The sequence below is a fragment of the Gracilimonas mengyeensis genome, from assembly GCF_900182705.1.
In the GTDB taxonomy this organism is placed as follows: domain Bacteria; phylum Bacteroidota; class Rhodothermia; order Balneolales; family Balneolaceae; genus Gracilimonas; species Gracilimonas mengyeensis.
In genome coordinates this window covers 1-57,671 of sequence record NZ_FXTP01000017.1, presented here as the reverse complement: position 1 = coordinate 57,671, position 57,671 = coordinate 1, and the positions used below count along the sequence as shown (strand labels likewise).

General features: G+C 44.0%; 51 protein-coding genes (1 of these 51 running past the window's edge). 26 read left to right on the top strand and 25 right to left on the bottom strand.

What is annotated here, in order from left to right; translation table 11 throughout:
• Nucleotides 1-320 carry the 5' portion of a M16 family metallopeptidase gene (locus FN815_RS16825; RefSeq protein ID WP_142455905.1) on the bottom strand. It extends 2,536 nt beyond the left edge of the window, so the window shows 320 of its 2,856 coding nt (coding positions 1-320); its start codon is at nt 318-320; its stop codon lies off the left edge, out of view.
• A 216-nt stretch (nt 321-536) separates the two neighbouring features.
• Between FN815_RS16825 and FN815_RS16820 the strand changes: the two genes are divergently transcribed.
• The 4 genes from FN815_RS16820 to FN815_RS16805 all read left to right on the top strand — a co-directional run bounded on the left by FN815_RS16820 (nt 537) and on the right by FN815_RS16805 (nt 6,909).
• Nucleotides 537-968 (top strand): 6-pyruvoyl trahydropterin synthase family protein, encoded by a 432-nt coding sequence (locus tag FN815_RS16820; RefSeq protein WP_142455903.1) that lies wholly within the window; start codon nt 537-539, stop codon nt 966-968.
• Between the two features lie 38 nt (nt 969-1,006).
• On the top strand, nt 1,007-1,906 hold the full coding sequence (folE2, locus tag FN815_RS16815) for a GTP cyclohydrolase FolE2 (RefSeq protein WP_142455901.1): 900 nt from the start codon (nt 1,007-1,009) through the stop codon (nt 1,904-1,906).
• Between the two features lie 189 nt (nt 1,907-2,095).
• Nucleotides 2,096-3,388 carry an ergothioneine biosynthesis protein EgtB gene (gene egtB, locus FN815_RS16810; protein WP_142455899.1) on the top strand — a complete coding sequence of 431 codons (1,293 nt, stop codon included), beginning with the start codon at nt 2,096-2,098 and terminating at the stop codon, nt 3,386-3,388.
• Nucleotides 3,389-4,326: 938 nt separating this feature from the next.
• On the top strand, nt 4,327-6,909 hold the full coding sequence (locus tag FN815_RS16805; RefSeq protein WP_142455898.1) for a T9SS type A sorting domain-containing protein: 2,583 nt from the start codon (nt 4,327-4,329) through the stop codon (nt 6,907-6,909).
• 211 nt (nt 6,910-7,120) lie between these two features.
• Here FN815_RS16805 and FN815_RS16800 read toward each other — a convergent pair whose 3' ends face one another.
• The gene (locus tag FN815_RS16800) at nt 7,121-7,801 is read right to left on the bottom strand and encodes a class I SAM-dependent methyltransferase (protein WP_142455896.1); all 681 of its coding nucleotides are present in this window, start codon (nt 7,799-7,801) and stop codon (nt 7,121-7,123) included.
• Between the two features lie 324 nt (nt 7,802-8,125).
• Here FN815_RS16800 and FN815_RS16795 point away from each other — a divergent pair, with 324 nt between their 5' ends.
• Nucleotides 8,126-9,175, top strand: coding sequence for a hotdog domain-containing protein (locus FN815_RS16795; RefSeq protein ID WP_142455894.1), 1,050 nt, complete (start codon nt 8,126-8,128; stop codon nt 9,173-9,175).
• 110 nt (nt 9,176-9,285) lie between these two features.
• Here the strand turns inward: FN815_RS16795 and FN815_RS16790 are convergent, their stop codons facing one another.
• Together FN815_RS16790 and FN815_RS16785 are read right to left on the bottom strand one after the other, a co-directional pair.
• On the bottom strand, nt 9,286-9,870 hold the full coding sequence (locus FN815_RS16790; protein WP_142455892.1) for a DUF6940 family protein: 585 nt from the start codon (nt 9,868-9,870) through the stop codon (nt 9,286-9,288).
• A gap of 18 nt (nt 9,871-9,888) precedes the next feature.
• The gene (locus tag FN815_RS16785) at nt 9,889-10,434 is read right to left on the bottom strand and encodes an SRPBCC family protein (RefSeq protein WP_221930347.1); all 546 of its coding nucleotides are present in this window, start codon (nt 10,432-10,434) and stop codon (nt 9,889-9,891) included.
• A 67-nt stretch (nt 10,435-10,501) separates the two neighbouring features.
• Here FN815_RS16785 and FN815_RS16780 point away from each other — a divergent pair, with 67 nt between their 5' ends.
• Together FN815_RS16780 and FN815_RS16775 are read left to right on the top strand one after the other, a co-directional pair.
• Nucleotides 10,502-10,729: a DUF433 domain-containing protein gene (locus FN815_RS16780; RefSeq protein WP_142455889.1), complete on the top strand. Its 228-nt coding sequence runs from the start codon at nt 10,502-10,504 to the stop codon at nt 10,727-10,729.
• A 20-nt stretch (nt 10,730-10,749) separates the two neighbouring features.
• Complete coding sequence (locus FN815_RS16775) at nt 10,750-11,064, top strand: DUF5615 family PIN-like protein (protein WP_142455888.1); 315 nt, start codon at nt 10,750-10,752, stop codon at nt 11,062-11,064.
• A 1-nt stretch (nt 11,065) separates the two neighbouring features.
• On the opposite strand, the gene FN815_RS16770 is transcribed toward FN815_RS16775, so the two are convergent.
• On the bottom strand, nt 11,066-11,374 hold the full coding sequence (locus FN815_RS16770) for an ArsR/SmtB family transcription factor (protein WP_142455886.1): 309 nt from the start codon (nt 11,372-11,374) through the stop codon (nt 11,066-11,068).
• A gap of 143 nt (nt 11,375-11,517) precedes the next feature.
• Here FN815_RS16770 and FN815_RS16765 point away from each other — a divergent pair, with 143 nt between their 5' ends.
• From FN815_RS16765 to FN815_RS16720, 10 genes are all read left to right on the top strand, one after another.
• Nucleotides 11,518-11,967 (top strand): MarR family winged helix-turn-helix transcriptional regulator, encoded by a 450-nt coding sequence (locus tag FN815_RS16765; protein WP_142455884.1) that lies wholly within the window; start codon nt 11,518-11,520, stop codon nt 11,965-11,967.
• A 57-nt stretch (nt 11,968-12,024) separates the two neighbouring features.
• Nucleotides 12,025-13,116 (top strand): alkene reductase, encoded by a 1,092-nt coding sequence (locus tag FN815_RS16760; protein WP_142455882.1) that lies wholly within the window; start codon nt 12,025-12,027, stop codon nt 13,114-13,116.
• 66 nt (nt 13,117-13,182) lie between these two features.
• The gene (locus FN815_RS16755) at nt 13,183-13,797 is read left to right on the top strand and encodes an endonuclease Q family protein (protein WP_142455881.1); all 615 of its coding nucleotides are present in this window, start codon (nt 13,183-13,185) and stop codon (nt 13,795-13,797) included.
• Nucleotides 13,794-16,421, top strand: coding sequence for a UvrD-helicase domain-containing protein (locus FN815_RS16750; protein WP_142455879.1), 2,628 nt, complete (start codon nt 13,794-13,796; stop codon nt 16,419-16,421). Before FN815_RS16755 ends, FN815_RS16750 begins: the two co-directional genes overlap by 4 nt.
• Nucleotides 16,422-16,544: 123 nt before the next feature.
• On the top strand, nt 16,545-17,225 hold the full coding sequence (locus FN815_RS16745; RefSeq protein WP_142455878.1) for an RNA polymerase sigma factor: 681 nt from the start codon (nt 16,545-16,547) through the stop codon (nt 17,223-17,225).
• 66 nt (nt 17,226-17,291) lie between these two features.
• Nucleotides 17,292-17,678: a VOC family protein gene (locus FN815_RS16740; protein ID WP_142455876.1), complete on the top strand. Its 387-nt coding sequence runs from the start codon at nt 17,292-17,294 to the stop codon at nt 17,676-17,678.
• A 455-nt stretch (nt 17,679-18,133) separates the two neighbouring features.
• Nucleotides 18,134-18,328, top strand: coding sequence for a type II toxin-antitoxin system VapB family antitoxin (locus tag FN815_RS16735; protein ID WP_142455874.1), 195 nt, complete (start codon nt 18,134-18,136; stop codon nt 18,326-18,328).
• Nucleotides 18,329-18,330: 2 nt separating this feature from the next.
• Nucleotides 18,331-18,744 carry a type II toxin-antitoxin system VapC family toxin gene (vapC, locus tag FN815_RS16730; protein ID WP_142455873.1) on the top strand — a complete coding sequence of 138 codons (414 nt, stop codon included), beginning with the start codon at nt 18,331-18,333 and terminating at the stop codon, nt 18,742-18,744.
• Nucleotides 18,745-19,189: 445 nt separating this feature from the next.
• Nucleotides 19,190-20,110, top strand: a complete 921-nt coding sequence (locus FN815_RS16725) for an EamA family transporter (RefSeq protein ID WP_142455871.1) — start codon at nt 19,190-19,192, stop codon at nt 20,108-20,110.
• A 416-nt stretch (nt 20,111-20,526) separates the two neighbouring features.
• Nucleotides 20,527-22,314, top strand: coding sequence for an ABC transporter ATP-binding protein (locus tag FN815_RS16720; protein WP_142455870.1), 1,788 nt, complete (start codon nt 20,527-20,529; stop codon nt 22,312-22,314).
• Between the two features lie 157 nt (nt 22,315-22,471).
• Here the strand turns inward: FN815_RS16720 and FN815_RS16715 are convergent, their stop codons facing one another.
• The 10 genes from FN815_RS16715 to FN815_RS16670 form a co-directional block, all read right to left on the bottom strand.
• Nucleotides 22,472-24,517: a tetratricopeptide repeat-containing sensor histidine kinase gene (locus tag FN815_RS16715; RefSeq protein ID WP_142455868.1), complete on the bottom strand. Its 2,046-nt coding sequence runs from the start codon at nt 24,515-24,517 to the stop codon at nt 22,472-22,474.
• A 332-nt stretch (nt 24,518-24,849) separates the two neighbouring features.
• On the bottom strand, nt 24,850-25,779 hold the full coding sequence (locus FN815_RS16710) for a polysaccharide deacetylase family protein (protein WP_142455866.1): 930 nt from the start codon (nt 25,777-25,779) through the stop codon (nt 24,850-24,852).
• Nucleotides 25,780-26,013: 234 nt separating this feature from the next.
• Entirely contained in the window at nt 26,014-29,097 is a 3,084-nt protein-coding gene (locus FN815_RS16705; RefSeq protein WP_246075340.1) for a T9SS type A sorting domain-containing protein, read from the bottom strand.
• Between the two features lie 69 nt (nt 29,098-29,166).
• Entirely contained in the window at nt 29,167-32,139 is a 2,973-nt protein-coding gene (locus FN815_RS16700) for a TonB-dependent receptor (RefSeq protein ID WP_185957345.1), read from the bottom strand.
• Nucleotides 32,140-32,643: 504 nt separating this feature from the next.
• Complete coding sequence (locus FN815_RS16695; RefSeq protein ID WP_142455863.1) at nt 32,644-33,051, bottom strand: gamma-glutamylcyclotransferase family protein; 408 nt, start codon at nt 33,049-33,051, stop codon at nt 32,644-32,646.
• 61 nt (nt 33,052-33,112) lie between these two features.
• The gene (locus FN815_RS16690) at nt 33,113-33,739 is read right to left on the bottom strand and encodes a helix-turn-helix transcriptional regulator (RefSeq protein WP_142455861.1); all 627 of its coding nucleotides are present in this window, start codon (nt 33,737-33,739) and stop codon (nt 33,113-33,115) included.
• A 166-nt stretch (nt 33,740-33,905) separates the two neighbouring features.
• Nucleotides 33,906-34,409: a DinB family protein gene (locus FN815_RS16685; protein WP_142455859.1), complete on the bottom strand. Its 504-nt coding sequence runs from the start codon at nt 34,407-34,409 to the stop codon at nt 33,906-33,908.
• Nucleotides 34,410-34,509: 100 nt separating this feature from the next.
• Nucleotides 34,510-35,010 (bottom strand): DinB family protein, encoded by a 501-nt coding sequence (locus FN815_RS16680; RefSeq protein WP_142455857.1) that lies wholly within the window; start codon nt 35,008-35,010, stop codon nt 34,510-34,512.
• A 137-nt stretch (nt 35,011-35,147) separates the two neighbouring features.
• On the bottom strand, nt 35,148-35,519 hold the full coding sequence (locus FN815_RS16675; protein WP_142455856.1) for a GxxExxY protein: 372 nt from the start codon (nt 35,517-35,519) through the stop codon (nt 35,148-35,150).
• 76 nt (nt 35,520-35,595) lie between these two features.
• Complete coding sequence (locus FN815_RS16670; protein ID WP_185957344.1) at nt 35,596-36,546, bottom strand: helix-turn-helix transcriptional regulator; 951 nt, start codon at nt 36,544-36,546, stop codon at nt 35,596-35,598.
• 112 nt (nt 36,547-36,658) lie between these two features.
• Between FN815_RS16670 and FN815_RS16665 the strand changes: the two genes are divergently transcribed.
• The 6 genes from FN815_RS16665 (at nt 36,659) to FN815_RS16645 (ending at nt 43,130) form a co-directional block, all read left to right on the top strand.
• The gene (locus tag FN815_RS16665) at nt 36,659-38,980 is read left to right on the top strand and encodes a TonB-dependent receptor (protein WP_142455852.1); all 2,322 of its coding nucleotides are present in this window, start codon (nt 36,659-36,661) and stop codon (nt 38,978-38,980) included.
• Between the two features lie 279 nt (nt 38,981-39,259).
• Nucleotides 39,260-39,616, top strand: a complete 357-nt coding sequence (locus tag FN815_RS19070; protein ID WP_221930345.1) for an exopolysaccharide biosynthesis protein — start codon at nt 39,260-39,262, stop codon at nt 39,614-39,616.
• Nucleotides 39,580-39,852 (top strand): exopolysaccharide biosynthesis protein, encoded by a 273-nt coding sequence (locus FN815_RS19065; RefSeq protein ID WP_221930344.1) that lies wholly within the window; start codon nt 39,580-39,582, stop codon nt 39,850-39,852. Before FN815_RS19070 ends, FN815_RS19065 begins: the two co-directional genes overlap by 37 nt.
• Before the next feature lie 176 nt (nt 39,853-40,028).
• Nucleotides 40,029-40,193 carry a DUF1328 family protein gene (locus FN815_RS16655; protein WP_142455850.1) on the top strand — a complete coding sequence of 55 codons (165 nt, stop codon included), beginning with the start codon at nt 40,029-40,031 and terminating at the stop codon, nt 40,191-40,193.
• Nucleotides 40,194-40,261: 68 nt separating this feature from the next.
• Nucleotides 40,262-41,419, top strand: coding sequence for a phospholipase D-like domain-containing protein (locus FN815_RS16650; RefSeq protein ID WP_142455848.1), 1,158 nt, complete (start codon nt 40,262-40,264; stop codon nt 41,417-41,419).
• A 52-nt stretch (nt 41,420-41,471) separates the two neighbouring features.
• Nucleotides 41,472-43,130, top strand: coding sequence for an ABC1 kinase family protein (locus FN815_RS16645; RefSeq protein WP_142455846.1), 1,659 nt, complete (start codon nt 41,472-41,474; stop codon nt 43,128-43,130).
• A 3-nt stretch (nt 43,131-43,133) separates the two neighbouring features.
• Here FN815_RS16645 and FN815_RS16640 read toward each other — a convergent pair whose 3' ends face one another.
• The 4 genes from FN815_RS16640 to FN815_RS16625 form a co-directional block, all read right to left on the bottom strand.
• Entirely contained in the window at nt 43,134-44,258 is a 1,125-nt protein-coding gene (locus FN815_RS16640; protein WP_142455844.1) for a saccharopine dehydrogenase family protein, read from the bottom strand.
• A 211-nt stretch (nt 44,259-44,469) separates the two neighbouring features.
• Nucleotides 44,470-45,438 (bottom strand): FKBP-type peptidyl-prolyl cis-trans isomerase, encoded by a 969-nt coding sequence (locus FN815_RS16635; RefSeq protein ID WP_142455842.1) that lies wholly within the window; start codon nt 45,436-45,438, stop codon nt 44,470-44,472.
• A gap of 108 nt (nt 45,439-45,546) precedes the next feature.
• Nucleotides 45,547-46,842: a hypothetical protein gene (locus FN815_RS16630; protein ID WP_142455841.1), complete on the bottom strand. Its 1,296-nt coding sequence runs from the start codon at nt 46,840-46,842 to the stop codon at nt 45,547-45,549.
• Nucleotides 46,839-47,450: an RNA polymerase sigma factor gene (locus FN815_RS16625; RefSeq protein ID WP_221930343.1), complete on the bottom strand. Its 612-nt coding sequence runs from the start codon at nt 47,448-47,450 to the stop codon at nt 46,839-46,841. The genes FN815_RS16630 and FN815_RS16625 overlap by 4 nt, the downstream gene beginning before the upstream one ends.
• A gap of 489 nt (nt 47,451-47,939) precedes the next feature.
• Here FN815_RS16625 and lacZ point away from each other — a divergent pair, with 489 nt between their 5' ends.
• Nucleotides 47,940-51,146, top strand: coding sequence for a beta-galactosidase, LacZ type (gene lacZ, locus FN815_RS16620; RefSeq protein WP_185957343.1), 3,207 nt, complete (start codon nt 47,940-47,942; stop codon nt 51,144-51,146).
• Nucleotides 51,147-51,206: 60 nt separating this feature from the next.
• On the opposite strand, the gene FN815_RS16615 is transcribed toward lacZ, so the two are convergent.
• The 6 genes from FN815_RS16615 to FN815_RS16590 form a co-directional block, all read right to left on the bottom strand.
• Nucleotides 51,207-51,764 (bottom strand): dihydrofolate reductase family protein, encoded by a 558-nt coding sequence (locus FN815_RS16615; protein WP_142455837.1) that lies wholly within the window; start codon nt 51,762-51,764, stop codon nt 51,207-51,209.
• 89 nt (nt 51,765-51,853) lie between these two features.
• Nucleotides 51,854-52,279, bottom strand: a complete 426-nt coding sequence (locus tag FN815_RS16610) for a VOC family protein (protein WP_142455835.1) — start codon at nt 52,277-52,279, stop codon at nt 51,854-51,856.
• Nucleotides 52,280-52,308: 29 nt separating this feature from the next.
• A complete protein-coding gene (locus FN815_RS16605; RefSeq protein WP_142455833.1) occupies nt 52,309-52,761 on the bottom strand; it encodes an SRPBCC family protein in 453 nt (150 codons plus the stop codon).
• Between the two features lie 137 nt (nt 52,762-52,898).
• Entirely contained in the window at nt 52,899-53,816 is a 918-nt protein-coding gene (locus FN815_RS16600) for a VOC family protein (RefSeq protein ID WP_142455831.1), read from the bottom strand.
• 155 nt (nt 53,817-53,971) lie between these two features.
• Nucleotides 53,972-54,466: an SRPBCC domain-containing protein gene (locus tag FN815_RS16595; RefSeq protein ID WP_142455829.1), complete on the bottom strand. Its 495-nt coding sequence runs from the start codon at nt 54,464-54,466 to the stop codon at nt 53,972-53,974.
• Nucleotides 54,456-54,800, bottom strand: a complete 345-nt coding sequence (locus tag FN815_RS16590; protein WP_142455827.1) for an ArsR/SmtB family transcription factor — start codon at nt 54,798-54,800, stop codon at nt 54,456-54,458. Before FN815_RS16590 ends, FN815_RS16595 begins: the two co-directional genes overlap by 11 nt.
• Before the next feature lie 834 nt (nt 54,801-55,634).
• On the opposite strand from FN815_RS16590, the gene FN815_RS16585 reads away from it, so the two are divergent.
• Nucleotides 55,635-56,582: a flagellin N-terminal helical domain-containing protein gene (locus FN815_RS16585; protein ID WP_142455825.1), complete on the top strand. Its 948-nt coding sequence runs from the start codon at nt 55,635-55,637 to the stop codon at nt 56,580-56,582.
• 667 nt (nt 56,583-57,249) lie between these two features.
• Nucleotides 57,250-57,671: flagellin (locus FN815_RS16580; RefSeq protein WP_185957342.1), on the top strand; the 422-nt coding region annotated here is incomplete at its 3' end.

The following is a 57,671-nucleotide window of genomic DNA, read 5'->3' as shown; positions in this document are numbered from 1 at the left end:
ATGCGGCTGCTCATTTTATCGAGCCCGCCTTGACCCAGGTTTTCGGATTCAAGGAACAGCAGGTGCTCAAAAAGATGGGCAAAACCGGTTCGGCCTTCCTTTTCACGTGCAGAACCTACATGGAAGGTGAGGGCTACGGCGGTAACTGGGTCGGAATCATCTTTATGGAAGATGACTTCCAGGCCATTATCGAGGGTGAATTTTTCGTAATCAACTTGAAGTGAACTGGACTCAGATTCTGAAGAGGAGCAAGAGACAGTAAGTCCTGTGAGTAGTAACAGCGCAAGGGAATAGAGGGGGAGCGTGAAGCGAGGTTTCATAAAGGGGCATTGAGGTTCAGAATTTCAGGTAGAATATAACAGCCCGGTAAATACGCGTTTGTAAATATTAATGTTTCAGATAACAGAGGTTTACTGCTATTGGCTCAATAGGGAATAATGATGACATCAAAGCCAAATAATTTTAAACTTCAAGAACTGTTTGTACGTTCTGTATGTTGATATGCTGAACTAATAAAAAATTATACCGGTCTAACATTGATTTTTGTAACACGTAAATCTCACTTTAATGCTGCCCATCGCTTACACAACCCCGATAAAAGCGACGAGTGGAACCAGGAAACCTTTGGAAAATGTAATTACCCCAACTGGCATGGGCATAACTATGTCATCGAAGTTACCGTAGCCGGTGAACCTGATCCGGAAACAGGCTATGTGATTGACCTGGGAGATTTAAAGGCCATCATCAAAGAAAAGGTTTTGGATCCCTGCGATCACCGGAACCTGAATCTTGATGTCCCTTTTTTGAAAGGCATTCTTCCAACCACTGAAAATTTGGTTCGCGCATTTTTCCAGCAGCTTCGTCCCGATGTGGAAGAAGCTTGCAAAAACGGTGGAAAGCTCTACAAAGTGAAATTGTTTGAGACTGAACGAAACATCGCTGAATATTGTCCTTATCGGGGAGTTTAAAAGACTATTCATTATCCAATTAGCTATAAGAAAGAACTATGATTTCAAATGAAATACAACGGTTTTATGACCCTACGTTCACCGTAACAGAAGAATACAAAGAATCTCTGCCCGACTTACAAAATGGTCCTGCCTCACTGATTGAAGGCGCCAATGTACCCATCCAACAAGTGGGGATTTCCAACTTTAAATTACCGCTGAAATTCCGTCGCCGTGAAGGCGAACCCATCACCCTTGAAGCTTCAGTAGATGGCTATGTGAGCCTGGAAATGGACAAGAAGGGCATCAACATGAGCCGCATTATGCGGACTTTCTACAAGTTCCAGGACAAGGTATTTCATCTGGACCGATTGGAAGATATCCTGAAGGCTTACAAAGAGGATTTGGACAGTCAGGAATCTTTCCTGCGCATCAGTTTTAACTATCCCATGTTGATGGATAGCCTTCGCTCAGGAATGAAAGGATATCAATATTATAAAGTGCAGCTGGAGGGACGCCTGGATAATTACAATCAGTTCCAGAAGTATATGCATCTGGATTTTGAATACAGCAGTGCCTGTCCGTGCAGTTATGAACTTTCCGAACATGCCCGCGAAACCCGTGAGGTAGCGGCTATTCCACACAGCCAGCGCAGTGTAGCTAATGTGACAGTGGCACTAAAGGATGAATTTTTTGTGGAAGATTTGGTACAAATCTGTCGCAATGCCCTGAAGACCGAAACACAAGTAATGGTAAAACGTGAAGACGAGCAGGCTTTTGCAGAAATGAATGGCGCCTATCAGAAGTTCGTAGAAGATGCAGCCCGCCTGCTTTACGATGAACTGGACAGCTACAACAGCATCCGTGATTTTGTGGTACGCTGTGTACACATGGAAAGCCTACACAGCCACGATGCGGTAAGCCGTATTTGCAAAGGATTGCCAAACGGATTGCGATAAGCGATCATCTAACAAATGAAATCATAAAAAAGCCCTGCAAGTAATTGTGGGGCTTTTTTTATTCTCATCAAAAACTTATTTATGGTAGATTGAAAGAGATGTTTTCTTATCCGAACTAATTTGCTGTGATAAGAATTTAAATAAGAGGTTAACAGGGATTCAATTTTAGATTAGAAAAGAGGTAACAAGATGGAAACGGTAACGGCCGAAGAAACACTCAATAAAAAATCCAATCTGCCTTCCAGAAAGGAATTAACCAAGCACTTCAAAACCGTACGAAGTTTTACCGAAGAAATTACAGATCCTCTTGAGATCGAAGATTATGTTATACAGGTAACGGAGAGTGCAAGTCCGGCCAAATGGCATCTGGCCCATACTACCTGGTTTTTTGAGACCTTTTTGTTGGAGAAAGAACTGGAGGATTACGATCCCATCCATCCACAATATAGTTATCTATTTAATTCCTATTATCTGCAAACCGGTGTGCCTCATTGCCGGGCCCGGCGTGGGAATATCTCTCGTCCCACCGTGAAGCAAGTGTTTGAATACCGTGAAAGTATCAACGAGCATGTCATCAACCTGATTCAAAATGCCAGTGAGCAGCAATATGAGGAATGGGCGCCCATCATTGAAATTGGGATACACCATGAGCAGCAGCATCAGGAGTTGCTGATGACCGATCTGAAGTACATGTTTGCTCAAAACCCTCTGGATATTTCCTACAAAGAAGTGGAGCGGCCAAGGGTAGAATCGGTACCGGAATTGAGCTGGACTTCCTTTGAAGAAGGCGTATATGAAGTAGGCCATGCCGGCAGCGACTTTGGCTACGATAACGAATTTCCACGGCACAAAACTTACATCCATGATTTTGAACTGGCTAATCGCCTGGTAACCAATGCCGAGTTTATACGATTTGTAGAATCCGGCGCTTATGGAGAACCCAAGTGGTGGCTGGACGAAGGTTTTTCCACGGTCAGAGATGATGGCTGGAAAGCCCCGCTTTATTGGGAAAAGAAAGACGGTGAGTGGTATCAGTTTACCCTGAGTGGTAAACAGAAAGTAGATCCCAATGAACCGGTTACCCATGTAAGCTACTTTGAAGCAGACGCCTATGCCCGCTGGAAAGGCTACCGCTTGCCGACCGAGCAAGAGTGGGAGGTAGCGGCTGAGGCGGTAGAAATATCAGGGCCTTTTGCAGATGCAGGTCATTTGCATCCTGTGGCACTCCAAAGTGCCAAAGCAGGCCTTAAGCAGATGTTTGGAACCGTATGGCAGTGGACACAAAGTTCTTATGCCCCCTATCCCGGATACAAGCCGCTGCCCGGCGCCCTGGGAGAATATAACGGCAAGTTCATGTGTAACCAGTATGTACTGAGGGGAGGCTCTTGCGCTACCTCGAAATCACACTTCCGAAAGACCTATCGTAATTTTTTCCATGCCAACGAGCGCTGGCAGTTTAATGGAATTCGTCTGGCTAAATAATTTTTCTGACCTAAGTTTTAATTAGCAAACCAATAGGGAGCTAAAAACCTCTATTCCATCCAAATGCTTTATAGAAGTGATATTTTGTTGAACTCACCCACAAATCTCATCGTTGAATTTCCCCGCATGGGCGGCCCCGAGTTATTCGGGGAGGGGTGGGTAAATGGTGCCAAGGACTAAAGTAGTTGCCTAAGCAAGAATAATCCTGCCAGACATCGAGACGGTAAGCAAGTCGGAGACTTGCAGTTTTCAACATCGAATCATATCTGCGATCTTTTTACTGGTACTCTAAAGTCTCAGACTTAAAAGATCGGTTCGAGGTTAATATAGGCTACCAATGGATTTTTGTTTAAGACAACCTAAATCATACCAAAGAATTCCCCCGCTTGGGCGGGGATAAAGGGGTGGGTAAATGGTGCCAAGGACTAAAGTAGTTGCCTAAGCAAGAATAATCCTGCCATGCTCCGAGACGGTAAGCAAGTCGGAGACTTGCAGACTTCAGTCATTGTGCCATGTCTGTCTTCCGCTTGCTTACACTTTTAAGTCCAAGACTAAAAAGATCCGTAGTACGGTTTATAAACGGTTTTTACGACTCGTTAAAGTCTCTCCTCGAGGAGAGATCAATCAAAACAGTAGTTCCTGTTTTGATTGTGTGAGGTGTTGGTGCTAAGGATTAAAATAGTTTCTAAGTAAAAATATTCATGTCAAAGCTCTTGGTTGGTAAGCAAGTCGGAGAATTGCAGATTTCTGTCATCGTACCATGTCTGTTATTCGCTTGCTTGTACTTTTAAGTCTCAGACTTAAAAGATCGTGTAAAGAGAAGGGCTCCTACACCCAATAACATTATTGATATGTTAAAAAACGATTTCCAATACGCACTGCGTTTATAAAAGCCCTATACTTTGTCCCCTCAAATTTTAATAGATGTCATTCGATTTATGAGAAAAGCAGTTACCACCTTTATCGCCCTTTTTGCCTTATTCATTACCGCTATACCGGCCCAGGCCCAGTTATTTGAAGATTTTGAAGATGGAAGTAAAGGTAGTTATGCCGCCGGTTCCGTTACCCTTGCTTCAGGTGATTGGTTTATGGAAGAAGCACTTCTGGGGAATTTAGATAATGATAATTACAATGGTACCCAAGGCGTACGTCTTGATCGCCGGGATGGAATTGCAGCCAATATTTATATGGAGTTCGATTATCCCAACGGTGCCAGTGAGATTTCTTTTTACCTGGCCAATTACGGAAGCAGCTCTGGCAATACCCTGCAAGTTCAATATTCCACCGATCAGGGAAGCAATTGGCAGGACCTGGGAGAGGCTGTTGAAGCTACTGAGAATCTCCGGGAAGTAAGTTTGCCGGTAGATGTAGAAGGTAACATCCGCTTTAAATTTGTGCATGCTTCTGGTGATGATCGCATGAACCTGGATGATGTACAGATTTCAGATTATATAGCTCCCGCTGAAGAACCAACCCTGGCCGTAGACGTTGACGGCAGTGAAATAAGCTCAGGTGGTAGCCTAACTTTTTCTCAAACAACCATATCGTCCAGCAAAACGAAGACGATAGAAGTAACAAATCTTGGCAATGAACCGCTGGTAGTATCGGAAGCGACGATTCAGGGGAACGGCTTCAGTCTTTCTGACGACCTTGAAGGCATCACCCTTGGCTTTAACGAGTCGGCGGAAACCGTACTGACCTTTAGTCCTGACAGCGAAGGCGCATTCCAGGGACAGCTGCAAATAAACAGCAATGCCACAAACGAAAGTGCATTCACGCTGGATGTGCTGGGTGAAGGAATTGAAACGGGTACGGCTATCTCAATTGCAGAAGCCAGAGAGCTATCCGAAGGAACACAGGTAACCGTTAGCGGACATGTAACCGTAACAGACGAATTTGCGGGACCGGTTTATTTTCAGGATGAAAGTGGTGGCATCGCATGGTTTGATTTTGCCAGAATGCGAGAGGAATTTACTTTAGATATAGAACGTGGGGATTCTGTAGTAGTAACCGGTGAGATCGGCTTTTTTAATGATTTACTACAGATTGTAGATGCTACTTCCTATTCTAATTATCCCGAAGGCAACAAAACGGTGGAGCCCGTAGCTATCACCGTTCAACAGATGAATTCTGGTGATTTTGAAAGCCAGCTGGTTTCAATGAACGTGGATATTGATCACAGCGGAGCGTTCCAGGGCAATACCAATTACGATATTTCTGATAACACAGGAACCGGAGAACTCCGTATCGACAACTTTACCAATTTAGTGGGAGCAGAAGCACCGCAAGGTGAAACCACCGTTGTAGGAGTTGTGGGACAATTCCGTGGTACTTACCAACTTCTTCCCCGGGATACGGATGATGTAGATGCCGAAGAAACGACTTATCCCGGTGAAGACATCTCCAGGGATGAAACCTTTGAAGTGGTTACCTGGAATATTGAATGGTTTGGATCTGCCAGCAATGGCCCGGAAGATGATCAGGAGCAGTTTGAAAATGTAATGACTGTAGTTGAAACTATAGATGCTGAGGTTTACGCCTTCCAGGAAATTTCAAATCCCACACTTTTTGCAGATTTAGTGGATTCTCTCGAGGCTTACGGTGGTGTACTTGCGGATTTCTCCCAAAACCAAAAAACAGCATACTTATTCAAACGCAGTGAAATTGATTCACTGGATTCCGGGGTGATTTCTGACGGCATGACTTCCAACTATTGGGCCGGTGGCAACAGCAGCAGCTTTGCCCGTTTTCCGTTGATGTTCAACTTCACTGCAACCATAGACGGTCAGTCCAGAGATATATTCGCCTTTAACATCCATGCCAAGGCTTTTGATGATTCCGATTCGTACAACCAAAGAGAAAATGCATCACGTGAACTCAAATTGTATTTGGATCAAGCCCACGGCGAAGACAATGTGATTTTCCTGGGTGATTATAATGATAATGTAACGGGCTCTATTACCTCGGGGCAGGATTCTCCCTACAAAAACTTCGTGGATGATACCGAATACACGGTCATCACACAGAGCTTGGAAGATGCCGGATTTTCATCTCAAAGCAGCGGTTCTGTAATCGACCATATCACCATTACTTCCGAGCTGTCGGATGAATATTTCGAAGGGACCGAGCGGGTGGAAAACACCAATTATATCGGCAGTTACCTGAGCTCCACTTCGGATCACTACCCAATATGGACCCGCTTTACTTTCGAGGGAACCGTTAGCAACGAACCAATTGTTGATGGTCAGCCCACTGACTTTGCCCTGAATCAAAACTATCCTAACCCCTTCAACCCAACGACCGTTATAAGCTACCAGCTGGCGCAGAACAGCACGGTTAACCTGAAAGTATATGATATGCTTGGTCGTGAAGTGGCTTCCCTGGTAAGCGGCGAGCGAATGGCTGCTGGGAGTCACGAAGTACAGTTTGATGCCTCCAACCTATCTAGTGGGATGTACATTTACCGTTTGTCAACAGCGGCCGGGCAGCACTTTACCCGCAAGATGATGTTGATTAAGTAATGACGGGCTTTTAGGCTCAGCTATCAGCTATCAGCTATCAGCTATCAGCTATCAGCTATCAGCTATCAGCTATCAGCTATTTACACCTGGTGCAAGCGTCCCGCTTGTACCATTGTTGTATCTACCAAACCAGGCTTATAACTTAGCCCACAAGCGAGACGCTTGCGGTAGAGTATAAGGTATTCATGGGCAGGTATGGCTTAGCAATCAGCTATTGATTTTCGCTCCGTGCGCTTTGCGTCGGAGCGATTTTTTTTACGAGAAGGCAGGCGTCTTTTACGGTGACTTCCTTTCCCTCTACGGATGTTTTACTGCTTACTTGATTCTGCTCTTTAACTATCTGAAAACCGTTATTCTCTAATAGTGAAATAAGCTCATTTGCTTCATACAGGGTAAATCCCTGCTTGGTAAAATCGAGGTGTTCTACCGTATGGCGCGGGCGATATCCTATTAAGAACAAACCGTTGGGTTTCAGTACGCGGTGAATTTCTCTGAGATGTGTTTCGGGAGGATCCAAAAAGTAGATTACATTCAGAGCGATGGCCATATCAAAGTGTGCTTCGGGAAAGGGCAGAGAAGAGGTCTCATCACAATGAATAGTAAGCTTGCCAGTTTCAATCAGGGAAGCATTAAGCTGCCGGGCAGCCTGGCACATATCTTTTGAAAAATCAACACCGGTCAGTTGTAGGTTTTGTTCCTTCTCAAAATACTTTGGAAAGTGCTTGCCATTGCCAAAGCCGATTTCCAAAAGGTGATGACCTGATTCCGGCGCTATCATCTCAAAGGTAAGTTCGTACAGGCTTTTGTTTGAATCATTAAGTGCCTCGGCTATTTCAAGTCCGTTGGCTCCGGTTGGTTTTCTAAGCTGGGATGAAAGTTCTGCAGAATTCATGTCGTCAGTATAAAAAAGAAAGAGCTACGAGGTTTGCCGAATTTTGTGGAAATTTATTTTTCTTATCCCCAAACTTTTGACAAGTTTACCTGAGTGAATCAAGACGGACTGAAGAACTTTACCAAGTAAGTATCGCAAGCCTTTTAGAGCAGATTAGGGTTGTATTTACCAATCAGGACTTGTAGGTCATTCCACAAGCGGGACGCTTGCGTTAGGCGGTGAATATTTATGAGGCACAAATGAAGTTTAGTTACTTTGAATTCATCCCACAAAAAAAGACAAATTTACCAGCAACCAGCAACCAGCAACCAGCAACCAGCAACTATGAGACCTGTAGATACCTCCAAAAGCCGTGTACTAAAATTTAGCAGCGATGAAAACTTACGTCGCCGCTTCATGATTGTGGATAAAGATATTCCCGGAAACCTGCGATGGGGTAAACTGTTGGAAGAGCTGGACAAGCTGGCGGAAGACATCGCCCTGGAATACGTGCACCGCATTAATGAAAATGCAAAGGTGGTGACCGCAGCTATTGATGACATTATGCTGCGTACCCCTGTGGATATTCACCGTGATTTAAACCTGCACGCCCGCATCAATTATGTGGGCCGTACTTCGATGGAAGTGGGTATTCGGGTTGATCAGGATGGAGAAGAAGGCGATTCGCTGGCCTCTTGTTATTTTACCATGGTAGCACGCCTGGAGAAAGATGGCAAAGCAAAAAGCCTGCCCATTGATCCGCTGGAATACGAGGACGAACTGGAAAAGAAACGATATGAATCAGCCATAGCACGTCGCAAAGAATACCGGAACCAGATGGATGCCCTGCAGCAACCGCCCAGCAAAGAAGAATATGCCATGTTACGGAATATCCATCAGGCACAGGAAGAGCCGGGGTTTGATGGCTTGCTGGCTGGCGACCTTGTTCGGGGTAATTGGGAGCGCATGTTCCCTGAACACGAGAATGTGCCAAAGAAAATATTTGGTGGTTATGTGATTCGCCGGGCTTTTGAACTGGCTATGATGCACGCTGAAGAAATCACCCCAAACCGGCCAGTATTTGTACGGGTAAATCGCATCAATTTTTATAACCCGGTCCGTATTGGCGATAAACTGGATTTTACCAGCCGCATAACCTACACCGGGAACACTTCATTGAGCATTGAAATCAGTATTGAGCGTATTAGTCACGATCAGGTAGTGCGGGCTCTGTCCAATGTTTGTACCTTCACTTTTGTAAATGTGGATGAAGAGATGAATCCCAAGCCTGTGCCTGAAATCTATCCGACTACCTATGCCGAGGATGAACGCTATTTGAAAGCTCACCGGCGTCGCCTGGAATACAAGAAATGGCGGGAGAGGACGCAGGGATAGTATTTTTTGGATTCAAAATTTAAGATTAAAATGAAGGATTAATTTTGAATGATGAATGTTGAGTTTTGAATTGAAAGTTTGCCTTATGCAATAGCTTCGCCAAGGTTTCACTAACCACTAACCACTTTATATTCTTTGGTTTGATAGTATTTTGGGGTGGAATCGATGCGAACGTGCAGCCAGTACACCCCAAGGCCAGAGGTGCTGAGCCACTTTGGATTATCGCTGATATGAGCCTCCATTTCTTTTCCTACTAATTGCCAGAATTCGAGTATTTGTTCTTCCGGAGCTTTTCGTACAAAATTTCCAATTTGGGTATAGTCGCTGTGTGCTGACACAGGGCAGGGGGCTACCAATTGGGCATCACCGCCCAGGTTCGTAAATGATACAGCATTCTTGTTTTCCCGGAAGTGAGACCGGAAGGTTTGGGTGTCAGGAGAAACCCGTGCAAGCAAATCACTTTCAACAAGGTTGCATTCGTAGTCCTCAGTCAGGTTATGTTGGGTCATCGGCTTGTTTTCCCAAAAGAAAGCTTCAAAAGGGCAATCGGCCAGGAATCCGTTATACCATTCTACAAACGCCGGTTTCCCTTTCAATAGTTTTAAACACTGCTTATTTGATATAGTTTGTCCATCTTCCTGTATTTTAAACTTCAGATGCTCACTATCTTTTTCAAGCTTCTTAACTCCCCACATATTCCAAATAACTAATAACTATTCACTGACAATCCGTTTGTACTCTTCTTCCAGAGGCATATGTATCGACCAAAATCCTTTGGGTTTACGACCTTCCAGCACATCAACCAAAATACCGAGGTGAGTATGCCAGCCGGCGCCCACTCCGGAAAGGGTGTCCAGATCATCACCTAATCGTCGGTGCGTTAAACGTAACAAAACCTTGCCATCTTTTTTAGGGATGAGTTCAAAGGTTACTTCTGAGTCTTCGCCTTCATCCTCGTCCCAGGTATAACTGAGTTTTTTGGGAGGATTCCATTCGGTAACACGTCCCTCTGAGGAGGAGCCATCTTCCATGTCTTCATATTTTTTGGGGATAGGATCATCCTCTCCTGATAGATTTTTATGCTGAAACCGGAATTCTACCTTGCCACCCGTTTCAGGCTGTACATCACCGGCGCAAAACCATTTGGCCTTTAATTCAGATTTGGTGAGGTAATCCCAAATCCGCTCTGCAGGTCCTGGAAGTAATCGTTCAAATTGAACCGTGCCCGGTTCAGTAAATATGCCGTATTGTTTGTTCATGGTGTTCCTCATGGTTTATTTATGTAAATAATGTATCTTAAATGAGTTAATAAAAAGCTATTTCAATATGGACTACAGAGAAATAATAACCATAGAGCCGGGCAAGAGGAGCGGTAAACCATGTATTCGTGGAATGCGAATTACCGTGTATGATGTTCTTGGATACTTGGCCTCCGGGATGTCCACCGACGAAATTATCAGCGATTTTCCGGAACTCAACAAAGAAGACATTAAAGCCTGTCTCGATTATGCTTCCGATACAGAAAAGCATACCCGCCTGCTTCGTTCGGCATGAAGTTTCTGATTGATAATAATGTGTCATATAAGCTAATTGAGAAATTAGAATCCCAATCTATTGCGGCGGTTCATGTTAAGGATGCCTTATCTGTATATGCAATGGACCAGGATATTTGGGATCACGCTTTATCAAACGATTTGGTAATCCTCACGAAAGACAGTGATTTTGATGAACTGAGCCAATTATATGGTTGCCCACCTAAAGTAGTCCATCTGTTGTGTGGAAATAATAGCACGGAATTTATCTTTCAGTTAATTTCACATTACAAAGATGATATCATCGATTTTGTAGCGAATGATCATGAAAATTGTTTGTTAAAATTAACGGGTTAATTCAATCCTCTTCCAACAAAGCTGCTTCCAACGCATCCAGCTTATCATTCCAGAATTTTCGGTAACGGTACGCCCAGGCAATCACTTCCTGTAGCTTTTGGGTATTGGCACGGCAGTATCGCTTGCGGCCTTCTTTCCGGATGACCACCAAACCACATTCATTCAATATTTTTATATGTTTAGATACAGCTGGTCTGCTCATATCAAACCGCTCGGCTACTTCATTCACCGGCAACGATTGTCCGGCAAGTACATCAATAATTTCTCTTCGTGTTGGGTCGGCAATGGCCTGGAAAACATCTTGTGACATAAAATCAAACTAATAGGTAACTGTTTGGTTACTAATATATATGTAACTTTTTAGTTACGCAAATTAATCTTGAAGTAAGCTGGGTGTACTACATTTGTTTAAACAAATTTTGTTTTCATCTTATTAAGCCGTACCATCAAGTCATGAGAATTGAAGAAGTCGTAAAACAACAAAATTTTAAGAATCCACAGCAAAAGGCTTGGATCAATCTGGTCTATACCTATAACCAGCTCACAGACCAGGTAAATCAAGCGTTTAAGAAGTTTGATATTACCAGTCAGCAGTATAATGTGTTGCGGATTTTACGGGGCAGAAAGGGGGAGCCGGCTCTTTGCGGAGAAGTAAAAGAGGTAATGCTTGCCAAAAATCCGGATGTAACCCGCTTAAGCGACCGGCTTATAAAAAAGGGATTAATTGAGCGATCGGTAAATGAGCAGAACCGGCGGGAGGTTCAACTGACCATCACTAAAGAGGGTCTTGAGCTTCTGGATGAGATCGATCCCGAATTAGATAAACAGAATCAATTTTTGAAGAATTTATCAGATTCGGAAGCCGAACAGCTTTCAAATTTGATGGACAAACTTAGAAGCTAAAAAAATTTACACACACATTCGTTTAAACAAATATAGTCACAACAAAAATAAATTATTATGAAAAAAGACACAGAGGTATCCCTATTTGAAGCTTTTGAAACGAAAAATCTAAAACTAAAAAATCGCATCGCTATGGCGCCCATGACCCGTTCCAGGGCTATTGGGTCCATCCCCAATGATCTGATGGCAGAATACTATAGCCAGCGTTCGTCGGCGGGTTTGATTATCACGGAAGGCACTTCACCTTCTCCAAATGGACTTGGCTATCCAAGGATTCCGGGCATCTATACAAAGGAGCAGGTTGAGGGATGGAAGAAAATCACTCATGCCGCTCACGAAAAAGGCGCTAAAATATTTATACAGTTTATGCACACAGGGCGCATTGCTCATCCCGCCAATTTTGCCCACGAAGGCAAAGTCCTTGGTCCCTCGGCCGTACAGGCAGATTCAGACATGTGGACGGATGAATCAGGCATGCAATCCATTCCAGAACCCGAAGCTATGACGGAAGACGACCTGAAAAAAACCATCGCAGAATTTTCACAGGCAGCCAAAGATGCCGTTACAGCCGGCTTTGATGGCGTTGAACTTCACGGGGCAAGTGGCTATCTGTTGGAGCAATTCCTGAATCCTCATGTGAATGTTCGCACCGATCAGTATGGAGGAAGTATTGAAAACCGAATCCGTTTTGTACTGGAAGTGGCAGAATCCGTTGCCAACGCGATTGGGGCTGAAAAAACCGGCATCAGGCTTTCACCATTCAACACCTTTAATGATATGCCGGCCTATGAAGAAACGCCCGAAACATATACCAAGCTGGTAGAAGGACTTAATAAACTTGATCTTGCCTATATTCATTTGGTTGAGGGTTTTGCACGTGATCACAAAAAAGGTCCGGGATTGTTAAATGTGCTTAGTGAAAAGTTTGATAACCTGGTAATTGTGAATGGGGGCTACGACCGGGAGTCTGCCGAGAAAGCACTTAAAGAAGGAAGAGCTGATCTTGTTGCATTCGGAGCGCCCTTTATCTCAAATCCTGATTTACCGCGTCGTCTTCAGGAGAATATTCCGCTTGCGGAAGCAGATAAAAGCACATTTTATTCTGCCGATGAAAAAGGATACACAGATTACGCTTTTTCGAAAAATTAAGACTAAAGAGATTTGTATGTGTAGGTTCCAATACCCATTTTCGTGTGGAACAAATCACGCGAATTTATGCGGTACATAGCCGATCTGCACGTACACTCTCATTATTCCCGGGCTACCAGCAAGGACTTAAACCTCGAGTCGCTCTACCAATGGGCGAAGATCAAGGGAATCAATGTGGTGGGCACCGGTGATTTTACACACCCGGCCTGGTTTGCCGAGCTGAAAGAAAAGCTGCAACCGGATGGGAACGGTTTTTTTGTGTTAAAGGAGCCGCCGGCCGATCCGGCTATCCCTGGTATCAAAACGCGGGATATTGACGTACGCTTTTGCCTGACTACGGAAATCAGCTCCATCTACAAACATGGCGACCGCGTTCGGAAAAATCACAACCTGGTATATGCTCCTGATTTGGATACAGTGGCCCGCATCAATCACAAGCTGGCATCCATCGGGAACCTGGAAGCCGATGGACGACCGATTTTGGGTTTGCCTTCCCGGGATTTGCTGGAAATCGTACTGGAGACCTCGGAGCGGGCGCACCTGATTCCTGCTCATGTTTGGACACCCTGGTTTTCAACCCTCGGCTCCAAAGCAGGTACGACAGCATTGATGCCTGTTTCCGGGATTTATCGGAGCATATTTTCGCGCTGGAAACCGGGCTTTCCTCCGATCCTCCTATGAACGGAAAAGTGAGTGACCTGGACCGCTTTGTACTTATTTCCAATTCGGATGCACATTCGCCTTCCAAGCTGGGCAGGGAAGCCAACTTGCTGAATACGGAGCTTTCCTATGATGCCATGTTTGAAGCCTTCCGTACCGGTGAAGGTCTGACATCTACCTACGAATTTTATCCTGAGGAGGGGAAATATCACCACGACGGCCACAGAAAATGTGGGATTTCACTGGAACCCAAAGAGACCCGGAAGTACAATAATATTTGTCCTGAGTGCGGCAAACCGCTGACTGTGGGCGTGTTGAGCCGGGTGGAGGAACTTGCTGACCGGGAAGAGACAGCAAAGAAATCGGGTTTTGAATATATCATTCCGTTGCCGGAGGTGTTGGGAGAGATTGAGGGCGTGGGGCCCAAGACCAAAACCGTACGCGGGGAATTTCAAAAAGTGATTTCAACATTTGGAAACGAGTTTGATTTGATGCGGGAAATTCCGGTTGAGGAAATTGAAGGGAAGGGCGGACCGGTGCTGGCTGAGGCCATCCGACACATCAGGGAAAACGAAGTATTCCGAAATCCGGGATATGACGGCGTATTTGGTGAAATCAAAGTATTTAAGGACGGAGAAATTGATCGTATACGGGGACAGATGGGGTTCTTCGGCCTGGATGAATACGTGGTGGAAAAGGAAACGAAAGTGGCCAAGCCGGAGCCTTCCCATCAGCTGGAAAAGGAAGCAACATCACCCCAAAGCACTGGCTTGAATGAAGAACAGCAAAAAGTATGCGAAGCGCAAGAAGGTGCTACACTGGTAAAGGCAGGCCCCGGTACCGGCAAGACTCATACGCTGGTGGAATGGCTGACCGGGCAGGCAGAATCCGGCCGTAAAGAACCGGATGAAATACTGGCGGTAACTTTTACCAATAAAGCTGCTGCGGAATTACAGGAACGGTTGAGCAAAAGAATTGGGCGACAGGCCCGAAGAATTACAGCTGGTACTTTCCATGCGCTTTGCTGGAAATGGTTGCGGGAGGTTAGTCCGGAACTGCAAACTATTTATGATGCTTCCGCCCGGAAAATGAGCCTTCGAATGCTGTTCCCCGAAATGGACCACGCAGAGCTAAGGGATTTGAATGAGCAGTTGGTCCAATATTTGGAACTGGATACACCGGTGGACAGGGAAACCAAGCAGAAAATCTGCCGCTATCGGGATTACTGTGAGGAGCAGGGTGCGGTTGATCTTTCCGGGGTGATCCGTTCTATGGTGGAGCTTTTGGAGGATGAGCCGGGATGGTTGCAAAAATTTCGGAGTTGGTACAAGGTGTTTGCGGTAGATGAATTCCAGGATATCAATCCGATGCAGTATAAGCTGGTTCAGCTGTTGGCCGGTGGACAAGATGTGCTTGCCATTGGCGATCCGGACCAGGCGATTTATGGATTCCGCGGTTCTGATGTCCGCCAGTTTTTCCAGTTCACCAAAGATTTTGAAGCCCGTGAAATTGCCCTCAAAAGAAATTACCGGTCGACGGGCAAGGTACTGGAAGCCGCCGGAGCACTCATCCGTAAAAACATCCTGACCAGCGGTATATCTTTGGTACCGAATAAGCCGGAAGGAATACGAATTCAGGTTTTTGAAGCGGAAAATCCTTTTAAAGAAGCGGATTACATTTTGGATCAAATAGCAAAATATGTGGGCGGCATTGAAAGCATGTCATCCGGCAAATACACCGATTCAGGCTATGATTTTGGGCTGAGTGACATTGCCATCTTATTCAGAACCCATACCATCGGGGATGCGCTCTTCAAGGCCTTGGTTAAAGCCGGCATTCCTGTACATTATGGAGATGGCTCCTCCTTTTTTGCCGAGGCTCCTTTTACAAAAGTCTCCAACCTGCTTAAGCTGGTGTTGAAACCTGCCAATCATTTGCTGCTAAGTACGGTGATGGAAGAAAACTACGAATGGAGCCGTTCCGAAGTAGAATCTTTGGTAACTGCTCTTAATGATCAAAAAGCTACACTTTTCGGCAATGATGCGCTTGCGTCTATCTCCATAAAACGAAAAGGCGAGCTGGAAGACCTGCGATCCATTTGTCAGTTAGTGAAGAAGAAGCTTGAAGAAAACCAACTGGCTGCTGCTGTGGAGGTGATTTGTAGGCATTTTTTGCCTGATGAAGAGTTATCTGAATCGGATCAGCTGAAAAAGGAAACCCTGCTTGACCTGGCCGAAGAAACGGAGGGGGATGCCGAAGACTTTCTGCAGCAGATGCAGCTCAATCCTTACACAGATGCCGGACGATTGAAATCCGAAGCTGTGCAGTTGTTGACTTTCCATGCAGCCAAAGGACTCGAATTCCCCATAGTTTTTATTGCCGGAGCCGAAGAAGGCATCACGCCTTTAGATCGTGACAGTATCGATTTGGAAGAAGAACGGCGGCTGTTTTACGTAGCAATGACCCGCGCCGAAGAGGAGTTACAAATCACCGGAAGTAAAGAGCGGGTACGTTTTGGGGAGCTGTTGACACAGGAAGCCTCACGCTTTATAGCGGAGCTTCCGGATATGTTGATGGACAGGGTACGATCGGGTGCAAAGAAATCCTACAACCAGTCAGAGAATGAGCAGTTGGGGCTTTTTTAGATATTAGGGTTGGTGTTGTTCAGCTTATCAAGGTACCGATATTGTATTTTTGGAAATAAAGAGTTACTGTTTTCCAAACTTTAAAGCCACTGGAGAGAAGGTCTCGGCCCAAAATTTAATCCTATGCCCGGTAATCAAAGCAATTCTTACATAGAGCAGCATCTCCCGCCAATGGATGAATTGCTGAAACTTGCTGCAAAATATTCCCGCCGGGAAAGTGAGGCAGAGGATTTAGTGCAAGATCTTCTGCTTGAAACAGTACAAACGGAAAGAAATATTTCTGATGAGAATTACATGCCTTGGGCGCATGGCTTTCTTCGAAATCATGCAGCTTTTATCGCACGTTCAGAAGGTCGCAGACGAAAGCGTGAAAGAACGAGTCAAAATAGTGGGAGTGAACCGTCGCATGAAAGGGTACAATTTCCAGCTGTTTTTATTGATGAATTAAGCGCGTCACTACAGAGAACTGCCCGGCTCATAAATTGTGCCTTAAACAAAAAGGAAATTATGTATCTGCTGGATATTACCGACACGGCTTTCCGGCAACGGCTTACCGCATTGCGAAAACAATGGGACTTGTATGCAGAAAAGAATGAGGTCGGTCTTGAAATCAGGACTGAATCTGAAGCCGACAATCATTTAGATATTGGTTTACTGCGGCGTTCGCTTCGCAATTCCTTTCACGGTGATCCCGCTAAAGTCATAGGCAGTTTTGATCCGGATGGAAATCTTTTGGTTTTTCGTTCAAAATCTGCTCACAAAACAAAAGCCAGTGGCAACAGTAAGGGTGAAGCAAAGACATAAAGCGCCCTGATGTTAATTCATCACGTTTTTGTGTTCATTATCACAAAACTCTAAATCAACAAAAAGATGAAAATAAAATTCAATGATTTCGCTGTTGTATTATACGTAAAGGATATCAACCGTACCGAGCAGTTTTACAAGAATATAATTGGTATTGATGTCCAGCGTCAGCCCAGTGACCATGAAGGAGAGTGGCTGCTTGCGGTTTTGGAAAATGGGGTTCAGTTGATCTTCTTCGAAGGAGAAGAACAGATCGGGAGGTCTCCGGTAGTAGTTTTTGGCCTTGAAGAAGGCTATATCGACGATGTGGTGGATGGGTTATCGAAAGAAGGGGTGAATATCGTCACACCGGTTACTGAAGCTCCAGGAGGATGGACGGCCGACTTTCAAGATCCAGATGGACATCCGCTTTCACTATATCAGGAAGAGGCATTGCCGAGACGGAAATTGTAAGTAGAAAAGTATGTACTCCCACTCGTTGCGAAGGCTTATCTTCGCAGCGCAGTGTTGGAGGTAGTTCTAAGGGAATGCATTCTATCTTTAACCACATCGGACATCCCTCTGCTTGAAAGCCGGGGCTTTCAAGCGGTCTCCCTTCAAAGGGAGAATTCTCGAATAGAATGGCCAAAATAGTATCTAACTTAGATGCTAAAATTCATTTATAGATTATCAAAAGAGAAATTCCCTCTTCGAAGAGGGGCCGAAAATGAGCTCGCTCATTTTCAGGGGGATGTGAGATGTTGGAAAGGGCATCCATACTTAAGTACGTCAAAATCTTACCAACAAATCGTCCCAATATCCGGCATTTCATATATCCTCACTTCAAAAATCACCATTGTAGAAGAACAAATAAAAAACTATTATGGTTACACAACCTGATGTGTAAATCTATGTGTGAGGTGAATAAAATGGCTACAAATTTAGATATTGATAACAAGCTAATTGTTAAGGCGCAAGAGATAGGGAAGCATAAGACCAAAAAAGAAACGGTAACAAGTGCACTGAAAGAGTATATCGAGAAAAGAGAGCAGCAAAAGATTACCGAGCTTTTTGGAGAGATTGAATATGATGAATCGTACTCCTACAAAGAACACCGCTCCTGAAAATGAAAGTATTGGTAGATACTTCTGTATGGTCTGTTGCACTACGGCATAGCATCTCAAGCAAAAATTCTGAGCAAATAAAAGCACAGCTTACTTCACTTGTTGAAGATGGTCGGGTTGCTATCATTGGACCAATCAGGCAAGAACTATTATCAGGTATCAAAAGCAGCAAACAGTTCGAGGTTTTAAAGAAACGGCTGGAACCATTCAAGGATATCCCTATCGAAACTGAAGATTACGAGCTGGCCGCAGAATTTTTTAACCGGTGCCGGGTTAAAGGAATTCAGGGTTCTCACATCGATTTTTTGATTTGCGCAGTTTCTTATAGAAGAGAGTTGCCTTTATTTACTACGGATAAAGATTTTGATCAGTATGGAAAACATATTGAATTGAAAATGTTTACCGGCCTAGGCTAAGAACATTCAATCTATCTCAAATCCACCATCGCACATCCCTCTGTTTGAAAGCCAAGGCTTTCAAACGGTCTCCCTTCAAAGGGAGATTTATCATATAATCCATTCTAAAATACTGTCAAGTTCAGATGCTAAAACTATATCTGTGCTAGCCAAAAGAGAAATCCCTCTTCGAAGAGGGACCGTAAATGAGCAAGCTCATTTACAGGGGGATGTGAGATGTAATTAGGAGCATTGATGTCCAATTTCATGCACACCGGCCAGTAGCTACGCCTCAAATTCATACCAAATTCCCGAACTCATTAAAACCGCATCAGTAAATTTCTCTCGTTATTAGTTTGTTTTCATTTTGGAATCACCATTGAAACATTAGCTGGATGATGGTCTTTAAATAAGGAAGAAAGTTCATTTGCTACCGCTCATTTATTAAGAAAATACGTCCAGTAGAATTACATTCGATAAGACAAAAAAATATACGCTGGCATTAGCTGCGGGATTTGTACTCCTCTGGAATTCGGGGTTCATTGGGGCAGAATATGGACTTCCATATACGGGGCCTTTTACACTGGTTTTTTGGAGATACATGGCTCTGACGCTGCTTCTGGTAATTTTTTTGGTGATAAAAAATCGTCTCCGCTGGGTTGGCTGGCGTGTAGCATTTTTCAATATGCTTATCGGGCTGTTGGCACACGGGGTATGGCTAACCTGCGTGCTTTTTGCTCTGGATAACAACGTGCCGGCAGGTATTATAGCTTTGGTTGTTGCCTTGCAGCCAATGGCTACAGGAGCCCTTGCTGGATTGGTTACTGGTGAGCGAACAAACATTTTTCAATGGATAGGATTGATTCTTGGATTTTCCGGGATTTTGGTGACTGTAGGGTTCAGAATTGACTTTGGGAGTTACCAGTCCGTGTTTGGCTACCTGATTCCCTTACTGTCTGTGGCAGGAATCACCATTGCCAGTTTGATTCAACGCCGGGCGGATATTTACGATAAGGGCGAGAAATTGCCGCTTGATCTAACTCTTTTCTATCAAAGCCTGGCAACTACAGTTGTGGTATTTTTTCCTGCCGTATTTGTCGAGAATTTATATACGGAATGGGAACCGGTATTTATTTATACAATGATCTGGCTGATCCTCGCGGTGTCACTGGGAGCTTATGGCCTGATGTGGTTACTTATAGAACGTCTGGAAACCACGAAAGTAGCCAGCCTGTTTTATCTCGGTCCGCCGGTCACCATGCTCATGGCCTGGCTGGCATTTGGTGATACCATAAAATGGATGGATATCACTGGCCTCGCTATTGTTTTAGTTGGGGTGATATTTACGCAATTCAATAATTCAAAGACGAAGATTGCTAACTCATAGTTTAAAAGTGTTGGTTTGATCATTACCTAAGACCGCTTTTATGTAGTGGACCAAAGAAGACCATTGCTTCTTGAATCCACCATCGCACATCCCTCTGCTTGAAAGCCAGGGCTTTCAAGCGGTCTCCCTTCAAAGGGAGAATTCTCAATTTATCGATTTGATATGGTCAAGATCTGATCTTTAAATACATTTCTGAATTGCCAGAGAGAAAATCCCTCTTTGAAGAGGGACCGGAAATTACCTTGGTAATTTACAGGGGGATGTGAGATGCCAAAATGCGCAATGCCGTTGTCAGGGTTCCGTAACTCAATCTTCTCAACCAAATACCAAATCAATTAGTCATTAAGCCTCCAAGCCGTTATTTTCAGCTCTCCTAAGTTTTCGGAACACTTCAATATATGATCTAAACCAATCCTATGAGTCGCATTCCCGGTGCTGACAAAGCGCCGCTTTTCCAGCTGTTGCAATACATGAAACCCTTCCGGGGAAAAGTTCGTCTGGCCACGCTTTTCTCCGTACTGAATAAACTTTTTGATTTGGCTCCGCCTATACTCATCGGGGCGGCCGTGGATATTGTGGTGCAGGGTGAGGAGAGCCTGATTGCCAGCCTTGGCATCAAGGATCCTTTCACACAGCTATTGTGGCTGGCAGGTATCACCGTGGTGGTGTGGGTGTTTGAGTCGGTGTTTCAATACCTGTTTGAGGTGTACTGGCGAGACCTGGCGCAGTTCACCCAAGACAGCCTTCGCAAAGATACTTACCGTAACATGCAGCAACAGGAGCTGGCCTATTTTGAAGACCGCTCCTCCGGCGATCTTATTGCCATCCTCAACGACGATATCAACCAGCTGGAGCGTTTTCTGGACCATGGGGCCAACGATTTGATACAGGTGTTTATCACCGTTACTGTGATTGGTTCCATTTTTATGTTTTCTGCCCCGGAAATTGGGTGGATGGCCCTGGTGCCCATGCCGTTTATCATATGGGGATCGGTATGGTTTCAGAAAAAGCTGGCACCACGCTACAGCCTGGTTCGCAATAAAGCAGGGGAGCTTAGCTCACAGCTAGTCAATAACCTTGGCGGCATGGCTACCATCAAAAGCTTTGGCACGCAGGAGTATGAGAACGAACGTATCGGTCGGCTTTCCGACAACTACAAGAAAGCCAACCAGCGGGTGATTCGCCTCAGTTCAGCTTTTGTGCCGTTGATTCGTATGCTCATTTTGTCTGGATTTATTGGGATTTTGATTTTTGCCGGTTTCAAAACGCTGGAAGGCGGGATGGAAGTGGGTTTATACAGCGTGCTGATATTTGTCACACAGCGACTGCTGTGGCCGCTAACCCGCCTCGGTGAAACCTTTGATTTATACCAGCGGGCCATGGCCAGTACCAAACGAGTGATGAGTCTGCTGAAGACCACCGAGCACCTTCCCGACGGCGATCAGCCACTTCCTGCCGATAAGGTGGAAGGAGAATACCAGTTTGAAGATGTAGACTTTGAATACCGTACGGGCGGACCTGTGTTGAAGAAATTAAATCTCGAAATAAAATCCGGTCAGACGGTAGGCATTGTAGGTGCGACCGGGGCGGGGAAAAGCAGCCTCATCAAACTGTTGATGCGGTTTTACGATGTAACCGGCGGACGTATTTTGCTGGATGGAAGAGATTTGAGGGAATATAAGCTCAATGATTTGGTGAGTGCGGCCGGATTGGTCAGCCAGGATGTGTTCCTGTTTCACGGCACGGTGACCGAGAATATCCGCTATGGCAGTTTTGATGCCAGCCGGGAAGAGATAGAACGAGCAGCAAAACTGGCCGAAGCCCACGACTTCATCATGGGTTTACCAGACGGATACAAAACGGTGGTAGGCGAGCGGGGACAAAAACTCTCGGGCGGACAGCGCCAGCGCATTTCCCTGGCCCGTGCCATCCTCAAAGACCCACCCATCCTGATTTTGGATGAAGCTACCTCGGCCGTTGACAACGAGACGGAAGCAGCTATCCAGCGTTCGCTTTTCAAAATTGCCAAAGATCGAACCACTGTTATCATTGCCCACCGGCTTTCTACCGTGCGTAATGCAGACAATATTTTTGTTTTAGAAGATGGAGAACTGGCTGAATCTGGTACTCATAATGAGTTGGTGGACCGGGAGAGGCTTTATCATCAGCTATGGATGGTTCAATCGGGAGAAGTTAAGGTGTGATTCTACAGTATAGAGTTAGCAGAGATCAGTAAATCAGTGTATTTTTTTTTATGTGTTTTTAGCTCTCACTTCTCATAAAAGTATCAGCAGATAACTGTGATAGTTGTGATCTGTATGATGTACTGTGATGTTTTTTTATTACATCAAACACAAAAAACTACGCTTCAACCCCTTCAGCCAGGGGCAATTCGATATAGAAGGTGGAACCTTCGCCCGGGGTACTTTCGCACCAAACTTTGCCGTTCATGGCGTCCATCATTTTTTTAACGATGTAGAGCCCAAGGCCGGTGGAGCCTTCGCCTTCGGTGGGATCAGGAGAGAGGCGCTTAAATTTTTGGAAGAGCTGCTTTTGTTCGTCTTCACTTAAACCGGGGCCTTCGTCAATTACGGCAATGCGGAGGAATTCCGTGCATTGTTCACTTCGAATCCAAACCCGGCTTCCTTTGGGGGAATATTTGACGGCATTTGAAAGCACGTTTTCCATTACTTCCTGGAAAATGGAGGAATCAGCAATAGCAGGCAGGCACTCAGAATGGAGTTCCTCGATGAGGGAAATATTTTTCCACTTGGCGCGATATTCATAATGTTCTAACACCTGCTTTAACTCGGGATAGAGATTGATTGGTTCAACCTCTGCCATTTTTTTTCCAGATTCTATGGCATTCACATCCAGGAACTGTTTAATTAGGTCCAGCATACGGTAAGCAGAAATATGAATAAAGCGGGCGTGTTCGCGAATTTCTTCAGGCGGGCAATCGGGATCTTTTATCAACTCTGAAAATCCAAGAATGCCGCTTAAAGGGGTCTTTAAATCATGGGCGGCAATATGAAGGTATTCACTTTTTTCTTCACTCAGTTCTTCCAGTCTTTTGTTCTTTTCCTGCAATTCTCTTTCGTGTTTTTTGCTGGCGCGGAAGCGGGTATAAAGCAACATCAGGATAATTAATAAAGCTGTAGAACCCCCGATCAGGCTGTTTCTAAACAATTTTGCACGGGCAAGGTCGGCTTCCTTTATTTTTTGTTCTTTATTCAACAGCTCAATTTTTTGCTCCATCTCGGTAGTTTGGTATCGAGCCCTCATCTCTTCAAAGGCTTCAACCTGATTCTGTTGGTTTAAAGAATCCTGCAAATTGGTATATCGGCGAAGATAGTTGAGGGCTGCTCCAGGATTTGATTGGGCTTCCTCTACCTTGCTTAAAAATTGTAAGGCTTCAGCCTGGTGGTCTAAGCGTCCGGTATTGCTGGAGGTCTCGAGAGATCTTTGGCCGTAATACTCAGCTTGATCGTAATCATTTAAATTATAAAAAATACGTGCAGCATAGAGTTGGGTAGCTGATATATTAACCTGGTCCCCAATTTCTTCTTGTATTTGAAGAGCAGTTTCTATGTAGTTAAGTGCAAATTCATATTGCTGTTGATCAATGTAAACTTTTCCTAGATTCTGGTAGGTAGAAGCGAGGCCATGCTTGTCATTGATTCTTCTGCGCTGCTCCATGGCTTTTTCAAGGTAAACCAAAGCAGAATCATGTTGGTTTAAGTGCCGGTATGCCACCCCGATATTGTGATCCATCATGGCAATATGCCCAGGACTTCCCTGCTTGCTTATAATTGTTCTGGCTTCTTTGAAATATTCGATGGTTTGCTCATGATGACCCTGGCTGCTATGAATAATTCCAATATTGGCTTTAACCTGGGCTTGTTCCATTGGGCTTCCGTGAATTTTCATCAGGGAATCAGACAGAAGGTAATAACGAAGGGCTTCATTGTTGTTTCCAAGCCGGTTATATCCGATGCCGATGTAACTGTACAATGCCGAGAGGTAATCACCACGGTTCAGTTGCTTAAAAATCTGTTCAGCTTCAAAGGAATGCTTTAGCCCATCCATAAAATCACCTTGTATGACATTATGAGCACCCAAGGCCATTTTACCAATTCCCATACCCAGGTGGTTTTCTAAACTATCTGCTAAATGGATGGCTTGCTGGGCATATTGAGCAGCTTTTGCAGAATCTCTCCGTAGATTTAGAAGGGAAAGTTGATAATATGTTGTATAGAGAGAAGAGTCGGCATGCGGTAACTGTTTCAAGGAATCCAAACGCTGAAGCAAAAGACTATCAGAACGTTGCTGAGCCTGCACAACATATAATGAACCCACAATACCGAAGAGCAGAATTAGTAAAAAAGTAGATTTTTTATAATGCAAGTTATTCCACTTTGTGTTTGCAGGTAGTTAAAAAATGATCCTGCATAAGATAATCTTGAAACAGATTAATAAGTGTGTACAGGGATAATATTATCGCCCGAAAAGATTAAAATCTTAAGTGTGCTGATTTAATTTTATAATCTTAATAAGTCCTTCTGGCTATAGTAATAAAGTAGTTTGTAATACCCAGTTTTCTCAATCTAGCCAACCAAAATGTACACAATTTTATCATATCCATGAAAGTTCTGTTTTAGGCCTTTTAGAAGTGCCAACTATCCAGCGTGAAATAACATCCTGTATTAATTTAAAACAGAAACTGTAGCTGGTTGTGCTCAGTTATTTAACTTTATGATAAAATCGGGAGTCATAGGGTTTCCTTCAAAAAACTTCCGATCCACACCGCGGGTTAAAGCCCAGCGATCAATCCAGGAAATCCCCCAGTCACCATATCGTGTAAATTCCGTTTGATAAGCCGGATCTTTGAGAACTTCAGTCTGAGAGATAAAATGATATCCATAATCTTTAAAAACACGGATTAAGTCATCCAGGTAATGAGCGTTTAACAGACTGGCATGTACAAGCAGCGTTTGGGCGATTTTTCGATCAAACAACTTTTGGGATGAGGTTTCATAAAAGTCCAGTTTTGTGGTCATATAATCTACATAGGCGCTTCCGATTTTTTTCATGAGCTCTGTGTTTTCGTTTTCAAATGCCTCATGGTACGCTTTGGCGAAAAGGTAGTCCGTATTGTCGATAGTTACTGGTGCTTCCGTATAGCCATGTTGAAGCAAAAAATCTCGCAGTGAATCGGCATGAGCCTCAGAGAGCCCATGTCGTAAATAAGGATGGCGGAAATAGTGGTAGGGGCTGCCGTATTTTTGAGAAAGCCCTTTGCTAATTTTTTCTCCTTTAATGATGTCATCAGTAAAGTCATCAAAAGATACTTTGTGATAGTTTCTATGGGAATAGGTATGATTGCCCAACTCATATCCACTCTGCAGCCAAATTTCAAGCAGCTGTAGCTGATTGGAATCAATGTGGCCTTCTTCATATAGTTTATATTCATTCACATACCCTATAGCCGGTACATCGTATTCATCAAAGGTTTGAACAAGTTCTTGTATGACCTGCCGGTGAAAATCGGGATCATTGTTGCCATAAGATACGACGGGTAAGTCATCGACCGTAATACACATGGTTTTTTCCTGACCTTGTGCATTAAACCATATCAGTGCCAGGAGGAGGGCAAAAAGACTTTTCACTATTATTTATTTGTTTTGATAATTCTGAGAAATACCGGAATCGATCCGATACTAAATTAATATGCTGATTGTTAGGTAAAATAATAAAATACTTGCCGTTTCTGCTAAAACAATAATAAAGCCTAAGAGGCAGCAATGAGTGTGAAGTAAGCTATATAAAAAAAGCCCCTGCAATTTGTTGCAGGGGCTCGGTGGTTTATTAGTATGAAGAGACTAACTAACCTAACGTGACATTTATTTGATCAATGTCATTTTCTTGGTTTGTACTACATCGCCGGCTTTCAGCATGTAGAAGTACATGCCACTGCTTAAGTTGGTGGCGTCAAATCTTACGGTGTATTCACCGGCTTGTTGACGGGCTCCATTAACTACGGTGGCAACTTTTTGTCCCAATACATCAAACACTTCTAACTGAACTTCAGCAGTTTTAGATAACTGGTAGCTGATAGTAGTTGTTGGGTTGAAGGGATTGGGATAGTTCTGATGCAAGGTGATTTGTCGTGGCAATTCATTGTTGCCAGGTACTTCATCTGTACTCGTTGTCATCCAATCGTCTTTCTCAGCGGGGAACCAGTTTAGGTCTCCGGCAGGGAAGCCATCTTCGCCACCATTGTAGGCTGGGGAAGAGGTAGAGTAGGAAGCATCAAAATCATTCATGTAGTAGGTAATCGGACGTCGGTCCATATCGTGAACAGCCGGATCCCAAACGTCATTGGGGGTATCTTTGGTTTTTTCGGCTACGTCCACATAGTAGTCCATCAGGCCAATCATCAGATCGGGGATGTTGGTCATGTCCGGGGCGTCAATCATAGAGAATGCAGCATCTGCATCATCGCCCAATTGCTCACGGATGAAGTCGGAAAGAGGCTGGCCCACGGTGATTTCTTCGTGCTTGTCTAACCAAGCTTGTCCTTCGTCCGATACGGCATAGAAGTTATTGCTAACCATATATTCCACATCGGTATCAGGAGCTCCGAAGATCCACGACATTCTGTTGTTTCCGTTTTCGTAGGTATCGCCAACGTTGCCCCATTCGGCAGATCGGGTTTCATCGGTAGAGTCTTCCCCGGCAGCAAAACCATCCACAAACAGGTTGTTGGTGATGATGATCTCGTCGCCCAGGTTCCCTAAGGATAGCACGCCATGGAAGCCCATGCCGTTTACAAAGGTGTTGTGGTCGATTTCACCATAGATGATATCTCCGGTTCCTTCGGTTGGGTTGCCATAGTTGTAGTGGCGAATAGGACGATCTTGGTAGTTAACGAAAGTGTTGTTTCTCAAGATCAGTTCGTCAATTACAGACTCCCTGAGGTCAATTCCTTTACCGGCGCCAAAGTTCGAAGTAGACAACGCGCCTAAGTTAGCGTATATGTTATCTTCTGAATGCACTAGGGCGGCGTTGCTGTTCACGCGCAGAATTTGACCGGCTACGTTAGAGAAGATGTTATTCTTCATGATAAACCGAGCGCCTTCACTGTCGTTGCGGAATAAACCACCCTGCACGGTGTAGAGTTGCTCATATTCAGATTCATCGTCAGAGAAACCTGGTTCGTAGTACCCGGAAATGGCAAGTCCTTCCACGGTAAGATGGCCGTCATAAACACGAGCCAGGTATCCAGGTGGGTTCTGAGGATCATCACCTGCGCCTGTAGGGAATTGGTAAACAACCGCCTTTTCATCAGGATTGGTAGCACGGATATGCAGGTGAGAACCGCCTCTTACTTCTATCTGTGCATCATTCAGGTAAATTTCACCGGATTGTAGTTCATAGACTCTTCCTTCCGGAATAGCACTGCCGGAAAGCGTATCAGCAAAAATCTGATCAGCCAATGATTCCTGGTTCACGTTGTATGGATCTAATACCAATACGTCTTCTTGTGGCTCTCCAGAACCTGACATCCATTCTTCTTTCTCAGCGGGGAACCAGTTAAGGTCACCGGCAGGGAATCCGTCTTCGCCGCCGCTGTAGGCTGGGGAAGAGGTAGAGTAAGAGGCGTCAAAATCGCTGAGATAGTAGGTGATCGGACGACGGTCCATATCATGAACGGCCGGATCCCAAACATCATTAGGAGTGTCTTTGGTCTTATCAGCTACATCCACATAGTAATCCATCAAGCCAATCATCAGATCGGGGATGTTAGTCATGTCGGGAGCATCAATCATCGCAAAGGCTGCATCAGCATCATCGCCCAGCTGCTCACGGATAAAGTCGGAGAGGGGCTGTCCCACGGTGATTTCTGCATGTGAATCTAACCAGGCTTGTCCTTCATCAGAAACAGCGTAGAAATTATTGCTAATCATGTACTCAACGTCGGTGTCAGGAGCTCCGAAGATCCATGACATTTTGTTGTTACCATTTTCATAGGTATTGCCTACGTTGCCCCATTCGGCAGAACGGGTTTCATCAGTAGAATCTTCGCCGGCTGCAAAGGCGTCTACAAACAGGTTGTTGGTGATGATCATCTCTTCACCCAGGTTTCCTAAGGATAACACGCCATGGAAACCCATACCGTTTACAAAGGTATTGTGATCGATTTCTCCGTAAATAATGTCACCGGTACCTTCGGTCGGGTTGCCCCAGTTGTAGTGACGAATAGGACGATCCTGGTAATTCACAAAGGTGTTGTTTCTCAGTATTAATGAATCAATGACAGATTCCCTGAGGTCAATACCTTTACCAGCACCAAAGTTAGAGGTAGACAGTGCGCCTAAGTTGGCATATACATTATCTTCTGAATGAATTAATGTAGCATTACTGTTTACACGCAGAATTTGACCGGCCACGTTAGAGAAGGTGTTATTCTTCATGATAAAACGTGCGCCTTCACTGTCGTTGCGGAATAAACCGCCCTGCACAGTGTATAACTGATCGTATTCGGTCTCATCGTCAGAGAAGCCCGGTTCGTAGTACCCGGAAATGGCGAGTCCTTCCACGGTCAGATTACCATCATACACACGGGCTAAATAGCCTGGTGGGTTTTGAGGATCATCACCGGTACCGGTAGGGAACTGGTATACGATCGCTTTTTCACTGGGATTGGTGGCACGGATGTGTAAGTGAGAACCGCCTCTGACTTCTATCTGTGCGTCATTCAGGTAAATTTCCCCCGATTGAAGTTCATAAACTCGTCCTTCCGGAATGGCGCTGCCTTCAAGAGTATCAGCAAAAATCTGATCTGCTAATGATTCCTGATTAACATTGTACGGGTCCAATACCAGTACATTTTCGTCTTGGGCAAGAGCATGGCTCGTAAGTAGAAAGCATGCTGCTAAAAGCATACCCACAAACCTGAAGTATTTGTATCTATATGATATCATAATTGATACCTCCTATTTATTATTTGTTTCTGTTTGTATTAGAGAAAATCCTCTAAATTATTGTGTTTATTAAAGATCTATCCTGACTCCAAAATCAAAGGTCATTCCGTAAAATTCTGTCGAGGTTGGTACTTTGTAACCGGCACGTCGGTTATGGCGAATATTCTCTTCTTTCATACTTGTGATATTGTTGAAATTGGCCATTACCGTTAGATAATCTGTGAACTTATAATTCAAAGTCACGTCCACTTTGGTATACGCTCCTGAGAGCGGGTCATTGGTCCCTCTTGGAGAAAATGAGCGATAGTATTCAGCTTGGTGGAAGAGGGATACCCGGCCCGAAAATCCGCCGATGTCATATCCCAGAGAAATATTTCCAAATAATTCAGGTTGGTTTTCCATCTCCTGTGTGTAGATAATTGGAACTGGATTGTAACGTGGCAACTCCCCAAGAATAGGATCCTCTACATAGGTTGTATCAGTTCTTTGGCCTCTTAATGTAGTTTCTGAATTCACAAGCGAGACATTATAATTCAGTACGATATTTCGTAACAATCCTGGCAACCAGGAAAAGTTAATTTGATGGTCAATTTCTATCCCTCTTACAAAGGAAGGATCCGGTGAGTTATAGGGTACATATAAGCGGTAACCAGCCGTGTGGGGAGATTCGATATCTAAACCGAGCTCTTCAAGAATTACATTGTCTTTGGTGGATAGCCCGTTTAGCATGTGATACATATCATCGATCTGCTTGTAAAAGGCAGAGATGGTGAACAAGCCAATCTTATTCCCGTGGAATGCCGTGCTTAATTCAAAGTTCCATGCTTTGGATGTTTTAAGGATGGGGTTACCGGTAATAAAAATCCTGTCACCGCCTGTTTCAGAATCTCTCCAGGCAAAAAAGGATAGTAACCGCATATTATAATCCGGGCGGGCTAAGGCTCTGTAACCAGCCAGCCTCACATTCATAAAATCGGTGGTTTTGATATTTAAATGCAGATGGGGGAGAAAGATGGTTTCGGAATAGGTTGAAGAAGTATCTCTTGTAACCCCTTGTTCTGGTATAGGAAATCCACCGATTTGTCTTGGAGAGTATTTGTTTTCGTAATCATGATTCTCTTGCTCCATTCGAACTCCGGCAATAGCTGTAACCCGTTGTCCAAACTTAAAGGTGTTCATGAGATAGGCGGCTGAAACGGTCTCCGTTATATCATAAGTATTGGCTTCTGAGGAAGGATCATCATAATACTCAGGTTGCGTGCCATTTTGGTTCACCCCATCGATATTAAGGTTGTACCACTGGCGGAAACGATCTCTGCTGATTAAGGGATTCATCTTCCAGTCGTCAAGAATAAACTTGGAATCAGGATTTGAAGCCAGGAAGCTGCTGAAAGAGATTTGACGGAATGCCGGATTTTCTTGAAAACTTTCATAAAAATCCTCGAAATAGGTGCCACTGAAATCTTTATCTACAATAGTCCCATCATCCAGTTGTTCATAAGCTCTCCAGAAACCAAGCCGGTAGGGAGCAAATTTCCGTAAGCTGGTATTCTGGCGGCTTTGTGATCTGAACTTGGCACCACCTTTAATTTCTGCTGTAACAGCATCTCCAATGTTATACTGAGTTTTAAGATCAATGTAGGCAGAAAGCTCTCCCTGACTATTGTCCTGGCTGTATTCGTAGCCTTCGTCTATGGTTGCAGCCCGAAAATTATTCCGTGCATATGAAATCAACTGTTCTGGGTCACTTTCTATCCGGGGGACATTTTCCATCCCATTCGCTTCTTTGAAAGTCAGCTCGTAATCGAAGGGAGTTTTAGATTCAGAGCGTGTATATGATGCTCCCCAGTTAGCATCCATCCCCAGAAAATAATTTTCTCCAATAATGGAATTGGTCAGAATCGAAATCTCTTGCTCGGTTTCTCTGTAAGAATAGAATACATCCCGGGTTGATGCTGGATAGTCCCTGTTATGATTTAAGTAATCTCTTTTGGTGAAGCTGTAGGAGGTAGATAGTTTTATGTTTCCATTATCAGCCGTATTAACATCTACAATACCACCGAATCCATTACGGGTTCTTATTTCGTCGGTAAAACGCAGATTAGCACCACTTATATAGTATTCGTCTTCATTATCTGTATCGGTTGAATAAGAAATAGAACTACGTTCGTTGCTTCGGATCTTTCGTTCTAAGTTTCCATTGATTTGTAAACCGACGAGATCATCAAAAAAGCGCTCCCCGTACTTGCCGCTAAATTCATATTGACTGGCAGAATTCATGATTTCGTTATAGCTGCCTTTTGCTATCACCCTAAACATACGTTCAGAGGGTGCCTGCCGTGTTACCAGGTTAATGGACCCGGCAATGGCATCACCGTCTTTATCCGGAGTAATAGATTTAAAGAGTTCAATACCCGCGAGAGAGTTTTGAGAAATAGCACTCAGGTCAATTCCACGGCCTAAGGCATCCGTAGCTGGTAAACGAACGCCATCTACTGTAACCGTTAAATACTTATCGCTCAATCCACGCAACATAACTTTATTGGCCTCGCCTCCGGAACGCTGGATGGAAACCCCCGATAGCCGGCCTATTGATTCTGCGGCGTTTGCATCAGGCAGTTCCTGGATTTTTTCTTCTGAAATGACATTTACTATAGCATCGGAAGCTTTTTGCTGGTTGATGGCAGCTATTTGTCCTCTTGCCTGGGCGGTGATGTTAATTTCCTCACCTTCAATAGAAGCAGCCAGCAGCTCTACATTCAAAGTAATTACGGTATCTTCCGTTACGGTCAGGTCAATAACTTTAGATTCATAACCGATATATGACACACGTAACTGGATATCGCCGGTGGGCACTCTTCTAATAGTATATTCACCTTCTATATTGGTAGCGGTTCCAAGTGAAGTTCCAATAATAAATACACTGGCGCCCACTAAGGTTTCTTCGCTAAGCTGGTCGGTGACGACACCTTCGATAGTACCTTGAGCATAAAGTAAATGATTTGATAATGTTAGGCATAGAAAGAGAAATATGTATTTCATAAAAAGCTGCTTTGGTTTCATTAGGTGTGAACTTTTATCCCGAATAAAATCATACCCTTGGTTACTAAGATTAGTAACCGGTAACTCTAATCCACTAATTAATTACGATTTTTTACTTAACCGATAACTTAACTTGCGCAAAAAAACGATGTCTGTCAAGAAAAATCTAATAAAGAACTCAGATTTCGTGCTTCATTGAAAAGTGGAGTAGGAAGTATTGAGGCTTTGGTAAATCACACTTTCCTGTTAATCATTTATTTATAGTAGGATAGAGGGGTTTTTGTGGATGACTTATCTCTACGAAAAAAGCACATAAAAAGTGGAAGCGCTTTGTCTCAGGTAAAGTGTAACGGGAGACTAAACTTGTTAAATCAAACTCAATGCATATCTGAAGAAAAATGCTGTGCGCAAGAGTGCATGATATATTTGTTGTAGATGAGATGGGAGGCAGATTTATCTTACGAGGAGAACCAAAATATAGGGAGACCTCAATGTGGTCGGTAGTTATTCGAATATTTCAAAATTACCGGATTCTATCAGAGGGTAGGAGCTGTAATCCTGATCAAAGAGATAGCTTAAAGTCGGGATTTGTTCTCCCTGATAGTGAACCGGGATCGTCTTTCGTTTGAATTCCTGGGCGGCGTCAAATGTATTGCCAATGCCTTCATATTCATCCAAAACGGAAAAAAGTCGTTCTCTTTGACTGGTGATTTCAAAGAGGTCGCCATAAACCTTGTTATCTGATTCAGGTACGTAAACGGCTCCCGGATAAAAGCTTACCCTGAAAAGTTTGCCGGGAAAATGGGCTTTGCCCACGTGTTTTTGGGTGGAGTGTAAGAAACGGGCTGTCGGATTTTTACAGCCTATCTTGAGTGTGCCATATACAAATAGATGTACTGGATCAGATGCCATCACTATATTTGAGATTCAGGAATAGTTTGAAAGAAAAGGGAAAATAAGGAAGGCATCCATACTATTTGGAGATTTTATAGGCACATCTGCGTTTACCGCTTACGATATGTTCGGTGCGTTCTACCGTAACATCTTCTCCTAAAATTGCTTGGAAGGTTGCCAATTCCGCATCACAAAATCCCTGACAAACTTTAGCTGCCGAGCAAATAGGACAATGATTTTCGATAAAGATGAAATGATCATCAGTCTTATGGTATTCAGCCATATAACCGTCTTTAGAGCGTATCTCTGTAAGCTTGGAGACGCGATCTTCTAACTTCATGTCATCGGGTATTTGTTCCTCATACCGGCTGAGCATCTTATTCTGATGCTGTCCAATAATCCGCTTCAGTGCGTCTTCACCCAGGGTTTCCTGTACCATGTGAATGATATTTACCGTGAGTTCAGCATGTTTATTGGGAAAGCGGTCATGGCCTTTTTGTGTCAGGCTCCATATTTGTTTTGGGCGTCCGCGGCCTTCAATCTTGGTTTTGGCTTTTACCAACTCTTCCTTTTGAAGCTTAAGTAGATGGAAGCGGGCGCCTTCGTTGGTAATGTTCAGGTGATCCGCCATCTCAGAGATAGAAACCGGCCCCTGTTCCTTTAAAATACCTAACGCTTTTTCATTTTCGGGCAATGATATGTGCATGATCGGAAAAGCCTTTAAAATGTCCGACAGACAAGGTATCAATAATCAGCTTGGATAAAAAACAGGTGCTAAAAATAGTGCTTCCGATGCTTAAAAATTTTATATCGTTTTTGGAGGTGAATAGAGTTCGTTTGTTCAAATTAGCTGCATGATAGACGTGGCACTTTTATCGATCATATAGGTAAAAGATGTAATCGGTAGGTACGCCGGCGTGCCCCTGTTGACGCAACATGGCAGTAATGTTTCCCCGGTGGTAAGTACCATGGTTAACCACATGCTTAACCATTTCGGTTACGGAAATTTCAAGAGGGCCGTATTTGGGGGGCTTGATGGTAAGTTCTCTGTCGAGATCATCCTGCTTGTTGAGGAAATCGAGGTACTGCGTATTCATTGCTTTATAAAGATCATCAATCTGAGTAAGAGATTTGTTATCGCACTTTTCTTTTATCTGTTTTAGTGTCTCTACGGTTTGAGCAAAATCATCCCCAGACATTACACTCAACCACATGCCATCGGTTTGGTATATGTGGGCAAGCACTTCCTGAATGGAGTTAAATACGCTTTTGATGGATTGGTCATATACTTCGTCTGGTAATTCAAGTAATCGACCAAAGATTCGATCATTCGCCCATTGGTGGTATTTGTATTGTGTTATGGCAGGATGTTGCATGGTGACAGTTTTAAAGATTTATTCTTTTAAAACCGCTAAGGGCGCAAAGAACGCTATGCTATTGATGTTTTAGCGCTCTCTGCGTCTTCGCGGTTAATTATCATCGTTCCCAGAAGAAAGGAGGTTCAATATCCAGCGAGCGGAGATAAACATATCCTTGCCCGCGGTGATGAATTTCATTGTCAATAAAGTAAAAGAGGTGCCACCAGGTTAGGCCTTCCCATTGCCCAAAGGCTACATCTTTTTCCTGTAATCGTCCTGCGGGAATTTTTGCCCACCAATGGTTGATTTGGTCGGTGCTCCAATCCCAAAGTTCCAGTAATTCTTCCTTGGTTTTCGGGGTAGTGGACAGGCCATCTGCTTCAAAGGTACCCCATTCGCCCCATTCTCCGGTGGCAATGCCCTTGGCTCCCGGCGCGGCCATCTTGATCATCTCTATGACCATTTCAGAAAAAGGACGCATTCCACCAATGGTGTGGGTGAAAAGTTTGTCTTCGGGGAAGGCTTCAATGGTTCGGCGGGTGAGGCTGCGGTGCCCTTGCCAGTGTTCGAGCATTTGTTCTGGGGTGATGACAGGGGAGGTTTTGACTTCGTTTTCCATGATTATCGGGATAATGTTAAAAGGTTGGCAGGCAATGTACAAGCGGCTACTGACAACCCTATGTCAATGGAATTGACTCAATAAAATTACACAGAGATACACGGAGTAGTCACAGAGGGTACGGAGATATTTCTATGCTAGAGACGATATCTTTTAAGTCCGTTTTTAAGGAGCGTAACGTTAAAGTTGATAAGTAGTCCCAGTGGTTTGTTTGCAAATTTAAGATAGGTAAGGATTTGTGCGGTATGTACAGGGTGTAGGGCTTCTACGGTTTTAAGTTCAATGATTACAGAATTCTCGACTAACAGATCTATCCTGTATCCACAATCCAAATGAATATCCTTATAAATAACAGGGACTGGAACCTGTCGCTGTAAATAAAGTCCGGTATTTTTTAATTCATAAGCGAGGCATTCTTCATAAGACGACTCCAATAGCCCCGGTCCTAAATATTTATGTACTTCAATGGCCCCGCCAATAATCAATTCAGTTATCTTGTTAAGTTCCATATCCCTTTCCCCAAAATAAATCGCTATATCTCTGTGACTGCTCCGTGTACCTCCGTGATATTATACCCGAATTCTACTAATAATGCTCATAAAGTTCTTTCACCAACGCTTTTGCTTTTTCTTTTACACTTTCCGGTTTTAGCACTTTAGCGCCATTACCCCAAAGTAACGACCAGCGGGCCAGGTATTCCGGGTGGGAGGTGAGGAAGGTGATTTCTAACCCATCATCCACTTCTTTCTCCCAGGCCCAGCCATGATGATATTTTGAATCACCGATGAGACGCACCATATCTTGTTTAAACCATATTGTTACTTCGGTCAGCTCTCTTTCCTTATCCAGATTCCGGGCATGGAATTCCTTCAGTGTATGATCAGAAGAATCAGGCAGTTTCTTTCCGGTTAATTTGAAATCATGAAAACGATCCAGGCGAAACATGCGGTAATCCTTACGTAGCCGGCACCAGGCTGCCAGGTACCATTGGTTGTCCTTTAGTAAAAGCCCCAACGGTTCAATATTCCGTGTAATTTTTTCTCCCTTATAAGGAGACTCATAGCAGATTTCAATGACTTCCTTTTTAAAGATGGCTTTTTGCATCCAAACAAAAATACGGTCATCCGGCTGGGGCAGGTGTTCATTTTTGTAGTGAAAAGCCTGCATGTGTTCATCCTGTATCTCAAAATATTCTTTCTCATCCGGAGGCAATACAGAACGTACTTTATCCAATGCAGACAAATAAGATTTCCCAATTTCGGTATGATTCCATTTCTGCATTAATCGCTCCCCTGCTAGCAGGGCTGAGGCTTCGTTACGATCAAACATTACTGGAGGGAGATGATAGCCCTTCACTATAAAATAGCCGCGCCCCGGTTCGGAGCCAATGGGAACACCGGCTTCCTGCAAGGCTGCCAAATCCCGATATACTGTCCGCCCGCTAATGCCATACCGTTCGGACAAGTCTTCAACAGTCACATACGTTCGTCCCTGCAAATAAATGATGATGGCGGTAAGACGGTCAATGCGATTCATTCTAAATCTATAAATGTTTGGGCCACATGAAAATAAAGAGGCTTTTTTTGTATATATAAAATATAATGGGGAAATTATAGCGGGTATCAAATAAGAAAAATACAAGTCACTAATGAAATATATCATCTATTGGGGTACGGTAATAGTATGTCTTTTTTCTACTGTTTTCGTAAATGCACAAGTTCCTACACAAACCATACGGGGACAAGTAACGGATGCGGCTTCCGGCAGTCCTTTGGCTGGGGTCAGCATTTTATTGCTGGAATCAGATCCGGTCAAAGGCACATCAACAGATGCGAACGGTAGATTTAGTTTACACCAGGTGCCCGTAGGTCGTCAAACACTAAGGTTCTCTTTTGTGGGATATGAGACACATGTTGCGGCAGATATCATGGTAGGTTCGGCGCGCGAGGTGGTATTAAATATCACAATGACTGAATCCGTGACAGAGATGGAGGAAGTGGTGGTGAATCCCGGAAGGATCAAAAATCAGCCTATCAATGCGATGGCAGTTTCCAGTGCGCGGCAGTTGAGTATGGAAGAAGCCTCCCGGTATGCAGGAGGTTTTGATGACCCAGCCCGGCTGGCGGCTTCATTTGCGGGTGTAGCAGGCAATCTGGATGATAATGCTTTGGTTATACGGGGTAATGCGCCAAAAGGAATGCTTTGGCAGATGGAGGGCGTAGAGATTCCAACACCCAGCCATTTTGCCAATATCACCGTGCTTGGGGGAGGAGGTATTACGGCACTCAGCAGTCAACTGGTAGCGGATTCTGATTTTTACACCGGGGCTTTTCCCGCTGAATATGGCAATGCCTTATCCGGGGTTTTCGACTTAAATTTGCGCAACGGCAACAACCGACAATACGAACATACGGTGGAGGCCGGGATTATTGGGATTGATGTGGCCTCAGAAGGACCGATTGCAGGAGATGCGTCTTACCTGTTTAACTATCGCTTATCAACCTTTTCGCTGATTGCCCCTTTGCTGCCTGACGGAGCTGATCTTATCCGGTATCAGAATTTATCCTACAAAATTAATGTACCAACCAGAAAAGCAGGCACCTTTAGTCTTTGGGGAATAGGGGCTAACGATTACTCAGGTGGGCCGCCAGAAGATAATCCCGAGGACTGGACCTATCATTACGACCGGGAAGATGTGGATAGTCCTACAGCCTTTGGTGCTGCCGGATTCAAACATCGCTTGTTATTAGGGAAACGAGCCTATCTGTCCACATCATTGGTAGGTTCCGGTAGTGGCTTCAACTGGAATTTAGATCGCTATACGGAGGATGGCTCTACTCTGTATCCCCGTGAATACATACGCAGCAGAGCGTGGAAAATAACTGCCAAATCGGTACTGAACACCAAGGTGAGCGGTAGCCATACGAACCGTAGTGGCGCTTTGGTAAACCGGTTGAGCTATCGGCAGGAATCCCGCTACTCGGATGATCCGTCTGAGCCGATGCGTCTGATTTTGGATGAAACCGGACACAGTTACCTGTATCAGGCCTTCACTCAGTCTCGCTTTGATTTTGGGAAATTTCTGATTACAGGAGGTTTTCATCTCCAGCATTTTGAGCTTACGAATGCGACTTCATTGGAGCCTCGTTTGGCCGTACAGTTTAAACCAAATAAAAACAGTTTTAGCTTGGCTTATGGCCGGCACTCACAAGTGGAGCCGCTTTCCATCTATTTTGCACATCCTGATAACCGCTCACTTACTTTAACTAAGGCTGATCATTTTGTGGCCGGATACAGTCGGTCAATAAGTGAAAATCTATTTATGAATCTTGAATTCTATTACCAGTGGCTTTCGCATGTTCCGGTGATTCCAGATTCCAGTTTTTCTGCACTGAACATGGAAGAAGACTGGTTTTTAGAGGAACGTATGGAAAATGACGGTGTTGGCGAAAACTACGGGGTAGACTTCACGCTCGAACGAAACCTTTCAAATGGATGGTACGGGCTTTTTGCCGGATCTCTGTTTGAATCAAGATACAAGGGTGGTGATCAGGTTTGGCGAAATACCCGCTTTGACCGCGGATATCTGGTGACTCTTTTAGGTGGAAAGGAATGGGAGTTCAGAGATCCAGACCGGGTGCGATATTTTAGTATCAATGCCCGCTTAAATATGATGGGGGGCAAGCGGATTTCTCCGGTGGATCGAATGAGGACTTTTGAAGAGCGGGAAGTTTTCTATGATGAATACCGGGCTTACGCCAATCAGGAGCCGGATGTTGTGTTCGGTGACATCACTTTAGAGTATCGAAAAAATAAAAAAAACATTGCTACGGTATGGGCGCTGCAGGTCATTAATGTGAGCGGCTATCAGCAGTTTTACGGTTATGTATACAACCTCAAGAAAGAGCGCATTGAAGATGATCGTGAGGCTGTAGTAGTACCTAATTTGAGTTACAGAATTGAATTTTAAATACAGGAATTGGAGATAATTGTCGCTATGAGCATTTCAAGATTATAGTTTCTTTTTAAAAAAAGGGAACACTGACTCTATTTTCTTGTTGCAAATCGTAGGAATATAAAAACTAAGAAAAGCCCTGCCATATAATATTAATTATGAAGAATAGGAAGGTGGCGAGGATAGAGAAGCTGACTCGACACGGGGAGACTTATCCAGTAAGGTTTGCTGGGATGCTTTAAGAACAGGAGTACAAAATATTTGAGGTGCTTTTTTTATAATGAATAATCTGCTATGGGCAATAAAATTACAACTACAGAAGAATTATTAGATCAAATTAAAGAGGCTTGTAAAGGACTAGATGAAGTAACCATTGATAACATTTTAGATGAGTTGGGGCGCCGTTCATTTGCGCCACTATTGTTATTTGCCGGTATCATAACCTTGGCACCGGTTGTAGGAGATATCCCGGGGGTCCCAACTATGATGGGCATTCTTGTACTATTAACAACTGTACAAATATTTTTGCAGCAAGAGCACTTTTGGTTCCCGAAATGGATACTCGAACGTTCTTTAGAAACAAGTAAAGTAGAGAAGGGAGTGGACTGGACTGGATGTATAAACCGGCATCATACATTGACCGCTGGTTAAAAGTACGGTTAACTCCACTTGTACAGAAGACAGGGCAGATGGTTATAGCTGTAATCTGTTCACTTATAGCATTATGCTTACCATTTATGGAAGTGATACCCTTTAGTGCAAATGTAGCCGGACTTGCATTTACTTTCTTTGGGCTTTCTCTTATCACGCATGACGGCTTATTGGCGTTACTCGCTTTAATAGCAGCTTTGGGTACTTTTGGGATTGTTGTATTTGGACTTTTATAAAGAAGAATCTGCTACTTAAATTTGTTACGATAATTTTTTCCGGCTTTTTTACATGCCTTACTCTATTTCTATTCGAGATAATAAAAGTGCTGAAAAGGAAAAATCTATGTTAGCGGGAACATAATTGGCTTTAATAAATAGGAATATATAACCATCAACAAAAAAAGAGAGTTAATATGTTACGCTGGACCATTACATTTTTAATCATAGCAATTATTGCTGCTATTTTTGGCTTTGGAGGTATTGCAGGAGCCGCTGCAGGTATAGCAGAAATTTTGTTTTATGTATTTCTGGTGTTGTTTGTTGTATCCCTAATTTTCGGACGAAAACCGAAGGTATGACGATATCACTACTAAATTAGAAATGAAAAAAGCCGGTGTATCTTAACCGGCTTTTTATATATTAGAACATGTCAGATTCAACATCATATTACCAGGGACTACTGGAGCAAAGCCTTGGTATTCCATTTAGTTTCGGAAATAAAATTGAGGTTCTAAAAAACGGGGATCAAATATTCCCATCCATGCTTGAGGCTATTCGTAATGCTGAAGAGCGGATAGAGTTTTTAACTTTTGTGTACTGGAAGGGAAATATTGCACGGGAATTTGCCCGAGCCCTTGCCCGTAAAGCCGAAGAAGGCGTAGAGGTATTTGTTATTTTAGATAGCTTTGGGGCGGCCAAAATGCCTTCCGAATTGTATAAAATGATGGAAAACAGCGGGGTGCAGCTTCAGTGGTTTCGTCCAATGCCACAATGGAAAATCTGGAAAGTGGATAACAGAACCCACCGAAAGGTGCTGATATGTGATGGAGAAGTAGCCTTTACCGGGGGCGTTGGAATAGCATCCGAGTGGGAGGGCGATGCCCGTAACGAAGAAGAGTGGAGAGATACCCATTTTAGAATTGAAGGGCCGGCTGTATTTGGGCTGCAAGCGGCTTTTATGGAAAATTGGGTGGAGGGAGCCGATCATCTGGAGTTTGATCACACCATTAAGGGAACGCCCGCTCCGGGAAAGGAAACAGCGGTACAGGTAATAAGGACTTCCGCTTCGGTTCGGTGGAGTGATATTGTGATGTTATACCAGGCTCTTATTAAGATGGCTAAAGAGAATATCCGCATCACTACGGCCTATTTTAATCCCAACGAAGTTATGATTGGGTTATTAAAGCAGGCCGCTGCAAGGGGGGTAGATGTGCAAATTATGGTACCGGGTGAAAAAATTGATAAACAAATTGCTCGAATAGCCGGTGACGAAAGTTTTGAGGACTTATTAGAATCGGACGTTAAGCTCTGGTATTATCAAAAAACCATGCTTCATTCAAAAGTCATTACCGTGGATGATCGTCTGAGCTGTGTAGGTTCAGCCAATTTCAATCACCGGTCAATGCTGAAAGATGACGAAGTAAATGTGGTGATTCTTGATGAAGAGGTGACTAAGAAACTAAATAAGCACTTTGAAGATGATCTCGCAGAGTGCGAGAAAATTGACGAAACCAACTGGAAAAAGCGCGGTGTATTAAAAAAGGCAACTGAGAAAGTAACGCGCATCTTTAGCCGGCAGATTTAAGATTCAATTCTCTTAATTAGTATTAATTCTAATCCTAAATCAGGACGCCTTTATGGCTCTATCATCCGATAAAATTAACCAATACCGTAAGCTGCTTAGTTTTGTATTAACCTATTGGAATAGCGACCTGCTCAGTGAAACCGCCTCTAACGCTATGGGAGCGGATATAGATGCCCAACAGGTTCGGGATTATGATCAGTCTCCTGAAGAGCTGGCTGATGATTTGGAAGAGATGGGGCCAACCTATATCAAACTGGGGCAATTGCTTTCTACCCGTCCCGATTTACTCCCTGATCCTTACCTGGATGCGTTATCGGATCTTCAGGATGACGCTGAGCCCATAGACTTTGATACCGTTCAGGAGATTGTTGAAGAAGAACTGGGAACAGAAATCTCTAAAGCTTTTGCCCATTTTGATGAGGAACCACTGGCTAGCGCCTCTATTGGACAGGTCCATAAGGCAACCATCCGTTCCGGGAAGGAAGTAGTGGTGAAGGTTCAACGGCCAGGTATCAGGGAACAGTTTTTTACGGACCTTGAAGTATTGCAAGAGATTGTGGACTGGGCAGTAGAACACACCGAAACTGCCCGAAAATTTGCCCTGGATGAACTTGTGAGTGAGTTGCAACAGATTCTTACAAATGAATTAAACTACTCCAAAGAAGCTCAGAACCTGATACGCATCCATGAAAACCTGAAAGACTTCAAACACCTGACGGTGCCTTTACCCGTGGATGATTACTCTACTTCTAAAATCCTGACCATGGAATTTATGGACGGGAAAAAAGTAGTGAGCTTGTCCCCCCTGAAGCAGATTGAGATGCATTCAGAAGAGCTGGCTGACGAGTTTGTAGAGGCGTATCTGAAGCAGGTGATGGTAGATGGTTTTTTGCATGCCGATCCGCACCCCGGTAACATTCATTTAACTAAAGAAAACAAATTAGCCTTGCTTGATCTGGGAATGGTGGCTCATATTTCGGCTAAAAACAGGGAGCACTTGTTACAGTTTATGGCGGCTTTAAGCGAAGACAGCGGGGAGAAAGTAGGGGATATTTTGCTGGATATGTCCACTTTGCGGGACGATTATGATGAAGATAGATTCCGCAAAACCGTGAATTACCTGGTGATGGAAAGCCAAAATGCTACAGCCAGCGAAATGAAAACCGGTCGAATGCTTATCCAGATGAACCAGTCGGCGGCTCAAAATGGTATAAAGTTGCCAACAGAGGTTAATATTTTGGGTAAGGTTTTGTTGAACCTGGACCAAATCATCAGCAAGCTGGATCCCGAATTTGATATGCGGGGAGCTATCCGGAAGCACATCTGGAAGCTGATGGAAAAGAAGATGAAGGAGGAAATCAAACCGGAGAATTTTCTGTCCGTGTTGGTGGAGGCTAAAAAACTGGCAGAACATTTACCGGAGCGGCTCAATAAAATCACCAAAAAATTGGCGGAAAATGAACTTGAAATAAAAGTGGATGCCATAGATGAAAAACGGCTTACCGATGGTTTTCAGAAAGTGGCCAATCGCATCACGCTAGGGCTCATCATTGCGGCCACTATCATTGGTGCAGCCATGCTGATGAACGTACCTACTGATTTCACCGTCTTTGGCTATCCGGGGTTGGCGATGATTTTCTTTTTATTGGCCGCAACAGGTGGTGTTTTGCTAACCTATTATATCATCTTCAAAGATGAAGACTTTAGGTAATAGCTAAAGCTGCTTCTCATCTATAGTACAGCCTAAGCTGTTTAGATCTTCAATAAACCGATCGGGATTTACCATATTGGCCTGAAAATGTAAACCGGCCTCCCCGATAGTACCATCCAGGTATTGAAAAAGGTAGGCCGTAGCAGAGATGGCCGTGAGGGCATAGCCATCATTGTGGGAAATCATCAAACGATAATTTTTGGGATGGCTTTCTTTTACCCCCTTAGCCTCAAGCTGGAGTATAATTTTGTAGGGCTGGCGATTGAATTTCTTCAGGCTCCACCTAAATAGCGAAGTCAGTCGGTTGAGCCTTTTTTGGGGAAACATGTTAATGCCTAAAAACAATAATGGCATTACAACGAAATCGGTAAACCAATTAAATCCTGCAATATAAAAGCCGGTTTCCTGAAGGGAAGGATAGAGAAACGGGGCATAAGTCATTTCTTCCAATTTCATAGGGACACAAGTTTTTCTCCCAAAGGGTTCTCCAAAATCAAAGTGTTTGGCTGAACGATAGCCTAATTTTTGCCAGCGGCCATCGGCATAAGCTGTGGGGTCATAATCCTTCATTTCCCGGATAAATTCATCAATAGTATCTTGAGAAGACTTTTCAAACTTCCAGTCTATGTTTAACAAACTGCCCACGTTGGCTTGATGCAGTACATCGAACTCTTTAGAAGCATATTTTACCATGGCCAGCGGGATGCCCGGATGAAAGCCACCGTCGGTAATAATGCACTGATCATTTTTTATAAATGTTTTTTCAGCATCTTTGAGCTGCTTCAGTTTTTGAGGAGAAGAGGTCAGGAGATCGTAGTAATTCTTTTTGGTGATCAGCAGTGCTTCAATGATGTTGGAGGTATGTTCCAGGGTGCTGGCCGAATTGATTATGAAATCGGCTCCTTTAAAGGCTTCAACAAGAGAATTCGTTTGAGAAGCATCAACCTCGCGGGTATCAATCCTGGATGCAGAATGTTTATTGGAGAGTTCTTTCTTGAAAGCCTCGGCTTTGCAGGGATTTCTGCCTGAAATGATGATAGATACATCGGTGTGTTGCAAAATAAAATCGCATAGATACCGGGATACGTTTCCATATCCTCCCAATATTAATATGCTAAAGGCAGACATGCGCTCCTCCTGCTATATTTGGCTAAAGATATCATTTGGTAAAGATTATGGGTAGCATAATTATTCAAACCAGAGGGTACAGGAGGGATGGTATCCCATGATTCTATCCTTAAAAAAACAATCCAAAATAGTTTTCAATTGACCTTCATGGAGCATTGCAGATTGATTCTCTTGAAATGGATAATTAAAGTGGTTCTACAATATTTGTTAATCAATTTATATTGATGAGCTCTACATCAAATACAACAGGGGAATAAGGTTTGGTAAGAGGATCAATTTGACCGTTTTCAGCCCAGTCATTGCGTAGCTTTTGGGGCAGTACCTGCACGCTTTTGCCAAAGGCGAGACCAGAGGGAAGAACCAGTTTTGCTTTTTCGCCTTCTTTCATCATCAACAGGCCGGTTCGAAGTCCTGCAACTGGAAAGTCATCAGTTAGTCTGATTTGAACCGGACTTTTCTGGGCGGTGGTATCGATGACCTCTCCGTTTAAGTAGGATAGTTTGTAATGGAAATCAACGAGGTCATTTTGGGTTGGCATTTCCCCATCCCCGGCTTGCTGAACCTGATAGTATAAACCATCTGGAAAACTCTCCGCTTCCGAAAAACTATCTCCTATGTAATCATGAATAACCATTAGTTCTTCTTCAAAGATTTCTTCCTCGGTTTTCAGCTCTACAACCGAAACTTCAATAATAAAATTGGCTTGAGCAGGGAACAGATCTCCGTGGTCATAATTGTTATAGGCCTGATAGGATGGGATGTAGAAACGAAAGGTTTCCCCAAGCCGCATTTGGCCTATCTCGTAATTTAGACCTGCCGGATGGAGACTGGTAGTATTGTAGCTGTAACTGTTACTAAATCGTAACGGATTCGTTGTATCTGTATGGCTTTCTATCAGTTTATTATCCCGTAACAGCCGCATAGTGTACGTAATGCCCACTACTTGATCATCCAAAACCGGTAGCCCTTCATCGTTTTCCGAAATCATTTCGATATATACACCGCTGGGCTGTTTCTCTGCCTCAATATTATTTTCAGTGAGATACTGTTCGATGGCCTTGTCGGCTTTGTTAACTTGTTTTTCAAGATCACTTTCGATGGTGGTAAGGCAGGATTGAAATAGAATGGCTATTCCGCAGATCATGAAAATAGGGAGAATACCAGAGACCGGTTTGTGCATTAATATGGATTAGGTTTATGTTTAATTACTACCGAAGATTTTTCTTGGCAGATAGCTAATGTCCTTCATAACCGGATACGAGAATGAACCGAAGAGTGCTACAGCTTATCAGAAAGAAATTTTAAGCTGAAGTCCTCCGGTGGTGTAACGGACTCCCAGGGAAGTAATCTGCCCGGCGGGTATTTTAACAAAAGGTTCCAGCGTGGCATAAGTATCGCCCACAAATGGTCGCTCATATCCCAGAGAAAAAGTATAAAAAGCGGCCCAGTCCATTCTTTTTAATGTAGACTCTGATTGGGTTTGTGAAGTCTGCAAGGTTATCGTTTGGGTGACCGGCTCCACGTCATTGGCTATATTTCGGTCATTAACCTGTACATTTTTTTGGAATTCATACACGTAATTGTAATTCTCTTTAAGGTAGGTAAGAGAAGAGATACCGGCAGAAACTGTAAAATGCTCTGATACTTGCAGTTTAAGGTTTAGAGGAATTTCCAGGTTTATCAGATCCAATTGCATATATGCTAAATATGGACTGCTTGGAGAGGCTACGCTAAATCCTGATTCAGCACTACTAACGGAAATTTTGGCTCCGTTTGGTATTTGCTCATATTTAAGCTGATTCTGAGCAATGAAAAGACCAGACGAGATTGAAATCCGCTTTGAAAAATTCCAGTCGGTGTAGAATCCTCCGCCCATTCCTAAGTCGGCCTGAGTATCGTGTACGTTTACAACAGAGGCATATCCGGCACTAAAAGTCAGTTTTTTGGAGGGTGAAAGCTCCGTGATCACCGGCAGGGAAGTTGGATTTGCAGTAAACATCAGTGAATCCATCGTCATTGATGATCTCTCAGAAAGATCTTTTGATGGGCCAGACTGTCTCTGTTGAGCTGAGGCAGCAGGCAAGGATGCCAGCCCCTCACTTACGGTTTCTATCTGGATGTCATAGATCAAAGGCATCATGCGATCCGGACCAGGCTGGGTATCGTTAGAAGGGGGCGCAGAGGTAGTGGCCAATGTTTCCCGGCTGTTTTGTGTAGGAGATAAACTGGATGAAGGTATGACTTCTTCTCCTGCTGCAATGTTATTTTCCTCTTGTGTCGGTACAGGTACATTTTCCTGCTGAGAATCTGCAGGAGGCTGTACTTGGGGTGATGTAATTGTTTCATTAGATGCTAATTGCTGTTCGGGAACGGTTGGCCAGGTGCTCCAGGCCACGGCTGCGCTCACCAAAAGCAAAAGTGAAGCGGCAGCTGCATATATCATTTTTCGTCGGCTTGCTGCATCTTTGTGCTGCGCATGCTTCTGAAACCTTTCCCATGAACCAAGCACATAGGGCTCTTCATGCTCAAGCAAGGTTTCCCGGATGTGATCCGTCAATTCTTTATGTTGATCTTTATCCTTCATTGCTCATCCATAAATGTAGATTGGTACAATTTCCTCAGTTGGGCTTTGGCTCTGGTCAGGTAGGTTCGGGAAGAACTTTCTGCGATATCCAGTTGGTCAGAGATTTCACGATGGCTGTATCCTTCAATCTCATACATGTTAAAAACGAAACGGAGTAAATCCGGCAGTTCATCCAATAACTTGTAAATTTGCCGGGCATTTAATTCAGCTTCGATGTCAACCGGGGCCTGGGGCAGAAAGTCTTCTACCTGTACTTCTTTTTGAAACTTTTTATTAGCGCGGGCCCGGTCTATGGCGGTATGCACTACAATTTTGCGAAACCAGGGTTTGAAAGGTTCGGACGTTTTAAAGGTGTGAATGTTTTTAAATACCTTCATAAAACTGTCGTTCACTACTTCAACAGCATCCGCTTTTGATTGTCCATAGGTTAAAGCTACGCTCATGGCATATCCGTAAAATTGTTTATACAATCTCTCCTGGCTGTGGATATCCTGCTCCCGGCAGCCGTTAATTAGGTCATCAAGTGTTTGCTCATCAGCTGGGTTCACACGGCCGGAATTATGGGTATTGGATTTATCAGGTATTTGGCCCGCAATATTTTTCTTCACCGGGTAAATATCAATATTGAATATGGCACTTAAGTGTTAAGGGTACGCTGATAATTTTATACTTGCTACGATTTCAGGATAAACCTGCTCATAATTTCAGCCTTGTTACTTGCCAATACGCAGGAAAGGGGCACAACGCTACATCATCTCAAAGACATTGTAGCGTTTTTAATGATGGCGCCGTATGGGTATTGATGACTCAGCAATCCAAGTGTTATAAGGTGGGATTGCTGATTGAGTTTGTGTTGATCTGTAGCAGATGAGCACAACATTTTCGTTCTACTCAAGACCCAAAAGCCAGCCAGGTAAGCAATAACCTGGTTGGTTTTTTTATTTGTTTATGATCCTATTTAAAAGGCTACGAAACGTTTATGAGAATCTTGGCTTTAAGGGATCTCATTTTCGAATTAGCCACTGAATTAACTGGTTTTTTTGGTTTCAGTATGTTATCGTTATCATCAAGCCTAATTCCAACCAATGAATGTATATATGAAGCCAAGATTCAGTCTTTCTGCTTTTCTTTCAATTATTATAGTGGCCGGTTTTATGAGTCCGGTGCAAGCACAGTTTTTTCTTTCAGAACTTCCGGATTGGGAAAATCCAAAAGTGATCGGAATCAATAAGGAACCGGCGCATGCCAACTTTATTCCGTATGCCAGTATCGATCAGGCCCTGGCTGATTCCGGACTCACCTATAATTCTCCATACCACTTGTCACTGGATGGGCAATGGAAATTCAAGTGGAGTGAAAACCCGGATAGCCGACCTACAGATTTTTTCAATCCCGAAGTTTCTGTAAATGGCTGGGATGATATTACCGTGCCGTCTCCTTGGCAAATGCAGGGATATGGCAAACCCATTTATCTGAACAGTCAGTATCCGATGGAATCACTGATGGACGGACTGTTTCCTCCTCGTGTTCCCAGGGAATACAATCCCGTTGGCTCATATCGTCGTACGTTTTCTCTTCCAAACGACTGGGACGGACGTCAGGTTCTTATCCAGTTTGAAGGCGTCAAAAGTGGCTTTTACCTGTGGGTAAATGGTGAAAAAGTAGGCTATAGCGAGGGAAGTATGACTCCGGCCGAGTTCAATATCACCCCGCACCTTAAAGATGGTGAAAACACCCTGGCGGTGGAAGTGTACCGCTGGACCGATGGTGCCTGGCTGGAAGACCAGGATATGTGGCGCATGAGCGGAATTTACCGCAGCGTAAACTTGATCTCGAAGCCTTTTGTACAATTGCATGATTTCTTTGTGAAAGCCGGTTTGGATGATGAGTATACAGATGGCATTTTGAATATTACCGCCGACGTACGAAATAACACGATGGGCGTGGAAGGAGCTGCTACCGTGGAAGCTTATCTTTTTGATCAGGAAGGAAATCCGGTAGGGGATGCTCCCATTGCTACGGCACAAACTGAGCATTCGATGCCTTCAGGAACGCTGGTGCAGGCACACCTGGAAGCGGCAGTTGATAATCCTGAGAAATGGACGGCAGAGACTCCAAACCTGTATAATGTGGTATTGGTTCTTAAAGATGATGAAGGTGAAACACTGGAAATCACCCGAAGCACAACCGGATTCCGGTCGATTGAAATCAAAGACAAGATGTTTTGGGTGAACGGTAAAGAAGTGAAGATGAAAGGCGTGAACTTACATGATCATGATCCACTGACAGGACGGTATGTTAGCCTGGAGATGATGGAGAAAGATGTTAAGCTGATGAAGCAAAATAATCTGAATGCAGTACGCATGGCTCATTATCCCCATGACAGACGTTATTATGAGCTTTTTGATAAATACGGGCTGTACGTGATGGATGAGGCTAATATCGAAACCCATGGCATTTCCTTCCGCAAAAATATGCTGCCCGGCAGTGACCCGTTGTGGACCGATGCAGTACTGGACCGTGGACGAAGTATGGTGGAAGCCCATAAGAATCACCCCTCTATTGTAATATGGTCGATGGGGAACGAAGCTGGCCATGGCGAGAATTTTGAGCAGATGGTGTCGCTGGTGCGTACGCTGGATCCAACACGGTATATCCATTATCAGCATCGCAACCGTATTTCGGATATGTACAGTTACATGTACCCGTCTTTGGAACCCTTGAAGGAAAATTTATACGATCCTGATATACGCAAACCCATTGTGCTTTGTGAATATGCACATTCTATGGGGAATTCCACGGGAACTATGGATGAATACATGGAGCTGATGGATAAACATCCCAACTTTATTGCAGCATTTATCTGGGATTGGGGCGATCAGGGACTGCTGAAAGAAGACGAACAAGGCCGTGAGTTTTGGGCCTATGGCGGTGATTACGGAGACGAACCCAATGATGCTAACTTTAACTTCAATGGAATTGTATTCTCCGACCGTACCCCACAACCTGCCCTGGCCAAGGTAAAATATTCCTACCAGTTTGTGGATATTAGCGGCACGAATTTGAGAAACGGTGAAGTGCGGGTAGACAACAAGTACTCACATATAAACCTGGATCGCTTTGAATTGCGCTGGGCTCTGAAAGAAGATGGAGCTGTGTTGCAATCTGGTTCCGTGGATGATCTTGATGTGGCACCGGGAGCTACTGGTTACTTTAATCTTCCCATAGAAGCACCCGAACTGGAAGCCGGCCGTGAGTACTGGCTGGATGTGAGCCTGCACCTGAAAGAAGATGCCCGCTGGGCTAAAAAAGGCTTTAAAATGGCTTGGGAGCAACTGGCTATGCCATATGGTGTTCCTGTTGCCGAAGAAATGGTTGTCGGGAATCAAGCCGGCCTTCAGGTTGAAGAATCAGGAAAGTGGGTAACGGTAAGCAACGAACTGTTTACCATCCAAATTTCAAAAGCTGATGGTAGCCTGAGTACATATGAATATGATGGACGAAGCCTGATAAGTGGACCGCTTGAGCCTAACTTCTGGCGCGCTACCACCGATAACGACCGTGCAGGATGGGGCGATGATTTGATGGCTTGGCAGGATGCCGGTGCCAATCGCAAAGTCCGGGAAGTGGAAGTTGTGGAAGCCCAAGATAGGGTGGAAGTGAGAGTACATGGAAGTCTGCCGGTGGGCGAAACTACCTATCAAACCGTGTACACCATTTTAAGAAATGGGGCTGTACAGGTAGATCAGCAATTAGCTCCGACCGGTACCGATATCCCTATGGCTATTCCAAAAGTTGGCATGCAACTACAAATTGATAAAGACTACGAAAACATGCACTGGTATGGTCGTGGTCCTGAAGAAAATTATGCCGATCGTAAAATTGGGATCACGGTAGGTGAATATTCCGGTCCTATTGATTCTCTTTGGGTGAATTATCCGTATCCACAGGAGAACGGAAACCGTGAGGACGTACGCTGGGCTGCTTTTACAACTGAAGAAGGAGATGGCTTTATTGCGGTTGCTTCTGAGAAGCTAAGCATTAGCGCGTGGCCGTATTCTCTGGAAGATCTTGAGCAAGCCACTCACATAAACGAACTGCCTCGGCGTGATTATTACACGGTGAACCTGGACTACAAACAGCAAGGGGTAGGAGGGCTTGACAGTTGGTCAGACCGGGCACGTGCACTGCCGGCTTATCGCCTGCCAACTGCTGAAAGCTATCGATATAGCTTCTTCATTCAGCCTTATAGTGAAGATATGGGAGACCTAAGGGATCTCGGTAACGTTCAGTTTCCCAAATAGTATCCTGTTATTTATCATTGAAAATTTACTGGAAAAGACAAGGAATTAAGTGGAGTAATCTTATGATGCTCCACTTAGTACCTTATACCTGCTCTGCACAAAACCATTATTCCAGGATTGAGTTTCCAGGTGTTTGAGGGGGATATCTTCGGTTAGCGGACCAAAAAGCGGAATGCCTTCTCCAATCAGGATAGGGATGCGCGTGACGGTTAGCTCATTAACCAATCCAGCCTCTAAAAACCTTTGAATGGTGAATCCTCCATCCAGGTATAAATCCTCAAATCCTTGTTGATCCAAAGCGGATACAATTTCTTCAGGTGAACCGGACATAGAAGAAACTGTCTCACTTATTTCCTTAGGAATTTCTATCGCACGGCTGGTGAGAACTATCACCGGCTTTTTCCCGTAAGGCCACTCTCCACCAAAGGATAAAACCTTTTCAAAAGTATTTCGGCCCATCAGCAAAACGTCAATATTTTCCATGAATACTTTATAGCCAAAGTCTTCGTCTGAAGCCACCTTTCCTTGGCCGCTGGTATGCAGCCATTCAATGTCTCCATCTTTACGGGCAATAAAACCATCCAGGCTGGTAGCAATGTACACAGAAATTTTAGGCATCGAATATCCTGTTTATGAGATAGTTTGTTTAAGAAGTGTGGCTTAGTAACGCCATCGAAAACCAGCTTTTAAAGCTGATGGTGTATCTATTACCTATCAGTAAAGCTAATCATCCATTTGATGCCAAACTTGTCTTTCAGCATCCCGAAGTAATCACCCCAAAAAGCTTCGTGCATGTCCAGCTCGACATCTCCTCCAGTGGCAAGACCCGCAAAAAAGTCATCGGCTTGTTGCTTGCTGTCGGCCGAAATGCATAAATAGATATTATTCCCCTGTTTTACCTTTTGATTCATGGATTCGAGGGCATCGGTAGCCATAAGCATATTCGCATCGCCAAAGGGTAGGGCTATATGCATTATTTTATCTAATTCGTTCCCGGACAGTTTTTCTGCTTCGGGGGTATCTTTAAAGCGACTGATTCCTCCAATAAAATCTCCGCCAAAAATGGATTTATAGAAGTTGAAAGCTTCTTCTGTGTTTCCCTGGAAATTGAGATATGGATTGATAGTTGGCATGGTTTTTTTGGTTAATTGTTACAAATTGATTAGTGATTCGTCAAAAATTCAGACAACCGTGTAAGTGTTTGATGTCCTCCTTCCACAGCACCAAATTCTGCGGCTTGCTCTCGTTTCTTAGCAGTTGGGAAGAGCATATTAATTTCAATCGTAGTTTTTCCATTCGCTTCCTTAAAAGTGATGGTTGTTTTGAAATGAGGAGGTTCTCCATTATCCTCATAATTGGCAAAGTGATCGTATTTCAACAGCTTTGGTTTGTCTATTTCAGTATAAACCACGCGGTTGGGGTAGTCGGTACCATCCGGGCCGTGCATGGTAAAGATCCATTCACCGCCTATGGCAAATGCCATGCTTTTGGTGGATGTTGAGAAGCCATCGGGGCCCCACCACTTGCCGATATGCTCGTGTTGGCTGAAGGCTTCAAAAACCAGCGCTCTTGGCGCATCAAATTCTCTGGAAATATGTATGGCTCGGTCTTTCATTGGTTTAGTTGTTTATTTTATTGATCCCAGCTCAGGGGTAAAACCCAGCACTTTCAGGGCAGAGTGGTTTAGTCTTGCACTCTTTGCACCTTAGCGGTTAACAAAATACAACCGCAAAGGGCACGAAGAACGCTAAGTTAATTACCTTCGAAAGCGTCCTTTAATTTTTGTATGTCAAGTTTCTTCATTTGAAGCATGGCATTCATTGCCCGTTTGGTTTTTTGGGGATCATCAGCATTTAGCATTTCATTCATTCCCTTCGGAACCACCTGCCAGGAAAGGCCGAATTTGTCTTTCAGCCAGCCACATTGTTCAGCCTTGGGGGCAGCTGAAAGCTTCTCCCAAAAATGATTGATCTCATCCTGATCTTCGCATTGAACCAGTAGCGATATCGCTTCATTAAAAGTAAATTCAGCGTGTTCGGACGAGCTGTCCATGGCCATGAAAACTTCTTCTTTATTAAGTAGAAACTGGCTGTGTTTCACGCTGCCCTCAGGCTGATTTTCGTCTTTACCATATCGCAATATCCCGGTGATTTCTGAATTATCGAAAAGGGAAGTGTAGAGCGTAATGGCTTCTTCAGCCTCGCCTTCTTTACTTACATACATGAGGCAAGGAATGATTTTTTGGCCGTGTACATCATCCAGTTTACCCAACGAAATTTGCCAGCTTAGACCGAATTTATCCTTAATCCAGCCATATTTTTTACTCCATTCATATTGGTCCAGAGGCATTAAAGGAGTTCCTCCATTAGATAACGCCTTCCAAAGTTCGTCCACTTCATTCTCTGTGGAACAGGTAACATAGAAAGAGATAGCAGGCGTAAATTTAAAATGAGGGCCGCCATTTAGAGCAATCATTTTATAGCCATCAAGTTCAAAGTCTACCGTCATCACGGAACCTGCTTTTTTCCCATGGATTTCTTGGCCAGCTTCGTTGTAATAGGTTTTGTCTGTCTCAACCGAATGCTTGTTAAACAAGGACATATAAAAATGGGCAGCTTCTTCAGCTTGATCATCAAACCAAAGGTGAGGGATGATTTTTTGTGTACTCATAGCATTATTTATTGAATTGAATTTGCAAGGACGTTTTAAATGTGTTACAAATTTTGGATACAGGGTCCGGTAAATCCGGAAAACTGAAGGCGTGAATACGACAACTTCTTAAACACACCTGTCAGGTTTTTGAAACCTGACGGGGCTGTATTCCATTATTGTAAGGTTGGTAAGTATTCATCCAGGCGCTCCATTTGGCTTTCGGTGCCTTCAATCATACCCATATCCAGAACTTTTTGGAGGCTTTCGGGTGATTCATACCACGTAGTGCTTACCTGCCGGGTCATTCCATTGTGTTCCTTAAACTCCAGCACGGTTTTGGAACCGGGTAGATTTTCATTGATGTTCCCTTCACTATCCGAGAAATAGTCCCGATAAATAATTTTTGTGGGCTTGTGGATTTCTTCATAAATCACTTTTCCCCATGCTTCATCTCCTTCATTGGGGCCCCGCATACAATAGAGCCAGGTTCCTCCTACCCGAAAGTCCATGTCACATTCATTTATAGGCCATTCCTTTGGTCCCCACCAGTGCATCAAGTGTTCGCAACTCGACCATACCTCGAACATCAGCTGGGGTGGAGCCTCAAAGATGCGTTTCATAATCAGTTTTCGTCCTTCGGTTTCTACCTTCATCTTATCATCCGTCATTGTTATCCTCTTTAGTTTGTATTTGTTTTAAATAATCATCCAGGCGGTCAAAGCTTGCCTCAAAAAATTTGCGATACTGTTCCATCCATTCGTCAATGTCCTTCAGGGGTTCGGGATGAAGCCGGCAGGGACGGTATTGAGCTTTCCGGCTCCGTTCAATCAATTGTGCTTTTTCCAGCACTTTCAAATGCTTGGTGATTGCCGGCATGCTCATATCAAACGGTTCAGCCAAATCGGAAACCGTTTTTTCTCCTGTGGTTAAACTGGAGAGAATGGCACGGCGTGTAGGGTCGGCTAAAGCTTGAAACGTAGTACTGAGTTGATCTGCTGGCATGAATAATTATTTATTTAACTAAATAGTTAATTAACTGATTGGTAAAATAATAGAGATCAACATCACTGTCAATAATCAGAAAAAATTATTTTTTGCAGTAAGAGATGTTAGTCTTAAAAAGAGGAGAAAGAGTCATCACAAGAAAAGGGTATTAACCCCAACCCTCGTCCGACCGCTTCAGGAAAAAGCCGGTGAGGGAAAGAAGTCTCAGCGGTCTGACGATTTCGATAGCACTAAAACTCACTTAAGGAACCTGGCCTTCAAAATTCATCAGACGGCTCTTTGCAGGATTGAGGTGACGGGACGTAAAGCCAGCCGTCGGATGATGTACGGGGCAAATTTGTAATCTTCCATCTTTCAGTTACATATTTCCCAATGATCTTTTCAGTTTGTAACTGAAAAGCAGAAGCCCTGAGTTTTGCAGACATGGCAAATACCATGAACCAGAGAAGTCTTAGACTTCTATACTGTTTGGGTTGTTTGGCATGCAATGGAGCACCCCAAGCCTCATCCGACCGCTATGGGAAAAAGTTGGAGAGGTAAAGAAGTTTCAGCGGTCCGACGATTTCCTCAGTATCAACACTTACCAAAAAATATCGAGGCCGAAGACATTCATCGGACGGCTCTCTGTAAGGTTGAAGGTACGGGGCGTAAAGCCAGCCGTCAGATGAGTACGAGCCGTCAGATGATTATGGGGTAGGATTGCAATCGAAAATAATTTCAACAAATAACTAAAATAAAATTTAAGACCGCCTTTTCGCGTACGATAACTGCAGTAACCAAACGCAAAAAGCATTAAGCAACGAACCACAACAAACTCAAAGGTGAATCATTATGGCAAGTTTTGGTGATTTAAACAGAGTGAATACGAACATCCAGTCACTGGATGCTCAGCTTTCACTGAACAAGATTAATAAAAGTATGGCGGACAACCAGCTGCGTATGTCCACAGGTCTTCGTATCAATAAGGCCGAAGACGACGCTGCCGGATATTCTATCGCCACTAAATTGAACAGCCGTGTTGAAGGCTTGGATCAGGCCCTGCGTAACGTAGGGGATGCAAAATCTGTATTGGATATTGCTGAGTCCAGCTTCAGTACCGTTATGGACAACCTGGTTGAAATGAAAGGTCTGGCCACGCAAGCTGCTAACGACACCCTTGGTGCCGACGAGCGTGCTTATATTGGCGACCAGATTGCTGCTTTGGCCAGCGACGTTAACGAAATTGCTGACCAAACTGTATTCCAGGACACCCAGTTATTAAACGGTGACCCTGCAAACACTGGCGCGAGTGCTTTCTCCGGAACCCTGAGCCTGACCTTCCAGGTTGGCGAGCGTTCTTCTGATACACTTGACGCTTCTATCGACGCTGTAAACATCAGCGCACTGTTCAGCAGTGTAGGTACTGATGTAGCGAGTGGTAACATTGCCGTTTCTACCTCTGGTGGACAGCAAGGAGCCCTGACATTCGAAACCGGTGGTGGTACAGCTGCAACAGCTACTGACTACCGTGACTTTATCGACTCAATTGACACAGCCATCGGTTCTATGAACGACCGTGTAAACCAGATCGGTATGGCACAGTCTTCATTGAGTACCCGTGAAGTAACCCTGTCACAATCCATCTCGGCCAACAGTTCTGCTGCCAGCCGCATCATGGATGCTGACTTTGCCAAGGAGCAATCTGAGTCTGTACGACTGCAGATTCTGCAGCAGACTTCTACTTCTGCTCTGGCTCAGGCCAACATGGGACCACAATCTGTACTTGGCTTCCTCGGTTAATCCGAAGTAGTAAAGCCAACGTAATCAGTCCATGCTTTCCGAAAGGAGGGCATGGATTTTTTTGTTTAGGGGATGTAGGTAATTAAGAGTGAATAATCATTAGGCCTCAATTTTCGTCTGACCGCTTCGGGAAAGGGTATTGGAAGAAACAATGTATCAGCGGTCCGACGATTTCCTCAGTATCGACTCTTACGAAAAACATCGAAGCGGAAAAGATTCATCGGACGGCTCTCTGCAGGATTGCAGGTACGGGGCGTAAAGTTAGCCGTCAGATGAATATGGGGTTTAAAGCAATTTTCAATATTCAATATTCAATGTTCTTGTCTTCACTCTACAATTTTCGTCTGACCGATTCGGGAAAGGCTATTGGAAGAAAATAATGTATCAGCGGTCCGACGATTTCCAAAGTATCAACACTTACGAAAAAATATCGAGGCTGAAGACATTCATCGGACGGCTCTCTGTAGGGTTGGGTGCACGGGGCGTAAAGTTAGCCGTCAGATGAGTACAAGCCGTCAGATGATTAGGGGGGCGGATTGCAATCGAAAATAATTTCAACAAATAACTAAAATAAAATTTAAGACCGTCTTTTTGGGTACGATAACTTAAATAACCAAACGCAAAAGCATTAAGCAACGAACCACAACAAACTCAAAGGTGAATCATTATGGCAAGTTTTGGTGATTTAAACAGAGTGAATACGAACATCCAGTCACTGGATGCTCAGCTTTCACTGAACAAGATTAATAAAAGTATGGCGGACAACCAGCTGCGTATGTCCACAGGTCTTCGTATCAACAAGGCCGAAGATGACGCTGCCGGATATTCTATCGCCACTAAATTGAACAGCCGTGTAGAAGGTTTGGATCAAGCCCTGCGTAACGTAGGAGATGCCAAATCTGTATTGGATATTGCTGAGTCCAGCTTCAGTACGGTAATGGACAACCTGGTTGAAATGAAAGGTCTGGCCACGCAAGCTGCTAACGACACTCTTGGTGATGACGAGCGCGCTTACATCGGCGACCAGATCGCAGCTTTGGCTGGCGACATCAACGAGATCGCGGATCAAACCGTATTCCAGGATACCCA

Bases quoted from the DNA above. Each gene is read 5' to 3' on its own strand.
- FN815_RS16755 (WP_142455881.1), top strand. From the start codon at position 13,183: ATGCGGTACATAGCCGATCTGCACGTACACTCTCATTATTCCCGGGCT.
- vapC (WP_142455873.1), top strand. From the start codon at position 18,331: ATGAAAGTATTGGTAGATACTTCTGTATGGTCTGTTGCACTACGGCAT.
- folE2 (WP_142455901.1), top strand. From the start codon at position 1,007: ATGATTTCAAATGAAATACAACGGTTTTATGACCCTACGTTCACCGTA.
- FN815_RS19070 (WP_221930345.1), top strand. From the start codon at position 39,260: ATGGGCAATAAAATTACAACTACAGAAGAATTATTAGATCAAATTAAA.
- FN815_RS16740 (WP_142455876.1), top strand. From the start codon at position 17,292: ATGAAAATAAAATTCAATGATTTCGCTGTTGTATTATACGTAAAGGAT.
- FN815_RS16595 (WP_142455829.1), bottom strand. From the start codon at position 54,466: ATGACGGATGATAAGATGAAGGTAGAAACCGAAGGACGAAAACTGATT.
- FN815_RS16670 (WP_185957344.1), bottom strand. From the start codon at position 36,546: ATGAATCGCATTGACCGTCTTACCGCCATCATCATTTATTTGCAGGGA.
- FN815_RS16665 (WP_142455852.1), top strand. From the start codon at position 36,659: ATGAAATATATCATCTATTGGGGTACGGTAATAGTATGTCTTTTTTCT.
- FN815_RS19065 (WP_221930344.1), top strand. From the start codon at position 39,580: ATGTATAAACCGGCATCATACATTGACCGCTGGTTAAAAGTACGGTTA.
- FN815_RS16610 (WP_142455835.1), bottom strand. From the start codon at position 52,279: ATGCCAACTATCAATCCATATCTCAATTTCCAGGGAAACACAGAAGAA.
- FN815_RS16650 (WP_142455848.1), top strand. From the start codon at position 40,262: ATGTCAGATTCAACATCATATTACCAGGGACTACTGGAGCAAAGCCTT.
- FN815_RS16585 (WP_142455825.1), top strand. From the start codon at position 55,635: ATGGCAAGTTTTGGTGATTTAAACAGAGTGAATACGAACATCCAGTCA.
- FN815_RS16785 (WP_221930347.1), bottom strand. From the start codon at position 10,434: ATGAACAAACAATACGGCATATTTACTGAACCGGGCACGGTTCAATTT.
- FN815_RS16735 (WP_142455874.1), top strand. From the start codon at position 18,134: ATGGCTACAAATTTAGATATTGATAACAAGCTAATTGTTAAGGCGCAA.
- FN815_RS16655 (WP_142455850.1), top strand. From the start codon at position 40,029: ATGTTACGCTGGACCATTACATTTTTAATCATAGCAATTATTGCTGCT.
- FN815_RS16605 (WP_142455833.1), bottom strand. From the start codon at position 52,761: ATGAAAGACCGAGCCATACATATTTCCAGAGAATTTGATGCGCCAAGA.
- FN815_RS16805 (WP_142455898.1), top strand. From the start codon at position 4,327: ATGAGAAAAGCAGTTACCACCTTTATCGCCCTTTTTGCCTTATTCATT.
- FN815_RS16800 (WP_142455896.1), bottom strand. From the start codon at position 7,801: ATGAATTCTGCAGAACTTTCATCCCAGCTTAGAAAACCAACCGGAGCC.
- FN815_RS16745 (WP_142455878.1), top strand. From the start codon at position 16,545: ATGCCCGGTAATCAAAGCAATTCTTACATAGAGCAGCATCTCCCGCCA.
- FN815_RS16760 (WP_142455882.1), top strand. From the start codon at position 12,025: ATGAAAAAAGACACAGAGGTATCCCTATTTGAAGCTTTTGAAACGAAA.
- FN815_RS16790 (WP_142455892.1), bottom strand. From the start codon at position 9,870: ATGTGGGGAGTTAAGAAGCTTGAAAAAGATAGTGAGCATCTGAAGTTT.
- FN815_RS16700 (WP_185957345.1), bottom strand. From the start codon at position 32,139: ATGAAATACATATTTCTCTTTCTATGCCTAACATTATCAAATCATTTA.
- lacZ (WP_185957343.1), top strand. From the start codon at position 47,940: ATGAAGCCAAGATTCAGTCTTTCTGCTTTTCTTTCAATTATTATAGTG.
- FN815_RS16720 (WP_142455870.1), top strand. From the start codon at position 20,527: ATGAGTCGCATTCCCGGTGCTGACAAAGCGCCGCTTTTCCAGCTGTTG.
- FN815_RS16675 (WP_142455856.1), bottom strand. From the start codon at position 35,519: ATGGAACTTAACAAGATAACTGAATTGATTATTGGCGGGGCCATTGAA.
- FN815_RS16645 (WP_142455846.1), top strand. From the start codon at position 41,472: ATGGCTCTATCATCCGATAAAATTAACCAATACCGTAAGCTGCTTAGT.
- FN815_RS16630 (WP_142455841.1), bottom strand. From the start codon at position 46,842: ATGAAGGATAAAGATCAACATAAAGAATTGACGGATCACATCCGGGAA.
- FN815_RS16590 (WP_142455827.1), bottom strand. From the start codon at position 54,800: ATGCCAGCAGATCAACTCAGTACTACGTTTCAAGCTTTAGCCGACCCT.
- egtB (WP_142455899.1), top strand. From the start codon at position 2,096: ATGGAAACGGTAACGGCCGAAGAAACACTCAATAAAAAATCCAATCTG.
- FN815_RS16765 (WP_142455884.1), top strand. From the start codon at position 11,518: ATGAGAATTGAAGAAGTCGTAAAACAACAAAATTTTAAGAATCCACAG.
- FN815_RS16780 (WP_142455889.1), top strand. From the start codon at position 10,502: ATGGACTACAGAGAAATAATAACCATAGAGCCGGGCAAGAGGAGCGGT.
- FN815_RS16615 (WP_142455837.1), bottom strand. From the start codon at position 51,764: ATGCCTAAAATTTCTGTGTACATTGCTACCAGCCTGGATGGTTTTATT.
- FN815_RS16750 (WP_142455879.1), top strand. From the start codon at position 13,794: ATGAACGGAAAAGTGAGTGACCTGGACCGCTTTGTACTTATTTCCAAT.
- FN815_RS16685 (WP_142455859.1), bottom strand. From the start codon at position 34,409: ATGCAACATCCTGCCATAACACAATACAAATACCACCAATGGGCGAAT.
- FN815_RS16640 (WP_142455844.1), bottom strand. From the start codon at position 44,258: ATGTCTGCCTTTAGCATATTAATATTGGGAGGATATGGAAACGTATCC.
- FN815_RS16705 (WP_246075340.1), bottom strand. From the start codon at position 29,097: ATGATATCATATAGATACAAATACTTCAGGTTTGTGGGTATGCTTTTA.
- FN815_RS16635 (WP_142455842.1), bottom strand. From the start codon at position 45,438: ATGCACAAACCGGTCTCTGGTATTCTCCCTATTTTCATGATCTGCGGA.
- FN815_RS16695 (WP_142455863.1), bottom strand. From the start codon at position 33,051: ATGGCATCTGATCCAGTACATCTATTTGTATATGGCACACTCAAGATA.
- FN815_RS16690 (WP_142455861.1), bottom strand. From the start codon at position 33,739: ATGCACATATCATTGCCCGAAAATGAAAAAGCGTTAGGTATTTTAAAG.
- FN815_RS16770 (WP_142455886.1), bottom strand. From the start codon at position 11,374: ATGTCACAAGATGTTTTCCAGGCCATTGCCGACCCAACACGAAGAGAA.
- FN815_RS16680 (WP_142455857.1), bottom strand. From the start codon at position 35,010: ATGGAAAACGAAGTCAAAACCTCCCCTGTCATCACCCCAGAACAAATG.
- FN815_RS16795 (WP_142455894.1), top strand. From the start codon at position 8,126: ATGAGACCTGTAGATACCTCCAAAAGCCGTGTACTAAAATTTAGCAGC.
- FN815_RS16600 (WP_142455831.1), bottom strand. From the start codon at position 53,816: ATGAGTACACAAAAAATCATCCCTCACCTTTGGTTTGATGATCAAGCT.